This window comes from bacterium (assembly GCA_041648665.1).
Classification (GTDB): Bacteria; UBA10199; UBA10199; order 2-02-FULL-44-16; family JAAZCA01; genus JAFGMW01.
The window spans coordinates 1-46,160 of sequence record JBAZOP010000016.1 but is presented as its reverse complement, the minus strand read 5'-3'; the positions used below and the strand labels follow the sequence as shown (position 1 = coordinate 46,160).

Sequence of the window (46,160 nt, the reverse complement as noted above, 5' to 3'; positions counted from 1 at the left end):
CGACGATTGCAGGAGGTTGCCGACCGCGAAGAAGAGGGGAATGTTTCGCGGCTTGTGGCAAAGATTCTTACCCTCTATTTCAATAACCGAGAATGTGCTGATGTCGCCATGATCGATTACGAAAAATTAGTCGCCACGTTGGTCAACAGCGCTGAATTCCGCGACCTCATGGCGGCAATCGTCCGGGAGAACGCACGCAAAGAAGCCGAGTCAGCGACAAAAGAGTTCATCGCCGAACGGTTCAAGGATTAACCTCTCTTCCCCAATTCCGCCAGCAGATCCTTTTTCAGCGCCTCGTAGAACGGGTCGCGCTTCGCGTCCTCGAGGCGCGCTTCGAACGTCGCCTTCGCATCCTCTGATAACGGTTCGCCGCAGGTGCACCAGGCATCGGTCGCGAGCCGCGGCTGCTGGCAGTGCGGGCAGACGATATGCTGCAGCTTCCGGGCGGCCGCCACCTCCTCCTTCGCTGTCACCGGCAGGCCGGCAGCCTCGCGGGCCGTGCGGTCCATGTAGGAGCGGTCGAGATGGGTATAGCGGTCGATCATCCGGGTCTTTAAAGATCCCCAGCCCCGCAGCATGATGAACGGCATCGGCACGTGGTCGTCCATATCGTGCGTCGTCCGGGTCGGCCGGAAGATCGACGGCATCACGGGGATACCGGTCTTGTTCCTGATTGCCTGGATGCGGTGGTCCATCGCCCGTTTCGTCATCTTGCGGTGCTTCCCCTGATGTACGTTCAGGGTCACGAAGACCGGGTTCTCCCCTGCAGGATCGCCCGGGTACTCGTTCTTCCAGGCATAGAGATAGGGCAGCGCAAACGCCAGCGGCACGTAGCGTTCGATGCCGGTCTTCGCGTTCGTGATAAAATGCGCGGTCTCGCCTGTCACCTGGATAGCGCCCCACGTGAGCGCCAGCACCTCGGAGGGCCGGTTCGCGCCATCGTAGACCATCGCGACGAAACAGCGGTCCCGCGTGCACGTGCAGGCGGCCAGCACCGCGAGGACCTGGTCTTTGGTGAGGATATCCTCGGGTCCTTTGCACTTCCACTCGCCGTCGGGCAGACGTGCTTTCCGGATCTTCGCGGCATCGAGGTCCGGGCGCTGCTCGGCATACCAGTCGCAGAAGACTTTGGTCGCCTGGACCATTGCTCGTCTATAGTTCGGTTTGTACTGCGGCAGGGATCGGATCGCGTCGATCGTCCGGAGGAGGTCGAGCGTCGATGCCGTCTCGAGGCTCCTGCCTGTGGTGGCGTGGAGTTGCTGGAGGATCCGGTACAGGTGGCTCCCCCGCACCGCGAGGAAGTGCGGCGAGGGGCCGTGCAGGACCTTGTATTCGGTCAGGTAGGCGAGCAGGGTATCGGCTTCGGTCGGCGACAGGATCCCGGTGCGGGCCTGTCCGGCGAGGTAGGCGGTCGTATTCGTGAGTTGATCTGATGCCATCGATGCACCTCATATCAGCTGGATGACCGGGAGCCATGACGTTAGATCAGCAGGGCTCCAGGGTGTGCTTCTCGAGACTCAGCCCGAGTGCTGATAAGGGGATCGGGTATGCACCGGCTACTTTTTGTTCTTCAGCTTCTCGATGAGCGACGATACCCGCTGCTTCGCGGCATCCGTCTCCGTCTCGTCCTTGGTGATCGTGAGGTCGACGATATCGCCCTCGCAGATCCCCGGCGCGAGCACGGACGGGATCTCTACCTTCACGCCCTCGTCCACGCGGAGGAGGAGGACCAGGATCCCCTCTTCGATTCGATCGACTGTGAACTTCATTATACGTGCAGCGCGGAGACCCTGGTGTTTATGCCGGGAGGGGCGCGTCTGCGTGTCACCTCCAAAACCTTTTTCGTGTAATATACAGAACATATGAGTGTGATACGCTCGGTTACGGTCAAACTCCAGCTGCTCCCTTGCGGAGCTTCGGCATTGCGTGACACAATGCGAGCGTACACTGAAGCGTTCACCGCGTCGGCACGGTGGGGGTTTGCGAACCACACTTATAACAAGGTGCGAAACCATGCTGCCACGTACCGCGATGTTCGGACTTCGATACCGAATCTCCCTTCGTCGCTGGTGCAGGGGGCTCGAGATTGCGCGTGTGATGCGCTGAAAGCCACCAAATGCACACGGCTTCCAGAACGCCGACCGTTCGCCGCCATCCGGTACAACCAGCGGGTCGTCCGGGTAAGTCTGTTGCACGGCTTCGCGTCGATTGCCACCACCAGCGGCAGAGTCCGTGCAGAGTTCACGCTGCCGGACTGTTACCGCCAGTACGTCGAGGGAACGATTAAAAGTTCGACACTCTCGTACACCAACCGGCATTTTTACCTCCATGTCCAGATAGAACTGCCAACCCCAAACCAAACCGATATCGTTCGCGTCCTCGGGATCGACCGGGGCATGAAGAACGTCGCGGTCTGTTCTGACAGTTCCTTCTTCAACGCCCGCACGACCCGTGCCATCAGGGGACGGCACCAGCATCTTCGGGCAGACCTTCAGTCGAAAGGCACTCGATCCGCCAAACGCAAATTGAAACGCCTGAGCGGGCGAGAAAGACGGTTTATGACTGATATCAACCATTGCATCTCGAAACAGATTGCTAATTCCGAGTACACGATCTTCGCGCTCGAAGACCTGTCGAAGATCCGGGTCCAGAAGCGGCGAGGTACAGAGTTCAATCGGAACCTGAATGGCTGGAGTTTCTACCAGCTCGAACAATTCCTCCGGTATAAATCCGAATCGCTTGGCAAGTCCGTGGTTCTCGTGGACGCCCGATACACCTCGCAGAAATGCTCGAAATGCGGGCACGTCTACAAGGGGAACCGTCACGGTTCCCAATTCATCTGCCGTAACTGCGGATTCGAACTCCATGCTGACCTCAACGCTGCTCGGAACATCGCCCACGCCGGTATATCTGGTGTAGGCAGGCTGCCTGTCAACCAGCCGAATGTAGCGTGTCTCTGACATAGTTACAAGCCACCCGATTTAACGGGTGGCAGTTGACACGTCGACGTCGTGTGCGGATACCCGATATCGATGAACTCCTTGACGGGGAAGGCCGCTAGGACGGCTGCCATGCCGCCGATATGATCCTCGTGGGGATGCGTCGCGACCACGACGTCGAGGGACGTGATGCCGAGGTCTCGGAGCGTGGAGACCACGGAAGATCCTGCCGATGTCGGGCCAGCGTCGACGAGCATGGTCTTCCCGGATGCGGATTGCAGGAGGATCGCGTCACCTTGGCTGACGTCGAGGAACCGGACGACGAGCGACCCTGTGACAGGTATCGCGGCCGTTGGAATGGTGGCGGTCGTCATTGTCGTGAGTGGGGCCGCGACCGTGGCGAAGCCCCCGACGGTAGATGGGGTGGACACCGGGGCCGTAGTAGTCGACGCACCTCCGGTGATGGTCGCCGGGTGCTGCGTCGACGTGCACCCCGCCGCGAGGATGCAGACGGCTATCAGGAGGAGGGCGACCGCACGAGAATAAGCCATGCGCGAACCTGAGCGGAGCAAGCCGAAAAACATTGCGATATACCCTAATACTATTTATGAACTCCCGATTTATTTTCAGCAAAGAATTGTCATGCAGACCGTGTGAGGGGAAAAAATGTACTGGTATAGAATTCGGAGGAAGGTTTGGGCGGGTTTATTGATATTGATTGTCGGATCTATCGCTTTACCGCCACTTATATCATCATCATATGCATGGTTGGGATGGCCGCCGTTGTATGTAGCGGATATGATGACCACAGCCGCAGGATCAGCAAATGAGATGCTTTTCGGTGCACTAATCGCGTCGCTCGTTGGATTCGTCTTCGCGGCAGAAACCGCAGCGACCCAACAACAAGATGAGATCCGGAGGATTGCTACCGGATTTCTCTACGAAACCAGAGAAATTCAAGCACGGTTCAAAGCTGCAAACATCATCGATGGGAAGACCTATGCGCAGTTCTTAGCCTCACCAATACAGATCTATTCAGGTTCGGGTCTTTATTTTATTCTTCAAAAAGAAATTTATTCTCTGGATAAAGAGATTATCGACCTCATTTTGAGGGTATATCCAAATATTATTCTGTTTTCACAATATCAACGAGATCCTAAGAGAAGCTTTTATGGTAGAGATTTCATGGAACGGCTTAAACAGATCGATGAAGACCTCGATCGGTTGATACCGCTGCTTGTACGGGCAAGCGAGCAGGGGATGTGAACCCCTGCCTCCAAGGGGTGTCGAGAAAAAGGACTCTATATTTTTTATCCCCGCGTCACGCTCGCGGTCCGCTTGACTCGCTTCTGCACATCCGTGGGGACGGATATCTCCAGGGAATGAACGTCGCTCCCGCTGCAATAATCTCAGGATAAGAAGGAAAAAATTATAGCCGCACGCCTGTTGCATCGTCTACGCACAGGGCGAATGTACGAAAACCTTATTTTTTGAGACCCATTACTACCACGTATAATGAATTATGCCGCCCGTAAGCTGGTAACGATCTCGGCGTCGGCCGTGATCGGCGTGATCGTCCTGATTGCCTGGATCGTCTTCTCCCCTATCACTGATATGTTCGTTGAATCGCTGGGACCGATTGCCTATGTTCCCCTGGGTCTGCTGGCATTCTTCGTCTGGTATTCGGCCTCGGATCACGTTTGGGTCGCTACTGGTGGAGATAAAAAAGAGAGCGGTTAGAATCAGTATGGGGTGCTGCCTTTCGGCACGAAATTCGCGGGTCCGTTGCCACTAACCTGCTCATAATCGCTGATCCGCTGATGTTTACCCTTTAATGCGTCCCCCCTCCAGTTTCCCTATCCGTATCTTGAGATCGTCAATCTGTGCCTGCAGGGATTGTGGGGAGGGGGTTTCCGCCCCTTCATACTCAATCTGTCGGTATCCCTGCTCGTTGATGAAATCCTTGGTTTTTGTCATTTCTGGCATACGTTCTCACCACGCTAAGACCTGCTGGACCACCAGCTGGTAGAAATCGGTACTGGCATTGTGCCCCTCCACCCGGATCTGTACAACGTTAAGCCCTTTCAGGAAGGTCAGCCCCGAAATGGTGGATGTCCCCACCCCATGATCCGCCTTGTAGCAGTCAACAGCATCAGCTACGGCTACCCCATTCAGGTAGATGCGGGCATTCCCCATACAGGGCCCCTGGCCTAATCGGACGTACAAGGTAGTCTCTTTTCCGCTGCAGACCAAATTGCAGAAGATCGAGGACCCATTATAGTCTTTATCATCCAGCCCGAATCCCGCATTACATCTCCTGATGATGTAGTTCTCCTCATCCCAGTTGTACATGGCGCGATCAAAAATGCCCTGGGTGATCAGGGGGACATCCAGCCCGTCAATCTCGTTAATGGGCTGCACACCACATCACCTTCGCCACCCAATCCTTGGCTGAGGGGTTCTTCCCTACCACCGTCACCCGCACAGTATTCAGACCACTCCGGAAACTGATGCCTGGTACATTGATCGTCACAAACTGCCTGGGTGCGGCTTTGTAGGTGTCATAATCATTGATGACCACCACCCCGTTGAGCGTCACATCAATGATGGCCCCACAGGGGTTTTTATCGGCCCCCACGTCCAGCATGGTCTCTGATCCTGTCAGGTACAGGTCAAATTCGCTATACCTCCCTTCACCATTGATAGTTCCTACCGAGACACAGATAGACAATCCAGGTTCTATCCGTATCCCCTGGGCTGAGTAGTACCGATCTGCCTGGTCCTTGAACCGTGCCAGAGGAAAGCCAATTGCCATGCCATCCACTTCGGACATCTCACGTCCCCCTGGCATAGCAGGCCCCGGTAAAGATGGCATACCCACTCGACAGGGGATTCTTGCCATTAGCTTTGATCCGCAGGATGTTCCGGCCTGCCTTGAGGGTCACGGGGTAGAGATGCACGTACCGTATACCAGATGCAGCATACTGATCCAGCCCTGCGGCGACCAAGGTACCGTTGAGGTAACAGTCTACGATTGCTGCATTGGTTCGTTTTGCCAGAGGGGTAAAGACCCGTTTTTCACCCCCCTTGCAGTTCACGGCATACTCAAGGTAATTCCCATCCCCCTGGTTGACGTAAAATCCTATACCTCCTCCCACCCAGAGGAGAGGGGTCGCTGCCCCTGATGCCAGGTACGCTCCATCGGGATAGCCAAAGTGCTGTGTAGGGTATTTCACCTGCCGCTGGTTGATTTCAGTGCCCATCATAGCGCCCGTAGATATGCCGTGATCTCATGAGCTGTCGTCGCCCCGGCTCCTCCTTCGGTCCACTTGATGCGAACAAAGGGCAAGACCAGGTTGACATTAAAGGTCTTGAGGGTGCTCGCAACTGTCGCCTCAGTGAGGATGGCGCGATAGGTTCCGTTCACGGTCGCACACTGCTGAATCTCCAGGCTTCCTGCCCGATCACAGAATACCCAGCCCGTGATGCGACAATACCTGCTAGCATCTTCGGCTGTCGAGGTATAGTTCCCACCCTGGGAAATGGCTCCCGAGTTGGAGCAATGGAGCTTCGCGACCGGTAGGCCGATCATAAGGTTCCCATCAGCATCAACGGACGTCGCGACCCCTCTAACCTTCGCGAGGTTGATATCGATATCCCCGTCCCCGGTCGACTGCGAGATCTGGACGACCGGTTCGTCGTAGAGAATTCCTGCAATCGTTCGCTGTACTGCCCGCACATGGGCTCCCAGAATGTTAATGATACTGTTAACCATAGTTCTCTACCCTCGCTCCCACCACGCATCGAGCGTTGCCGCCGTGGCGGTGACTTTGTAGTAGTAGCCGCTGGGCACGACGAACACCGTCCCGACCTTGTAGACGGCGTTCGCCCCGCCGGCGGCAATCGTCCAGGCCGATCCATTTGCGCTGATCCACGCCTGGAAATACCCGCTCCCCGTGCCGTCGAGCCCGACCTGCACGGTCCGCTCCCCGGCGCCGGTGTTCTGGTAGGACGAATTCAGGGCGCGGCTGCCCGTCTGGTTCACCATGCCCCCTTTGATGCCACCAGCTGACGCATCGAGGACATGGTTCAGCACGATCCCCGCGCTCCCGACCCGTTCCGATATGCTCGTCACTTTCAGATCGGACGCATTCGAGAAGACGTACAGATCCGTCCAGCTGATCGGGTTCGCACCGGCAGCAGCATGCTTGACCGTGATAGCGTCCCCTGAATGGGACAGTTCAATAGCCCACGCCGGGGATCCTGTGGAGAGCCGGTTCCACGCGCTGCCCGTCCACGTCGCATTGACGCAGAGGTAGGTCTTCCCCGAGACCGCGATGATGTTCGTCGCCGCTCCGATAATCTCGTCCACATACCCTTTCGTCGCGACTTCCGTCGCGGCCCCCGGTGCCGGGAGGTTCGTGAGGGTATACGAACCCCCCATATCCTTGTCCTCCCGCACCGCGACCGATTCGAGCCCGACGGCATGGGGTTCGGCATACCCGCAGAGCGTCGCGTCCCACCGTTCGTCGGTGATGTTGCCTGCGACGATCGACGTCGCTCCTGCTGCCACGGCCACCTGCGCGAGACTGATCTCCCAGGTATCAGCAGTCTGCGTGAGTGAAGGAGCGGACGGCGACGCTGCCGGCGTCCCCGCAAGCACCACGGCCCCGACCGTCCGGCCCGAGAGCACGTCGAGCCGCAGGATGATGCGGTCGATACGGGGCAGGGTCGGGTTCGCCGCCCCGATCGTCAGCGTCTTGGCTGCATCGTTCTCATACCAGTACCCCTGCACCCACGCCCAGCCGGTCGCGAGTGATACGCTCATCCCGGCAGGGCTCGATGCCGAGACCGCGAGTTCGGAATCCACGCCTTCAAATACGCCGTCACGGAGCAGCCGCTTCCAGACCGCGGCCATTGCCAGCTGGTCGTACTCGCGGGTGTCCCCGACCGCGCTCCCAAAAAATCCATGGTTTTCTGTCATCGTCGTACCTCTGCGTCTGCTTTCCTGGAGACCGCCCGCAGGACTCGCACGAGGTCCGGCGCCTCCGTCCCGAGCGTTGCCGTTACGGTCGTGCCGGACCCCGCATCCCATTCCTCGCGCACCTGGACGATTCGGGCGTCGAGACTCGCCACGCCGTCATACTCGACATGCACGATATCACCGAGATCCCAGTCCTCGCGGTAGGTGTAGGGGCCGCCGGAGAGGATCTGCGCTTCCAGCGAGACCGTGCCCGTGACCTCTTCGGCCCGCTGCGCACCCCTGATGAGCAGGGCGTTACTTTCTGCCAGATCACGGGCGTCTGTGAAGGACTCACGGCGGGATACCCCGATCCCGTCGCCGAGATCGTACTCGATGCGGGCCAGCCGCCATGCAAGTGTCTGCGGGTCCGTGCCCGCCTTCCCCGCAACCATGGCGAGGTAGGAGATGGCCGACGGATCGAGGGTTCCCGAGAGCTCCGAGAACGCTGCCAGCGGGATCGCCACCTCGCAGTAGTCGGTCCCGACAACGAGATCGGTGGCCTGCGTCAGGACCCGCGACCAGGTCCGCGAGGTCCACGACCCGCTGCTCGAGAGGATCACCGTCAGCTGCACAAGATCGGCGGGATCGCTGTACTGCACCTCGAGGACGAGGATCCCGTTCTCTCGGGTGAGGCCCGGACAGGCGACTGCAGACGGCAGAACCATCTCCGCCCAGATCGTCACGGTTCCGGTAGCCGTCACCTCGGCGTCCTGGATGCTGCGAACCATTGGCCCGCCATACGCTACCACCTCGCGGTCGCCCCCCTCGCCCTGCCCGCCGAGATAGTTCACCGTCTGGGTGCGGGTGCTCTCGGTATACCCGGTCACGAGCGCCGTGCCGAGTACGGTCGAGAAGATGGCCCGTGCGTTCTCGGTCTGCGCGAACGTGCGGTCGTAGCCCCGCTGCACCGTGAGGGCTGCCTGGAACGTGCTGAAATCAAACGGCACGCTCCACCCAAGACCGGTCGCGAGCGCGATCTCCTCCAGGATAGCGGCGAGCTGCTGGAATCGTGCGGCATAGGTGCACGAGGACCCGCGGTGGTTGTTGGCCGCGAGGGTCAGGAACGGCACGCCGCGCCGGGCGTCTGCCGGGTTGATCGCGTTCGCGTCGACGAAATGGTGCATCAGGGTCTCGCCGTCGCCCGTGCGTTCATCGTAGCCGTCGCCGGTCGCCGTTGCATCGAGCGCGATCCGCCCGGTCTCGCCGAGCAGCGCACCGAGATCCCTTCCCGACACTTTCCAGGTCTCGGACGGTTTGCCGTCCCGCGTCATCTGGAGCGTGCGGGTCTCGATGATGCCGAGCCGCCGGTTGCCGTCGACCGAGACCATGATCATCTGCCCCGGTACGAGATCATAGGCACCCGTCGCGGACCGGTGGACGATCAGTTCCCACTCGTCGGGCCGGCGCCAGTTCCGCGTCCACGCGAGGTACTGGAAATTGTCGAGGGCTGCCACCGGGTAGAGGGGCGAAGGTTCGGCGGCATACGTCACGAGACTGTCGGCAGCCGCAGCCGTTTCGGCATCCGTCCACGCCGTCGACGCGACGTGCCCGGCATACCGGGCCATCACGGCATCCGCCGGATCGGACCCCGTCTCGCCGACGTAGCTGGTGTTGTCGGCATGCAACGGGTCGTGGTAGAGATACAGCGCCGTGTCGATGCCCGCGGGCAGCAGGGGCACGCGCACCCGGAGCGTCGCGGTCTTTGCCACGGGGTCCCATGCCACGACCTCGACAGAGTGCTGCGTCATGCCGTCATCAGCGGTGACGGCGATCTTCAGGGACGACGATCCGAGGTCGGTCAGGATCCCTGCAAGGTTCGTATTCGTGATCCCTGCTGCCGCCGAGAGGTGGAGTTCGAGCGGGAAATCGTAGAGCGGCGTATCGATCTGCGTCCCGTCCACGACCACCATGACCGGCGCCCGGGTCCACCCGGGCAACCGCCCATGGTCGGCCGCGAGCACCATGACCCGCGGGATCGCGGGGAGCGTGATCGTCGGGATGCTGACTGCCGGGACCGCTCCGCCGACGGGTGCCGGGAGCAGGTATGGGTATCCGATCCCGGCGTAGGCCGAGGTCGTGCCGCCGACCGGGGCCGGGATACCGTAGCAGAGGCCCATCGCTCACACTCCCGCGTACCGGTGCCGCCAGCCGATCACGACTTCGGCGGACCCCGATTCACCGCTCGATGCATACGAAACTTCGTTCGCGCCCGGCTGGAGCTGCCAGAACTCGGAGTCGACCGTGATATAGCGCATGGCGTTCGTCTCGACCCCGAGCGCATCGGTGAGCGTGGCCGCGATCGAGCCATAGACCGTCGAGATCACGAGGGTTTCGCCGGCAGCAATATCCAACACGAGCGCGATCGTCTGGTCTGTCGTAAGGTTCTCGATGGACGGGTTGGTGACGGGCCCGGTGATCGTGATGAGCACGGGCGTAGCGAGATCCCCCTTGTTCCGGATGATCGCCGATGCGCCGACCGTGCCGAGGTCGAGCGGAAGCTCGAACGGGATCGTCATGCCCCCCTCGAACGAGTTCATGTGCTGCTCTTCCCCGACGGGATCGTACCAGGTAGGATCGGGCGCGAGCAGGTCGAGGTAGAACCTCATGTGGAACGTGCTCTGGTTGCCGGCATCCCCGACGAAGCGCGGCGTACCGGAATCCGCGACACAGGCGATCACGTAAGCCGTCCCGTCGTCCTGCGTCCAGGTGAGCGTGCCTTCCCCGATCAGGGCGGCAATCAGGATGCGGCGCATAGCGAAGAGATCCTGCCGTGTCTCCGCGACGAGCACGGCACGGATCGACAGCTCGCGCTGCTCGTAGAGTGTGTCGAGGAGCGAGGAACCGATCTGCCCGACTGCTTTCTGTGTCTGGTGTGTGCGGGCCGGACCGGCGAACCCGGTCCACGACTCCAAGATAATCGATGGTTCGCGGAACTCAATAGTCGTGCCGTTCGCACCTTCCCAGGCAATCAGCACCTCATATCACCCCCTGGAGCGACGTGCCGAGGTCCTGGAGATTCTGCCGCTGGAGTTTTGCCGTCATCGCGGGATCGAGGGTCGTCGGTGCGTTGATCGTGAGGTTCTGGGTGACGGTGATGTTCTTCGAGGTCCCGCCGGTCATCGTGCCGTTCGCTGCCGTCACATTCCCCGCTGCTGCAGCGGGCAGCTCGAGCCCCTTGAGCTCGGGGACCGCGAGGGTCACGGTCGTGGTCGTCGGCGGAGTCCAGGACGCATTTCCTTCCGCGTCGTACTCGATGTTGTAGGTCTTCGCGAGGATCGGGTTCTCCTCGATGAACTTCTTGATCGTCGCCCAGTTGTTCATCGAAGTCTCCCCGTAGAGCTTCTCGGCTTCTGCCACCGCCATGAGATGCAGGGCCTGGAGCTGTTCGCGCTCCGCGTTCGACTCCTGCATCTTCGCGGTCTCCTCGTCGATGGCCTTCTTGATCTCCTCGAGCCGCGTCTGCGCCGTTTTCACATCCTTGGTGCCCATCTCTGCGGCGACCTCGCTCTGCTCGACCACAAGTTCGGTCCGGCGGCGCTCGGCATCGCTCACGCCGTCGATGGCATCCGCGAGATCGAGGTCGGCCTTCGCGACGTTCCGCTTGAGGATCTCCATCGTCTTCTGCGCGTCCTCGTAGTCCGAGACGGTCTTGTAGTCGGTCGCATACATCTCGCGCTCGAAGTCGTCCCGCTCTTTGATCGCGTCCGCGAGTGCATCCTCGGCATCGGCCTGCCGGAGCTTCGACCGCGCGATCGTCCGGCTCTGATCGTCGAGATCCTCCTCGATGCCGAGGGCCCGGTCGATCGCCGTCTTGAGCTTGTCGTACTCGTCGGTGAGCTTGTTCACGGCGTTCTGGTGGTTGTAGTACGCCTGGTCGGCCTTCTCCATCTCGGCCGTCACGGCATCGGCGAAATCTTTGACATCCGCCTTCTGCTCGAGGTACTGCGCGCCGAGGTCGGCGAGGGCCACCCGGCCCTGCCGGATCGTCTCGGTCGTCGCGCCGAGCGCTGCGGCAGTATCGCTCACCTGATACTCGAAGACCGCGCTGTCCCGGGCGGCCGCCCGCAGATCGGCAGCCATCTTCCGGAGCTCGTCGCCCGTCTTCGCGGCCATCGTCCGGGTATCGTTGAGTTCCCGATTCAGGTCGTCGAACCGCCGCGTCGCCGTCGCCGCCTCGATCGCGAGGGGGACCACGGCCGCCACGAGGAGCCCGATGCCGACGGCCACGAGTCCCGCCGGGTTCGCCGCGAGCGCAACCGTGAACCCTTTGGTGGCTGCCGTCGCCGCGAACGTCGTCGCCTGGTAGACTTTGTAGACTGCCACGAGTTTGCCGACGCTCTCGATCAGGGATCCCGTAACGAGAAGCACCGGGCCGACTGCAGCAGCAAGCGCGGCCGTCACGAGGATGAGGGACTTCGTGCCGTCCGATAGGTTCGCGAACCGTGCCACGAGATCTCGAACAATCTCGACGAGCTGCCGGGCATACGGCATCAGCTCCGCCCCGATAGCTTCCGCCTGCTCCTGCACGTCGGCCGTCAGGGCTTTCAGCTGCCCGCTGAACGTGCCCGCGTTCCTGGCGGCTTCCCCGTGCACGTCCGCCGTCTTCGCCAGGATGAGGTTGAGGCGTGCCTGCGCCTTCTCGAGCTCGGTCGCTTTCTCGATGCCGCCCTCGACGCCCATCGAGAGCAGCTCCTGTTTCATTGCGTCGTCCGTGAGCACGATGCCGTACCGGCGGAGCGCCTCGGTCCCGCCGAGCACGGCTTTCTGGAGGGTGGCGAGCGCGTCGTCGTCAGCGACGTTATAGAAGGCCGCGAAGTCGAGGGCGAGTTCGGTGATCTGTTCGGACAGGCCGGCGGCAGCGGTCCGGGTCAGCCCGAGCGCGACCAGGCTCGCCTGCAGGGACCCGGCCATATCTTTGATGCTCGTCGTGGCCCGGCCGACGGAATCGCCGAGCGTCGTCGCCCAGGCCTCCGCCTCGTCGGCCATGCTGCCGAAGGCGACGCGGAACCTGCCGTCGACCTCCTCGGCATCGCTCGCGAGTTTGATGCTTGCCGCGCCTGCTGCCGCGAGGGGTGCGGTGATCCACGTCGACCACTCTTTGCCGACGGCCATCAGGTCCTTGCCGATATCCGTGAACTGTCCGGCGATCTGCTCGGTATCCTTGATGGCTTCCTCGTAGGATTTCTTCAGGCCCTCGATGTCCCCGACGACCTCGACGCCGATCTTCCGGATGAGGGTGTAATCACCGGCCATACGTCACTTCTGCTTGATAATCCCGCCGTACCGGGCATAGAGTGCCGTCCGGTCCGGCTCGTCCGGAGCGACCGGCGCCGGTGCTGCTGAAGAGGCCGGTACCGGTTCGCCCCGCCGGAGACGGTCGAAGTCCCGCCCGTGTCCGTACAACCTGAAGATCTGCACGAGCGTGCAGCGGTGCAGCAGGTAGTCCGGCGAGGCCCACGCGTACATCATGCCCACGCGGGCGATGATGAGCCCGACGTCTAACTCGGGTTTTTTCCGGCATCGCCGTTCCTGCCATCCTGCATCTGCTCCTGCGCACGGTCCACGACGAACCGCACGAACCGGAGGAGCTGCGAGAGCGTGCAGTGTTTGAGCAGCCACTCCTCGGTGATCGTCGGGTTCTGGATGTGTGCCGCTTCCGCGACGATGCCGATCAGGTCGGCCTGCGTCGGGGTCTCGCCCTTCTTCTTCTCGAGCAGGTCGATCAGCCGCAGCGATGCCGCCGCCGGGAAGATCGAGATGTCGACCTCCTCGACGTGGACGCCGGACCCGATCTTCGCGATCACGGGTTCGGGGACGAACGTCGAAAAATCTTTGAGGATCATGGGATCGCCCTTACGTCGCCTGCTCGTCGACGATGCCGAGGAGCTGGTCGCCTGCCGTGCGCGTGGAGTCCCGGATCGCCCGCAGGGTCACCGGCACCACGAGCTCTTCGGTCGCTTCGTCGCTCTTATGCGCGAACTCGAGCCCGCTCTCGTAGTAGGTCTTGTAGAAGGTCACCTGCAGATCGTTGCCGCTCTCATTGGTGTTCGTGAACCGCACGACGACCGGGGTCTGCGTGGATTTGCCGCCCGTCGAGAACGTCTTGCTGCTGGCGGGCGTATAGGCGTAGTCCACGAGAACCGTCGCGCCATCGTCGATGCCTGCTCCACCGATCCGGGCGATACAGGTATACCCGGCAGAATCCACCGAGATCACGTAGTCGGTGTTCCGGGTATGGGTGGGAGATCCTGCCGCTCCCGTGACGACAATCGATCCGACTTCCGTTCCCGCGGCGTTCTTATGCTCGAGCCGGACGGCATCGGTATCGTCGAGGACCACGACTTCGTTCGTGACCGAGACCGGTGCCGCTTCAACGGTAGCGTAGGTATCGATACCTCCCCGGAGCACGTTGATCTTCGAGAACTCCGGCTCCATCCAGTCGAAGGAGATATCGGCTTCCTGCTTGACCACGCGGCCCATGATGGGTTCGCCATTGTCCGGCTTGATATCGGCCTTCGTGATGTTCTCTTTCCACTTCACGTTCTTGGCGATGCCGAAGTCCTGGAGGGACCCGACATCCGCCCCCACCTCGATCTTACATGAACCGAGGCGGACTGCATCGGCGTCCTGGACGCCTGACTGGTAGACCATGATCTATGACCTCTCGATGATGTGCAGGCGGACGTCCACCGGGGTGACGTGCATATCGAGTTCGACATCGTAGAGGTCGATCTCGTTCACGATCACCCCCTGCGTGATATGGACGCCGTCCTGCACGGTTTTCGCCCGCTGGGTTGCCGCGACCACGGCATCCGCGAGCTGTTCTGCTTCGATATGGGTGGCCGCGCAGCAGTCGGTCTGGTAGACGGGGAACCGCGTCGGGACCTGGTGGCCCCGGGCCTGGCTCACCCGCCGGAACCGAATCGCGGGCAGGGTGGGATCCTGCGGGAGCTGCTGCAAGTAGATCCGTTCGTCCACGAGTGCCGCCACCGCAACGTCCGCGAGGAGGAGGGCCCGGTAGGCTGCAGTAGGATCGGCCGTCACGACCGGATCGCCTCCACGATTGCCGCGTCGAGTGCTGCCCGTATTTCATACTCGATAGCAGCCGCGTTCTCGTCGATGGCCGGGCGGAAGTGCGGACGCGGGCAGATACCGGGATGCCGGACGTGCTTGACCGGGTGCGGGGCTCCGTTCCAGTAGAGGGCCATCTTCCCCCCTTCGACCGGAGAGAGGAACGCTGACCCCGCGAAGCCCGGTCCACGCGGGAATATGTCGTAGGGCTGTTTCGTCGCGCCTTCGCCTTCGGCGTAGAGCCCCGTCCCGAACTCGAGCCATGGGCCCCGGACATCGTCGACGCCGATCGCGACCGCGCACCGGGTCGGTGTCTTCTCGACGGTTTCGATGCCGATCTTCCGGCGGTAATCACCCGTCTTGTAGGGAGCTCGGGCCCGGGCATCGTTCCTCGGAATGAGCGCCCCCGCCTGCACGGCAGCCTCGAGGGTATCGGCCATCGCGTCGCCGAGTCTGCGGAAATCCTCCGCGAGTTCCTTGATGCCGGTGATGCGGATCTGTTTGCCCATCAGAACACCGCCGCGAGGATGGTTGCGGCCTTCTCTCCACCGAAGACCACGATGATCGCAATCAGCAGGAGCGTGTCCCGGTAGTCCTTGATCAGCTCGAACGGGGTCTTCGTGGATGAGGTCTGGGTAGCTTTCGCACAGAACGCCGCCACGGCTGCTGCTGCGGCCTCCGGGATCTCGCCACGGTACCGGTCCACCTTCTCATCGAGGGAATCAAGACGGTCGAAGATCGTCTTATCCCCCTCACGGCCTTTATCTTCAAGATCCTTCATGCGTCGGTCGCACTGGTCGACCGTGACGCAGGAATCCCCGTTCATCAGCGCACCACCTGACAGAGCAGGTTTGTGTTCAGCCCGAACCCTGAATGTTCGGGGAGCAAGATCTCGTACGTGATGCCGTCCACGACAGCCTGCATGGCTGCCGTGATAGTGAGGTACCGCCCCGCGAGACTGATGCGGTGCGAGGAGACGACATACGTTTCTTTGCCCGTCTGCACTTTCCTCCCCCCTGAAGGCGCGACCGAACAGGCGATCCCGATATGTCCCGCGAGATCAGACCACACCGGGATGCTCTGCCCGTGGTCGTCTTCGGCCAGGGTCGCGGTCTGGATCGTGCAGGTGGTGGGGAAGAAGTCCGCGAGCGCTTCCAGCATCAGATCCGCGTCGAACAGGTCAGGCATCCCGCATCGACTCCTTGATCAGCAGTTCGAGCGTCTGCGCGGGATTGTCCGCGTATTCGGCGATATCGAACCCGCAGAAGTCCTCATCTGCCTGCTGCTGGTACTCTTCGCGGAGTTTCGCTGCCCGTGCCATGAGGGCCTGCGCGACCGCCGCCCCGTTCGTGGAAAGGCCGTTGTTGCTGATGACCTTGAGGACCATCGCCTCGTTCGAGGCCATCTGTTCGAGTGCAGCGGCAGCCGCGAGCTTGACCTCGTTGCCGTTCATCGCGAGGAAGGCATCGATCTCGTCGTCGTCGAAGATGGGGCGGGCAGCCTTCCGGTCAGTGGAAAGGAGCCGCACCTTCCCCCGGTCCGTCGAGACGTCGTAGGTGAAGGCCATTCAGCGCCTCCGCTTCGGTTCCTGGAGGAGTGTCGTCACTGCGGGCGGTTCCTCCGGTGGCGCCATCCGCTGCAGCAGGTCGATAATCCGGTCATTCTGCTGCACGATGGCCGCGAGGTACTCATCTTCCCGCGTCACCGGCTTCGGTACGTTCGGCGGCATTCCCTCCTCCGAAAAAGAGGGATTATGAGCCGGCGCCCGTCTGCGCGTAGGTGTACCGGGGATCGCCCTGGACTGTGCCGAAGACCTCGCGGACGCGGTAGAAGATGTTGTCCGTGGCGAAGTCTCCGGAGAGCGGTCCTGCGTCGCCGCCGCCGAACGCGACCTTGTTGCTGGACTTCATCACGACCTCCGGGGATTCGTGGCCGCGGAGGTACGCCGCGAGGAGGGCCGGCCGCTCGGCCGGTTCGGCGAACAGGTACCAATTCGTGGTGCCGCTCGTGGTGTTCACGATAGGCAGGTAGGGGTCTACTTCGAGCGTGAGCCCCATCTGCGGAATGACATTCACGGTCGGCCACGGAACGGGGGCCGCTTCGTCGTCGCCGCCATACGTCCATGCCTTCATTGCCGAGGTGAGGATGGCGCGGCCCGTCATTTCGAGAGACGGGGGCACGACGAGCGTCGCTGCCCGGACGCTGATGGGTTCGCCGTTCGGGTCGGTCTGGGCCTGCATCAGCTCGAGGGTCGTCTCCAGGTTGGCAATCGTCAGCGGGAGCACGCCGAGGTTCGTCACGGCCTGCCCGCAATCGGTGATCGTCGCCCCGTAGAGGCTGGTGTGCGGACCGGTCGACATCGCATACGTCGAGGTCAGGAGATAGTTCTCCGTCCGGATCGCAGCGTTCGCGAACCGGGTCGCGATCCCCGAAAAGGCTCCGAGCGCATCGTTGATGATGCTCTCCCAGGAGATATCGAACTGCCGGCCGTACTTCTTGAGGGTGATATCGAAGCGGCAGTTCTTGGGTTTGCTGGCGAGGTACTCGCCTTTCTCCTGGACTTCCGCGAGACGGTCGTCAAGCCCGAAGACCCTCTCGAGCCGGCGGGTGTTGAAGTTCGTGTTCGTCACGACTTTAGTCCACCGGCGCCAGTTGGCAACATTGATCTGGTAGTTCGCCAGCAGCTGCCGGTCGACGATGTAGCCGAGCAGGTAGGGAAAGTCGGTGGTCGTGATGGCCTCTTTGACGAGGTACTCGTGCCGGTGGGGCGAGAAGCCCCGGTCGTTGCGGAGGAGACTCATCGCTTCGGCAACCTGGGCCTGGTCGATAGTCTCCTTGTTGACGGGCTGGTACCCGTCCCAGTTGGTCAGTTCTTTGAAGAATTCTGCCATGTTACGGTGTCTCCTTCGGTTGGGTGGCCTTCGCAGCCCCCTCCTGTCGAGCAACGGCAACTCTGATGTCCCCAGTTGCCTGGTCGTTCGCGGTGCTTGCGGCTTCGAGCTGGAGGATCTCCTTGTCGACCATCTCCAGCTCACGCACCAGCCGCATCCTGCGATAGGCGAGCGCCCCGATCCGCTGGGCAATCTGGTTCTGCCGCACCTCGATGCTGCGTATAGCGTCCATTATCGCGTCATCTCCTCCGGATTACGAGCCCGTGGCGTTGTAGCCAAGCAGGTAGTACACAGTCCCGCCGTAGATGATCGGGATCTGCATGCAGGTGCCGGTATCCGAGGGGTTCGTGGTAACGGTCTTGCATCCGAAGGCTCCCGCCTCGATTTCGAGGACGCCTTCGAGGGTTCCTGCGGTCCCACCGGAATTGATGTGGATGGCGCTGCGGATCGCCGGCGTGGTCCCCGGTGCCCCTTCGACCATGATGTCGAGGGCGCGGCAGTAGGGCGCGATGCCGCCGTTCTTGTTGTCCACGTTGAGTTTGAGGGCCGTCGCTGCGGAGACCGATGCGTCGGTCGCCTCGTCGCGGACGGCCTTGAACTCGGCGCAGGTGATCTCCCCGCCCGTCGAGATCAGGTTGTCCACGATACGCATGTTGATCCCGTGGATCTGTTCGCCGGCAAGGAGAATCGTCGCCGGGGCGATACACGCCTCGATGAGTTTCGCCTGCCTGGTGGTGGTTGAGCCTTCGAGCAGGAAGTTCCCCGCTGCGGCCGAGCCGCTGCCGAAGTGCAGAATACCGCCGAGCGGGACACAGGACTTGTGGACCTTGACCGCGACGAGCGTCGGGCTCGTGGTGGATGCCGTGACCGCCCCGAGCACCTCGCCGAACGGCTGGAAGTGATAGGGGTCCTGCTGGCCGGAGAGGATATACTGGTCCGTGCCGGGGACGCGCTTGATGAAGACCGGATCTCCATAATCCATGGCGAGGGCAATGCCGTCGCTCGTGCCGTCGCTGACGCAGCCGAGCACGTAGAGCGCCCAGATGCCTTCGGTATCGATGACGATCTTGTCGGTGGCCGCTGCCGCGCTGTTCATCGCGATGCCGACGATGTTGTCCCCGACGAGCACCGGGTCGCCCTTATCGACGAGCCCGTCTGCATGGTAGGGGTGGGTGAGTTCGGACTCGAGGAACGTCAGATGCCGGCCCTCGTAGGTCGAGGAGATCTCGTCTCCTGCGCTGCGTTTTGTGACTGGATATTCACACATGGTCTATCTCCTCCCGGTGACGGCGATCTCCGCCATCCGCTTCGCTTTCTCGGCGGAGTGGCCGGCTTCGAGAAACTGTTTCTCCATGACGTCTTTCAGGGACGTTCCCGCCGGCGTGCCGCCGCCGCTGCCCATGCCTTTGATCGTGCCGCTCTCCGTGACCTTCGCGAGGTAGTCTGCCTCTGCCTTCACGGCCCCGGCGATGGCTGCCTTGTACGCGGCTTCGTCGAGTTTGCCTTCCTTGAGGGCAGGGGTCTTCGCGAGCTGCTCGAGGAGCCGGGCCTTCGTGATCTCCGGTACCTTCGCGTCCTTGAGCTGGGCCGCGACGAAGGACTTCGCCTCGAGGAGCAGCTGGGCCTCGTTGAGGCGGTCGAGTTGTTTCTTCAGTTCGGCATTTGCATCGTTGCTCTCTTTGAGCTGCTTTTCGAGCGCCGCCGTCGCCTCCCGGTACTCTTTCTCCTTCTGTGCCTGGGCCTCTCTCACCGAGGCCTCGGAGAGGATCTCCTTACGGAGCGTCTCCATGATCGCCGCGTCTTTGCGGACTTCGTCAATGGATACCACGGTTCTGTCTCCTGGTGTCTCACTGGTATTCCCCGCTTCCCGGAAGGCTTCGAGAATGGCTCCGCCTCTGCCAGGAAGCGTTACAAAATCGACCGACCGGACGGCCGTGATCTTCTCGATGATCGGGCCGGTCCGACCTTCTGCCACGCCTTTTTTCGTCGTCCCTTCGGCGACGTGCGAGAGCCCGATGTGCTGGGCCATCTCGCGGATCGCCGATGCGTAGCGGCTGAATGGTTGGGCACGAGAGTAGATCCCCGGACCCTGCGGCCCGTTCTCTTCGTAACGCCCATCTTCGGCAAGCGTGCCCGCGAGCGTATTCAAATCGCGCTCGGGCCGAAGTCTCGCCTCTTCTCGGGTCTGGTGATTCCAATGCATGTGCAAGCCTTTTTTGTAGTTCGAGCAGGCTTCTTTCAGCATTTCAGCGCTGTAAAAACCAGAACTACCCCAGCCGGGCGAAATGCAAAGAATAGGGATCGTACCATCTGCCCGCGCTGTGGCCTCGGTAAGGGGGACTGCCTCCGAGTACAAAACGAGATTCTGACCGTCGTTGTCGTCGGGCATTAGAGTATTAGACGTGCTACGGGTTAAAAAGGAGGGGGAGCGATTTCAGGGGGTCGCCCGAGCTTTCGCCGTGCCGGCGGCTTGATGCACGGCCTGCTGGACCTCTTTCTCGATCCGCTCGTCAAGCCAGGTTGCGAGGACCTCGTTCGAGACGTCGAGCCCGGCGTCCCGTGCTGCATCAATGCCTCCAACCTTCAGGCTGAGCTGTCGGAGCATTGTTCGGGACCGGTACCAGGTCTTGATGCCCTCTCCCGTGCGGCAGCCCTTGTTGTAGTTTACAAAGTCTCTGTTGAGTTCGGCCGCGATGTCCGCATATGAATGACCTTCAGCACGCCGCCGGGAGATGATATACCGCTCTCCCTGACTGTATGGCGGGCAGGAGGCACTCTCGGTCAGGGTCCTCAATACCACCAGCCTCCGCCGGGTACCTGCACGAGCACGTACCGGGTCTTGCGTTCATAATCAGACGGGTCGCCGTAGATCGAGACCGTGAGGTTGACGGTATACCAGCCGGCGAAGCGGTAGGTGTGGACGGGGTTCATCTCGTCGCTCGTCCCCCCGTCGCCGAACGTCCAACTGTAGTTCGTGACCGGGCCCGTCGAGGAGTCCATGAACCCGACGATGCAGTTGGGGAGGCGGCAGAAGGTCTTATTTGCCACGAAATCGGCATCCAGCCAGTCTGCCGGATCGGAGGCGGCGATATAGCCGGTTTTTCGCATGACCGATCCGCCGCTCGCGTTCCCGATCGTGAGCGTCACGGTATAGGTGCCGGCCTCGGTATACGTGTGCGTGACATCCTGGCCCCAGGCGACGGCCGAGCCATCGCCGAAATTATAGTTCATGTAGATCGGGTCGAGACAGTCGCCGGTGAAGGCGAAGGCCACCGCGAGCGGGATTGGGCCGTCCGTGACGTTCGCGGTAAAGTTCGCGTGCGGGAGCGCAGGGATGGGCGGGCCGGTCACGGTGACGGGGATGGTCGTCTCGTTCGCCCCGCTCGCGTTCGTGACCGACAGGACGACATCGTAGGTGCCGGCAGCATAGTAGACGTGGGTCACGTTCTGGTCGTCGGAGGTCGTGCCGTCATCGAAATCCCAGAGCCAGTCCTCGACATTCTCGCCCGTCCCGACGAACTGCACCGAGAGAGGCGCTTCCCCGCTATCCGGGGTCGCGTTGCCGCTGATGATCGGCGGAGCCGTCGAGGCTGCCTGCGTGACCGTGATATACTGCGTGACGTTGCTCCAGGACGATCCGCCGGCAGTCGTCGCCCGCAGGTTTACGGTGTAGATGCCGGCCTGCACGTAGGTATGGACGGGGTGGCGGGCGCTGCTCGTGTTCCCATCGCCGAACTGCCAGAGCCACGAGGTCGGGGATCCGGTGGAGGTATCGTAGAACTGGACGGTGAGGGGTTCGTCGCCGTCGGTCGCGTTCGCCGAGAAGGAAGCCGTCGGGGGGAGCGTGCCCGCGCCGACCGTGATATACTCGAACTTCTTGACGAAACTGTATCCCCCTGAGCCATAGACGTACTCCGTGACATCGTAGGTTCCTGCTGCGGTGTAGGTGTGCGTGGGGGATTTCTGACTGATCGAGGTCGTGTTATACCAGGTCCCGTCCCCCGTCGAGAGGTTCCACGCAAAGAGCCCCGTCCCGGAGGAGGAATCGGTGAACTTGACGGCAAGCGGGGCCGTGCCGCTGGTGACGTTTGCCGCGAAGTTCGGCACGATATCGTTGTCCGCCGGCTGCGGGTCGAAGTTGAGCCATTTTTGAATGTACGTGGGATAGACCGAGCAGTACCGGGCGTGGGCAAGCCCCGTCAGGACCGAGTAGCCGCCATACGCATAGTTCTGCATCGTCGAATAGGAGACGTACTGGTGCGTCGAGACCGACTGCACGAAGATCGCGGGCTGCGTCCTGACCGTCGTACTGGCGAACGTGCAGTAATTGATCGAGACTGTCGCAGAGGTGAAATAATAGATCGGGCACCCCGTATACCCAAACAGGTTGCGATACGAGGCTGTAACCAGCCCGTCGGCATTGCCGTCCGATGCATCCGAGAGATGCCCGCCGGTATTGGTAAACGAGCAGTTATCGATGACCGAAGTACCGGCATTCGAGGTAACGAGCACGCCGATCCGCGACCCGGTATCCGAACAGTTGTAGAGCTGAGCGGGACCGTTCAGGTAGAACCCGATATAGTTGTTTTCTGAAGTGCAGTTCTCGAAGATCGAGTTATAGGGCGTCAGGTAGCCGCCGCCGTAGGCCGAGGGGTTGCCGACCTCCATGAGCTGCCCGCCGTAGCGGAGGTATGCCTGCCCGGCCCCGCTGCTGGTACAGTTGCGGAAGACGATGTTGCTGCCGCTGGTGGATTTCTCCCAGTACCAGTTTGCTCCGTAACTGTCCTGGCAAACGCACCCGTCATACAGGATATTGTACTGGGCGCTGCCTTCCTTGATATCGAATCCGGGCGTCCACGACGGGATCGAGGTCGAATAGGTGTTGCCGAGCCGTTTGCTGTTCCGATACGGGCCGAATTTCCCGCAGTTAATCGCGTGGCAGTCATAGTAGGAGATGTCATGGACGGAGAAGGAAGTTTGCTCGTCGGTCCAGCCATGCGCGAACCCGGCGCACCCGCTATCGACGACCCAGACGTTGCGGAGCGTGATGTCATGCAGCTCCTGCTCGGAGTGCATCCAGACGGCACAGGCAATGGCCCGCGAGATGTTATAGACCATGATATTCTCTAGTTCGACATTATAGCAGGCTGCACCGGCATAGGTAGAGAGTCCCCCCGTGCCGGTGATATTGAGGTCCCGGACAATGGTGTTCGCCCGTGTAACGATGTTCGAGTAGCGCCGGGGATTGACATCTCCTTCAGGCGTCTCGTAGAAATCCGACCGGATAACAGTTCCCCCATTGACGGCCGGACCCATACCCTGCCCCCGGAGCGTGACGCCGCTTTTTACGGTGACATAGACGCTGGTACTGAACGGTGCAGTATAGTAGAAATCACCCGGGCTGAGCTGGACCACGCCGCCGCCTGCTGCCGCGACCGCGTCGATAGCCGCCTGGATCTGCACCTGGTCGGCCGTGCCGTCGCACTGCAGGATGTCCGGCAGGGCCTTCCAGTAGGCCGGTGCGTTCGTGGCGACCACGGTCTTGACGTTCGCCCAGGTCACTGTGATGTAGTTGGTCCGGACCATCGTCGCCGAGCCGCTCGCGTTCGTGACCGTCAGTTCCACGGTATAGACGCCGGGATCGTCGAAGGAATGGGCGGGGTTCTGCTCTTCGCTGGTCGTCTCGTCCCCGAAGTCCCAGTCCCAGGTGAGCGGATCCTCGACCACCGAGGTATCGTTGAACTGCACGTAGAGAGGCGGCGCACCGGCGACCGGCGACCCGACGAACGACGCGGTCGGCAGGCCCGACCCGACAGTGATCATGTCGGTCTGCGTCGAGGCATTGACGCCGGAGAGGTTCGTGACCGTGAGCGTGACGTCGTGCGATCCGGCGACCTCGTAAATATGCAGCGGGCTCGCCTCGGTGCTCGTGTTGCCGTCGCCGAAGGTCCAGCTGTACGAGACGTTCGCCTCCGGGTCGACGACGATCGATTCGTTGGTGAACCGGACGACGAGCGGGCTGATACCGGTCGTGTTGGAGGCCGAGAAGGCGACGATCGGCAGCGGGGCGGCCGGGGGCTCTTCGGTCGCATCGCCCAGCCAGAGGTCGTCGATCCAGGTCGTCCCGCCACTCTGGTACATGCCGGCATAGCCGCTCGATCGCGTGGATGAGGTCGAGGAGATGATCTTGACGTCGTCCAGGTAGACGGCGATCTTCTCAGCGGAGGTCGCGTTCGTGAGCACCGTCAGGACGTGGGGGGTGTCCCGGTCGATCTGCACAGGGGTGTTGTTCAGGGTCGCCGGGACGCCGGCCGTGGTGTCGTAGAGGTAGATGTTGTCCCCCGTGGTGCGGTTGCTCGCGATGACCCCGTACTTCGTCCCGTTCGCGATGCTGCCGGCGTCGTCGGCCTGCACGGAGTCGAAGATGAAGCCGATCCGCGCCTGCCCGCTGGCGACCCCTTTAAACGTAAAGACCATCGTGTAGTTCGCGTCCGGGCCATACACGGCATCGAAGATCCCGCTGGGGTCGCCCGAGAGGTTCGGGTACATCGCGGGCGTGCCGGTGGTCACGGTGCGGGATGCGTTCATGTGGGAGCCGGAGGTGTTGACCACCCAGTACGCGGGCGAGAGGGCGTAGGCGCTCTCGGTATCGTCGTCGAAGGGGTCGTGCAGGGCCGCCCCCGCCGCAGGGAGCAGCAGCAGCCCGATCAGGAGGGCGAGGAAGAGCTGCCTCATACGACCGTCCCGAAACTGAGGTGGGCGCTCCGAAACTCGGCGTCCACTGCGAGGGTATCGCTGCCCGAGGTCGCCAGCCGTGAGAGTTTGAAGAACGCGGGCAGGCCGGCGGCGGCGTTCGGGAAGCTGGTCAGCGCGGCCGACTCCTGCGTGAGGTGGCAGCGCCCGGCGGTCTGGAGGGTATCCGCCGCGATCGCGACGGCTGTCCCGAAGCTGCCCGTATAGGCGATGTTATCGCCGACCGCGAGGAGTTCGCCCTGCCAGACGACCGCCCCCGATCCGCTCGCGGCGGTCCATTCGACGTTGAACGTCGGGTCCGCGGCACACCACCGGCGCGGGATCCGGCCGAGGGCGAAGACGAGGGTCTCGACGACATCGGCGTCGAAGAGCCAGCCGTAGGTGTAGACGCCGTTCGCGAGCGCGGTCGGGCCGGCCGCCTCCATCGCGGAGCCGTCGAGCGGGTAGCCCTCGGCGGCCATGAGCGTGCGCTCGGGGGTGATCGGGTCCTCGCCGCCGGTGCCGTGCCGGCTCGCGTGGGTCTTCAGCAGCGTGATGATCTCGTTGATGTCTTCCCCGTACAGGTTGTAGGGGTCGTCCGGGTCGTAGGTGCGGCCCGGGGTATTCTGGTACGTTCGGTCCCATGCCATAGTGTTCAATCACCTCCGGCGGTCGATCCGATCCGCCGGTAATCGACGTAACAGCGGCATCCCGGAAAGCGCGGGGCGTGTTGATGCCCGCTCGGGAATGGCTGGTCAAGAGGGATCCAGCCTGCCGCCGAGTTCTCGCGACAGCCATTAGAGACCCGGTCGTCTCCGCTGTCGCGCCAGTGCTTCTCCATCGCGAGGCCCTGCCGCTGCATCTCCTTCGCCTGCCGGATACTGCCTTCCTCATAGGCTTCCGCTACCTCCGTCACCGCGACGAGGTGCGCCCGGCTCGCGATATGTTCCTGCGGTTTGCCGATGGCGAACTCGGTATACGCTGCCGAGATGCGGCGGGCAATGGTATCGTAGGGGACTCGTTCGTTCACGCCGTCCTGCACGATCCGGGCGATATCCTTCCGCGTGGTGGTGTCGATGCCCTTGATGCGCTCTGCCGCGTGGCTCGCGAGCCATTCGCGGGCGCGGGGGTCCTTGAGGTCGAATTTGAGCGGAACACCGGCCGTCGCGATCAGCGTTGCCGATGCCCGGACGAGCGCAGATTCGGCCACGCTTTCGAGTGCCCGGAAAAAGTCCTCGTAGGTACCGATGTAGGCGGCATCCAGAGCCGGGGCGATGATGGACTGCGGAGCAGCGTCTTCCTGGAAGTGGGTGCGCTGTTTGGAGAATTCCGCGAGCACGATCTCCCGCTGCCGCTTGAAGATCGTCCTGACCTTCGCCTCGAGCTGGTGTTCGAGGGGCCGGGTGTCCTGGCGGTGGATGACTCTGCCAGCTGCTTCGAGATACCGGTCGAGGGCTTCGGAGACCGTCATTCCCACACCCCTGCCTTCTTCGCCGCTCTGATGGCGTCCCGGAGCTCGCGAGCCGCTTCGACCATTGCCCGTTCGAGCTTCGGGATCTCCCTGTCATCGTCGCTGCCCGATACCGGCGGTTCGTCCTCCGGCTCGGGTTCGCCGTCCGGGAAGAGCTCGTCGAGGACCGCGTCGATATTCTCCACCCCTAAGGCCTGGAGGAGGAGACGCGACAGCAGCATCTTCGGCATGGTCCGCGCCTGCGAGAGTCCTCCGAGGGTGGCCGCCTCCTTGATGGCCGCGACCTGGACGTTCGCGTCGTGCTCGAGCATCGGCGGGAACGTGACGTCGATCGTGCGGTCGAGGGGTTTGCCGCGTTTCGTCTCGTCGGGATTCTCGGTATCGAGTTCGAGCGTGATCGTCTCGTCGCCGGTCCACTCATCGACAGCGACGGTCCCGCCGATGGGGCCGTTTTCCGCCCGCACCGAGCAATTGACGACGTACTGGAGGATGCCGTGCATCACGCCCTTCCAGAGTTCCTGGCGGGCGCGGAACCTCAGCTCCATGGGCCGTTCCATGGTCTTCGCCGTGGCAAGGTTGCCCGTCGAGGGATCGCCCGTGAGTTCGGGTTCCATGATGCCCGTCGACGAGCAGACCATGAGCATCAGGCGCCGGCCGTCGTCCATCCCTGCCTGCGCCCCCGCGGTGCGGAAGGGTTGCAGGTTCGTGCCTTCGGCCTGGATGAACGTCGAGGCCTGGACGGGTGCAGGGTTCGTCTCGCCGGTCCCGGTATTCGAGAGCGTGGATGCAAGCCGGGTCTTTGCTGCCGTGACGCCTTTCTTCCCGCCTTTAGTGGTAATAACGGTCGCAATCCGCGCGAGGGCCTTTGCGACGGATGCCCAGTTCTCCAGATACTCTTTGTACGCACGCGCCCAGTCGAGGCCCGCGTAGACTTCCGAGACCCCGAACTGCATATCGGAAAGCGCGTTCACTTTCACATGGTAGATCGGGGTGTCGGCGCGGACCTCGATGCCGTAGAGGGTTGCCGGGTGGCCGTCGCGGGGCCGGTAGCGCCAGTCAGGGTAGTAGGCCGCCCGCCGGACGGGTGGGACCGGGCCGGCGGTATCGAGCGGGAACTCCTGCCATTCCCGGAGGTAGTACCAGGGGTCGTTGCTGTCCTCGGGGTTGTAGACGACGCGCTGGACTTCGTGGAACGGCACGGTGCGGATCCGCACGCGGCCCGTCGAGGAGTTAATGAAGAAGACGAAAAAGAGGTTCGCGAAGAGCTGGAGTTCGGTCTCTTTGAGCATCAGCGCCTGGTGGTCGAAGAGTTCTGCCTTGTTCTTCTCGTCGTCGATGAATGCCTGGATCACGGCGTCGATGGCCGGGTGTTTCGCTTTCGTCGTGACGCCGAGCGCGAACACGTAGCAGGTCTGCGTCTCGACGGCCCGTTTGATGAGCGGGTTTTTCAGCCAGTAGAGGCGGGCGAGGATGACGATCCGGCGAAGGGCATCCCGCGAGAACTCGCGGTCGGTTTCGGTGAGGCTCTGCCAGCCGATATCTTCGAGCGCGAGTTCGAGTTCGACGATGCGTTCGACGAGCAGCTCGTTCTCTGCAAGAGCTGCCTGCATATCTTCGGGAAGTGAGTTCTTTTTTCGTGGCATTGTCAGAATCTCCTCCGTCAGATGACGGAGATCAGGGTCTCCTCTTCGTTCAGCCAGACCACTTCGTCCTCCGGAGTGACAGGAACCGGAGCGAACGCGAGCATGAGGGCGTCGGCCTTATCGGGTGACGGAAGACCGCGTTTCTTCATGTCCTCCTTCTTTTCGATGAAAATCTGGCCCCGGCTGTTCAGTTTGTACTTCAGGGTCGCGAGCTGGGCGGTGAGCTCCTCGTCGTCCTCGATGTCGATGTCCCCCTCCTCGAACCGCTGGCGCAGGCCCCAGTACCATTCGGCGCGGGTGTTGCCGAAGCGTTCGGGATCCGCCGCCGCAAGGCCCGTATGCATCTCGCGGTAGGGGTTCTCGCGGTCGCGGCCCGTTGCCTGCTGCTCCTCGAGCTCGACCTCTTCGAGCCGATCGTACACACCGGCACCGAGACCGTCCGCATCCACTTTCGCGTAGGATGCCCCCCCCCGTTCGCGTACGACCTTGACGAGCCCTGCCGTCTCCATCGTGCCCTGTTTTGCCCGCACTTCGACGATCCGTGCGACGTTCCCTTTTCGCAGTACGAGAACGGTTTTGTCGCTGCCGTAGCGGGCGATATCGACGCCGAGTTCGACGGGCGTCCCCGGCACGAGCTCGCGGTTGATTGCCGCCTCGATCCACGAGAGCGGGATGAGGGTGTCCTCGGCAGATTCAGGGAAGTTTGCCAGAACTTTCGCCTGGTAGAGGGGCGAGTCCGGGGTCCAGTCGAGATAGCGTTCGCGGACCCAGCGGGGCGTGACAAGATAAGGGGTGGGGAGATCGCCCATGATCTTCGCTTCCCAGGTGTCGCGGACGATATCCTCCTCCGTGATGCCGAAGACCGTGAAGTTCGGGGTGGCGAAGGCAGGAATGGAGATCTTCGATACGCCCGGCGTCTTGAACAGTTTCGCAAACCGGCCGCTGGGATTCGTCGGGTTGCCGATGAGCAGCAGGCGAGCCTCGTCGCCGGTCATGATGCCGTCGATCGCCGAGAAGATCTCTTCGGAGATCCCGCTCGCCTCGTCGACGATGACGAGGATATGGATCTCGTGGAACCCCTGGAAGCGGTCCGGGTCGTATTCGGGGGCGGTGAATCCCCACGCAAACCAGTTGCTGTCGATCTTGAGTTCCTGGGAGAGAATCGTGCCGCCGAGCGGCCGGATAGCGCGGTTGAACGAGGTGTGGATCTCTTTCCAGAGGATGCCTTCGACCTGGCGGTTCGTGGGTGCCGTGGTGATGACGATCGAGGGGACGTGGGTGTAGAGGTACCAGAGCGCGACGTCGGCGGCGATGAAACTCTTCCCGGCAGCGTGACAGCTCTTGACGGCCGTGATCCGGTGGTCGCGGACCGATTCGATGATCTGCCGCTGTCGCGCCCAGAGGTCGTGCCCGAAGGCCTGGTCGATCCACCAGGTCGGGTCACGCTGGGCGCGAAGGAGACGATCCCGATGGGTCAGCTGCTCCGTTTCGGGCAATATCCACCCACGTCAGCGTGCCAGAGTGTTCGACCTTCTGCACGTCCCGGTACTTCTCCGGCAGGCGGTTCATCAGCAGGAGCTTGAGGATCTGGGTGTCTGCTGAGACGGTCCGCTGCCGCGTGACGGTCCGGGTGCCGAGAACCGTACCCTCGGCGTCCTTCGTCTCGATCGTATCGATGTCCACAACGGGCCGATCCTGAGCGACCTGAAACGCCGTGCTCTCGAGGACGGCGTTTGCCCGCTGTTTGCAGAGCGAGCATGCCGCCTTGAACGCCGGATAGCGTTTCTTCCAGATCCGGACCGTGTCGATGCAGACCCCGAACCGTGCAGCGATCTGGACGTCGGTCCAGGGCGCATCGCCGTCCAGCCCCTCGGCGATCAGGATGTTAGGGTAGAGCGGATCGTACTTGGTCGGCTGGCCGCCCTTGCTCGACGTCATGGCCGCAGGTGCACCGTGTAGGCGTTCTCCTGCTCGCTCGTCTCCACGACCCAGAGGGGCAGGCCGTCCACTCTCTCGAGCGAGATGGTGAGGGGTGTCGGGCTCGGCTGCCGCTTCTCGACCAGAATGTAGACGAGACCCATCGGGTTCGTGATCAGGTATCTTCCTGCAAGCGCGTTCTGCCGGACGAATCCCCGCGGTTCCTGATACCAGAGGCCTGTCATGCCCTCCGAGAGGTTCGCGAGGCCCGAGGGATCGGATGCGTAGGACGTCTGGATGCTCTGCAATCTGCCCCCATTCGGGTACTCGACGACGAGCCAGAGATCTCCGTGAATCAGGTCGGGATCGATGGTGGCGATATCGCCGTGGTCCTGCCATCCAGCTCGTGCCCAGTCCCCGCAGGTCCAGGTCCCTGTCATACCCGAGCTCGGGCCCGAGGTCGAGGGAGGAGGGGGCGGAGGGGGGGGATGCCAGCAGGCGAGCACGGGAACCACGAGCAGCGCAAGGAGCAGCAACAGGAACGGGATGCGTTTCATGCGAGGACCACCTGCTCGACGTTCAGGGCGCCGGCCTTTTCGAGATCCCCGAGAATGATCTGGCAGATCGTTCTCGCAGCCTCGTCATAATCGGCAGCAGGCCGGCCCTCGTCGGGAAAGCGGTCGAAGAGCGCCCAGCGGACCTTATCGAGCGTAAGGGGGAGGTGCATGGGCTCCTCCCGTCAGGAGCCGAGGACTGACTGCAGCCATGCCTCGATGCCGAAGCGCCGGTAGACTGCTTTTGCCCCGTACTCGATGGCGACGATGAGCCCACCGTTCGCGAGGAGGTAGGTGGCGAGGGTCGCTTCGGTGACCGGCACGTTCGTCCACCAGAGGAGCGCCCCGATGACGAACCCGATGATGACCGTGACGAACATCTTCTCCTTCTGCCAGTTCTCGCCCGTCTGGCGGAGGTAGCCGAGCCCGGAGAAGACCGCGCCCATGATCATCGCGATCACGAGCTGGAGAATCAGGGCGTAGAGGTCTGCCGCCATCTCAGCTCACCTTCGGGGCGTCCCCGGTCGTGGGGATGACCTGTTCGCCCTTCGGGCCGACGCTTGCACCCGCGGGAGCGGTCTTCCCGCCACCGGCGATGAATTTGCCGTTGATGATACGTGACCACGATCCATCGGGCCAGGTGATATCATACTCGTCGAGGTCCTGCTTCTCGGCCTCCTGGATCTGCCGCCAGAGCGCGTCCTTCTGGGCGGCCGTGAGGGCTGTCGTCATGGAATCGAAGTGGCTCTGCAGCATCTTGTGCCACCAATTGAGGATCCCGCCACAGTTGATCTCCGCCCCCATAACCGGCGTATCAATAGTGTAGAGGGTCTTCCGCGCGAGTTCTGCCGCCTGGACCTGCTCGCGGACCTCCTTCCCGTAGGGGTAGGCGCGGTGCTCGAGTTTGGTCAGGGTATCCTCGTTCATCGTCCAGGACTGGACCGTGAGGGCGTCGGCGACCTTCGTCGTGATCTGGGTCGTCTTCGTCGGGTCGAAGGCGTCCGCGATAGCCGTCGTTTCGGCCTTCGCTTCGGCAGTTTCTTCCTTCGCGTCCTTGATCTCGTTGTTCTTATCGTGGTTCTTCAGCCATGCGACGAGGATCGCGGCGATGAGCGTAATGAGCCCCGCGTCCCCGAAGAGACTGTCGAGGATCGAGGCTGCTGGTGTGATGTCTACAGACATTGAGCATGCTCCGCAGCATGCCTGCCCGCGCCCGAAGGTACGTAGCAGTAGCCACCAGCTAGAATCGGTGTAGAGCGGGGCGAGCGTGGCATGCTACGGAGAAGAAATCGGCAGAATGGGGGGATAAGGGGGGTTATTGGGCCTGCGGGGCGTCGCTGCGCTCGCCGTTTCTGATTCTCTGGATGATATCGAGGAGTTGTGGCGCGGGAATCCCCACGGTCTCCTGGATGTCGAGGATCGTTCGCCCTTCCTGGACCATCTGCTGGATGCAGTCGAGTCTCGCGATCTTCAGGTGGCGGCGGACGGTCGTCCGCGAGACCCCGATGCCCTGGCTGATCTGCCCTATCTCGTAGCCGTACTCGTAGAGGGTGGTGATGCGGTGGTGGAGGTCCACGACCTCGGAGGTAATCTTCGCGATGGTCCGCCGCGGGATGGCCGGGCGAGGGGGCCGGGTCACGCGCCCTCCGGCGGCAGCTCGCGGCATGGTGCTACAGGAATGATCTCGTTCGCCACCTGTTCGAGCCATGCCGGCAGCGTCACCAGCAGCAGCTCGGGCCGCGTGAAGAGCGAGATCCTGACGAGATCGCCGTCCCTGTCCATGTGCAGTGAGCCGGTGAGGGTCCGCTCCCTCGAAGGGATGATCTGCCCTTTCCGCATCTCGGAGGGGCCTTCCTGGTAGCAGTGGACCAGCAGACCCTGCTGCAGCAGCTTCGCGATGTCGGCGAGATCAAGGAGATGCACCTGATCGAAGACAGACAGGAGAAGGCGCTGCGGCGACCCGCTCTGCCGGTCTTCGCGGGTGATGTGGGGGCTGTCGAGGGGGCAGACGGTGCGGCACGATGACGACCCGATGAGGTGCGCGCAGACCTTCTCGCAGTACGTGCACTGGGCGGCGTTCTTCTGCATCATCATCGCACCTTCGCGTGCAGGTCGAAACGATCCTCAAGGCCCATCTGGTGTGTCTTCTCGCCCTTCCGGAGCTCGCGGAGCAGCCCTTCCCACGATCCCTCGTACTTCTCGGCACAGACGTTCATCGTGCAGCCCGGGCAACGACCCTCCTGATGCTCGACGCACTCCGGGCACTCGAAATACTCGCGATTATCGCACCGCACCCGGAATTTCCGGCAGTAGAGCGAAGTGGTCACGCAATCACTCCTGCTGCGGCGGCCACCGATATCCCGCAGGTTTGCAGCAACCTTTTTATCGAAGATGCCTGTTTATCGCCACCATACGGGGCTCCCGCACTCTGCACTAGCCGGGTGATCATCCTTCGGCCTCCACCGTCGCGATCTCCTCGTCGATGATCGCAAGTCGTTCTTGCAGCTCTGCGATCTTCGTCGCCAGCGATGCCCTGCGGCGGCGGAGGATCGCCATCCGGCGGTCCGGGACCGGTACGGAGATGCAGTGGGCGCAGCGGGCGGGGGTCATCGCTTCCCCCTGCACACCGGGCACGTCCCGGTCCCCCCGAGGCCCTCGACCCAGCCGGCCCCGTGACACCGGGGGCAGATGTCGAACGCGCCCTCCCGGACCAGCAGCGCGAGGCCCGTCAGGATCTCCAGCGATCGGATGTCGAGGTCCTGGCTGGCTTCGTCGTGCAGGCGGTCGAGATGCAGCAGGAGGGCGGCTTTGTCGAGGAGGTCAGACATGCAGCAGCGCCTCCCCGAAGCAGCCCGGATGGTACCGCCGCCCCTGCCCGCCCTCGCGGCCCGTGGCATGGCTGACGAACGAGTCGCCGCTCCGCAGGTACTGCCCGCAGGACGCGAGGGCGCACCGGGGCCGCAGGGCGTTCCGGGGCTGCATCCGGGCGGGTGCGGGGGCGGCCCGCTGCTCCTCCAGCGCGAGGAGGTCGCGGGGCTGCCAGCGGACAGACATCAGATCACCCCGCGCCGCCGGAGCATCCGGAGGATGATGAGGTTCCCGAGCAGCATCCCGCCGACGATCGAGAGTGCCATGATGCCGACGACATACTCGCAGGGCGTCACGGTCCGGGCCTCCGCTTGTCCTCGAGCTGCTGCATCTCGAAGTTGAGGTAGGGGATCAGGGGGCGCGAGGCCTGGACCTTCTCCTCGACGTCCGGCAGGAAGTCCATCAGAGGCTTCGGCCGGCCGTCGACGTCGGGTAGCGCGAGGTACGGGGAAAAGACCTGGGTGAACGACAGGTACGCGACCTCGGCCATGAGCAGCATGTCCTTGATGTGGAAGAACATCATCCGGCCCGCGATACGCATATCGAGTTTCGGAGGCGTACCTTTCCGCTGGCGCCGGTAGGTCGTCGGGAAGTGGATCAGGAACTGCGCTCCTTGCTCCGTCTCGACCATGAGGGTGATCCTTTGCACCTCTCCGACATTCTCGTAGAGGGGAGCGACCTTCACCACGCCCCGCGCCGCGAGGAGCATCCCCATGATCGCCGCCATGGAGCGATCGAAGGGCACGTCGGTCCTGTGGTACGGAAACTCGTCGCCGACTATGATCTCGCGATGGGTCATGATCCGATCCCTCCTGGCGGACATGAGGTACACGAGATACTAGCGTCGAAAAGGTAATGTTCGAAAACAACTGCCCGAGCACGGACGGGCGTCTTCACCATAGGGTGATCACCCCTTGAAAGAGCTCGGGGGGGTTTGGGGTATTTGGGGGGTTATTTCCACCCGTGGCCATATACGCCATATACCCATATGTACTAGTATTTTTTGTACCTGCCCGGGGGAAAGAGATACCCCAAACCCCCCAAACCCCCCGGAAATACCGACGTAACATCGCCTTTACTTGTGGTAACTCAATCATGCTTGCTCACCTTCCATGTGGCTACTTTGTGACTCACTTTCCCTCGCTCGATGCGGCAGCCGTTCCGATACCGGACATTTTCTTTTTTCGCTAACGCCTTCCCGAGCTTCCTTGAGAAGGAGGTCGACGTTATGCTGACATTTCCCATCTCATCGGGCAATGTCGCAAAAAGGTCAGAGGGGGCGACGTGCACGGCATCGCCGAACGACGACTGCGCCGCCCCCTCTTTATCCGATAACATGAGGAACGTGACGACTTCGGCGACCGTGATCGCGTCCTCGCCCCACTTCGCGTGCCAGAGTTCGAGGAACGATTCCCAGGTTGCAGTGTCGGCATCGGATTCCTCGTACATCTCTTCGAGGTTCACGAGGAATCCTGGGATGCAGGAGTACGCCAGGATGCCGCTCACCATGTTCACCCACCCTTCGAACCCCCCCATCTTCGGCACGTTGGAGGGGACAAGGCGGCCGCCGGCGATCCAGTTCTTCACCATGATCACCACAGCGGCGACGAGCCGGCCCCGGTTCTCCAGCACCCATGCCCGGAGATCGGGATGCTTGAAGTTCTCGCGCTGCCAGGGGCGGGCGGTCTTCGCGTCCATCCGCACCATGTAGCAGCGGCGGGGCAGGTCCCCCCCGAGCTGGATGTTGTTGCCCGTACCGATCCAGACGGCGCGGTGCCGCATCGTCTGCATCCGCATCACGCCGAGCACGCGATCCTCATACACGTCGGCGGTCAGGAGGGCTGCGAGCGACGGAGCATACAGTTTGCCCTCGATGTTGTCGACGCAGATCACGAGCCGGCCTTTCAGGAGCACGCTCATGATCGACTTCTTCCAGGCGGCATCGTCTTCGGGAGCCGCCATCATCGCCGAAGGTCGGCCCGTGGCGATCAGCGCCACGATCTCCGCGAGCAGCGACGCCCCCGTCCCGGCCTGCGGTTTGTTGAAGAGGACCATCGGCACGGGTCCGGGGATCAGGGGCCTCACGATGGCCGTCACGATCGCGGCGATCGTGTTCGCCCGGCTCGCCTCGTCGGCGAAGGGAAAATCCTCGATCACCTCTTGCAGCAGCGCGACCGCAGCCTCGACCTCCTCCTCCGTCGGCGAGATCGGGATCGTCGGCATCGAAAACGTCGGTGCCGGAGCGTAGTAGAACCGGGTTTCCGGGTCGTAGCCGGGCGGCGAGAGCGTGCCGTCAGGCCGCAGCAGCGGCGACTCGATGATACCCGCAAGCTGGGGGAGGTCCCAGCGGCCGAGCGCCATCACGTCCCGCACGACGTCTTTCACCGGATAGGCCACGGCTTCATAGGGCGCACCGTTCTTCGACGTCCGGATCATATACCAGTTCGCGACGCGGTCGAGCACCCCTTTGACGCCGGCTTCGGTGAGGATCCTGACGATGGGCAGCCCGTCTTCGTCGCGGTCGACCCGGACGATCTCCCCCCCCCTCCCGAAGATCTCAGGCGGGGTGTTCGCGGCATAGAGCGCCTCGAGGGCTTCGGCCGTCGCCTCGCGCATCCGTTTCTCGGTGATGATGATCTTCGGCAGGTTCTCGGCAAGCGAGATGGCGTTCAGCTTGTCGGCGACCGCTTTCACCTCCGGCGCCTGCACTGCCCGATAGAACCATGCCTTCAGGTCAGGGAGTGTCATTTCATCGAAATTCTGCGGAATCGCGAGCGGGTAGCTGAACTGATGCAACGCAGTCACCCTGGCAACCAGTGCGTCGACGGATGCGAACGCATCGATCTCCTCCTTCGGAACCAGCGACCAGGGCGCCGGGTCTTCCTGAACAGTCCCGAGCTCGGGCGTCAGCGCCTCATGCATCTCGACGAGGTCCTGCCGGACCGCCTCCGGGCGAGTGGCCACCGCGTCCGGAGCAGTGAACGCCTCGACCGGGCCTGCGGAACTCTTCGCGGAACCTTCCGGTATTTGAACCTGTGCGTCGCCTTCATCTGGTTCGGGCGCTTTTTCCAAGGGGGGCACAGGGGACCGTTCCGCAGGGGCTGGTGAAACCCCGTCGGCATACTGCACGATGAACCCCTTGCCGCCGCCCGCTACCCGCTGCTGGTGGATCTCGCGGTTCGTGAGCATCGTGCCCTCGGGCCCGAGCCCTTTGCCGTCTGGATTCCGGTCCCAGACATTCCCTTGTTCGTCTCGAAAAAATCCCATCTGCTCTCCCCTGCCCCGCTCGATCAGGGGCATTCTGTCATACCGGCACCTTCCGCGAGCATCCGCCGATGCCGCAGCCGCGCACCGTGTTCTCGTAGCACCAGCTGATCCGGCACTCTCGCCGGAGCGGCGGCAGGTTGTCGGCCATCAGCGCCAGGAGATCCTTCTGCGGCTTCGACCGATACACGTCCGGATGCGCCCGCGCATATGCCACGCGGCAGCCGGTCGAACAGAAATTCCGTTTCGCGTGCCGGTTTGCCGTTCGGCTCCAGAACGCCGTGCCGCACTCCGCGCAGACGTACTGGGCGTTCATTCCCCGAACCCCCGGGCGAGGCCTCGGTCTTCGCTGAGCACGGCCGCTTTTGCCATCAGGCCATCCAGCAGGATCCCGAAACTGTCCCGCTTCACATACAGGATCGGGATGCCGGTATCGTGCAGCTCGATCCGGAGGTAGGATTTCCGGACCTGGACTTCGACGAGGCCTAGGGGATTCTCGATGCGGACGTTCCCCGCAGCCACGTCCCGGACCGGGGCCGGCGTTCCTTCCTCACGGAGCCGGACCGCGTCGTCACGGGCGATCCAGAACTTCCCGCGACCATGGACACTCAGACAGAGCCCGAATGGGCGGGCCATGAGCAGCCCGGCCTTCTGCATCATGGGATCGTCGCCCCCTGCGACCGCTTCACGGCCTCGATGGAGCCATCCCCAATCCGGACCAGGGCGATCCCCTCGGTGCACCACTCGCAGTCGAAGGCGGTGTGCGCCGGCCCGAGCCGGCTGAGGGGGATCCGGATATCCCGGCCGCACTCGGTGCACTGGACGAAGATCGTGCGGACCTCCCGCGGGATCTCCGGCTCGACCCTCGCCACGACGGCCGGCGTCTTGGCAGTCGTCCGGGTATCCGGCATCGTGACGGTGGTCCCCCGGCGGATGTAGGGGGGCATCACGCCTCCGCGAGCTGGTCCACGCCGAACCACGCTTTGCCGTCCTTCTCGATCTCGATCAGCACCCGCGTCGGATCGACCGGATCGATCTTCGTGACCACGCCTTTCGCCTTGTACATCCCACTCTCGCGGTCCACGACCTGCACCTTTGTGCCGATCATCCCCGGCGTGCCGGGTGCGGCGGTGACGACCGGATCGTCTGCCGGTGGGAGCGCTGCCGCGTGCTTTCGGTGGGCCTCCTTGATCGCCCGCTTCTGGAGCGCGTAGTACCGGCTCCGCACGGATGCATCCGTTCGTGTCGATGCGGGGAATGCGCTGCGGTAGCGTTCGAGCGCGTGGTTCGCTGAGCTGCACCGCTCGAAGATTGCGTCCTCGTCCGGTATCCAGATCGACGCTGGCCCGATCGGCGCGGGAGGATCCTCCGGCGGCACGCTGTCCCGGTGCGCCCCGCGGGCCGGGTCCGGCGGCGTCGGTGCAATCGCCTCGTCAGGGCAGGGTATGCCGGACCCGTCCGTATGAGTGAGAGGGGTGGTTGCTTGCGGCGCACTTGCGGGGAGTGCCGCCGGTGCAGGATCGGGAGGGGTCGAGTCCTCCACCGGTGGAGCATCGATGATGCACGGGTGGTGCCGGTATTCTACCGAGGCCTCCGGCGAGGGACGTGCAGGAACTTCGCCGGTCGGGGTCTCGATAGGGTCTGCCGCTGGAGCCTCGCCAGAGGCCCCCGGTGCCATTGTACCATCATGATCGGGTGCGGGTGGCACCTCGGCATCCTGCGTGGCCGTGCGTGGCTCCTGAGGGCCACCAGCAGCGACGAGGCGGTCGAGCACCTCTTGCAGCTCCCGGCGGGCCTGCTGTTCGAGGTGGCCGGCCCGCCAGATAGCAACATCCGGGATGATGCAGTCCAGCGAGATGCGGAGATCGCACCGCTGCCGGACGATCGCGACGGCGAGGTCGTGGGTCATGGCGATCCACCTGCCGTCGTGGGATCCCAGCGGAGGATCTGCATGTCGAAGCCGCAGCATCCCAGACGCCCATACATCTGCTTGAAGACTGCCTTGAGCCCGGCCCCCGTCGGCGGATCGATGCCGTCGCGGCGGGCGAGATCGTCGAGCTCACACCAGGGCTGGAGCCCGTGATCGTCGCAGGCGATGCCGTCCCAGAAGACCTCGATGTCGATCACCTCAGTCAGTCGCCAGTATGGGGTGCGGAACGACCACTTCGAGCGGTAGGGCTTCCCTTCCCATCCGTGGAAGGCGATGAACTCACCCACCAGCTTCCCGTGACCCGGCCGGATGGTCTGCGTGCACTCGCCCGCGAGCACCTTCGGGATCTTCGGGGCATACGTCAGGGGGAGATAGCGGGTCATACCTTCGCACCCCCGGTCCCGCAGGCCTGCGACAGACACGCATCGCAGAGCACCTTCGACGCGAACAGCTTGGACTTCTTCATCTGGTCGCCCGTGACGCCGGCCTTGCAGGTCTCGCAGGTCCCGACGAGGGGTTTTGCCGGTGCCGGTTTCGCTGCCGGTGCGGGATTCGAACTCAAGGTACCTTGTGGTACCTTCGCAGTACCTTGCGGTACCGCGGCAGGTGCCGGGGAGGAGGAAGCTGGTTCCGGCGAGGAGGAAGCTGGTTCCGGCGAGGAGGAAGCTGGTGCCGAAACCGGCGTGGTTGCTGCCTTCGCCTGCTGCTCCTTGGCAGCTTTCTCCGCCTGGAACTCAGCCATGGTCTGCACCTTCGGACCCTTCACGAGCTGCTCCGGGGTGACGCCGAAGATCCCTGCGACCTTCTCGCGGAGGACCTGCTGCACCTTCGGGTCGTTCGCCTGGTTCGCGATGGCGAGGAGACTCCCTGCCGCGAGGGTGGCCACCTGCACGGCGTCTTCCGGCGTCTCGAGCTCTGCCCGGTAATCGAAGCGGAGGGTGTCGCCGGTACCGATGTCCAGCGAGAGGCCGACGACGAGTTCTTTCGCACGAGCGGTCATACCCTCACCTTCCTGCGGAATAGGGCCAGACTGTCCGGATTGTGCCGCGTATAGATATGCGCCGACGTGCTGACGGTCTCGAGCCAGCCGAGCTCAACCTCGTACTCCTGGCGCAGCAGCATCCACTGGACTCGTTGCATCAGGTGCGTGAGCGCGTAGGTATTCGGCCCCCACCCTTCGTGCATATCATGGGAGCGGAAGGCAAAGACGGCGTTCAGTTTTCCACCACGGATCAGGAACTGGGCTGTCTGCAGGCAGGGCGGTTCTTCCGAATGGTCGTCCAGCCAGGGGACCCAGGTGTGCATGATCGCCTGCCGGGTCGACGGGTGCTGCACCAACTTTTCCACCACGATCGGCAGTTGGTCGATCCCATCACCACGCCCGTCCCCATGAATATCGAGGCGGTTTGTTGGTTCTTCCTCAATAGCGGTGTCCAGCATCGGGTAGTCCCGGAGCCGGTTGCCATATGTATAGACAGCATCGGTCCCATCCCCTCTCCAGGGCGTGATCTCGCACACCTTCTTGACATACTCCTGCAGAAATCCTTCCTTGAACGGCAGGCAGTCCGAGATCATCGGAGGCCGATACGGCCGCTCGACGTGGACGCAGATCGGTTCCGGGTATTCGATGGTCTCTTCGGTCTTGTCGCCATGCGTGATGAAAACCTGCTCCCCTTCCTCGAGGATCGCTTTCAGCATGGCCTCGTGGGCATCTCCAAGGGTGTCCCGTGTTATCGTCCTCATTGCCCATCACCTCGCGGCGTCCCGATCTGCGCTTTCTCGCCGTTCGCCTTCTCGATCTTCACCGTGACGCCGGCGGCGAGGACCTCGATCTTCACGATGTCCCGGCGGCCCTCGGCGAGGTCCTGCGCGTACTGCCGAAGACTGAACGCGGTATCGATCCTCCTCAGGGCCTTCTCGACGTCATCGCCGTTGCACTTGATCGTCAGCGCCCCGCCTTTGCCGGGCGTCCCGATTTCGAGGCTGAGATTGATCGGGTCTTCGTCGACGTGGCGGTGGATGATTGCGGGATAGACCTGGTGCTCCACCTACCGCACCCCCTTGAGGTTCCGGATAATGCCGAGCACGATCCCTTCTTCTTCCTGCTCCATCTGCCGGCGATGCATCGGCATCTCCGCGCGAATGGCGGCATGGATGCGCTCTTTGCGGAACGCGATGAAGTGGCCTTGATCCTTCGCATACATGGCGGTTCAGGCCCCCTTCTCGTCTTTCGCCGGCGCCTTCACGAAGTCCGCGAGCGTCTTATTCACCGGACGGGGAGCCACCAGCGCATCAGCTCGGGCACCCATCCAGATCGGCGTAATCTCGACATCCCCTGGATAATCGAACTGCACCGTGAGAACGCTCTGAACTTCCTGCACGGCTCGCCTCATGGCCTCGTCGATATCGAAACCCCTGACAGCGATATTGAGCTGCTTCTGCTGGGCGAGGTAATCGCGGTCCTCGTCTTCGGCAGGAGCATAGCGGACCACGATCGGGAAGACCATCGGTTTCATGGCGAGGCCCCCTTCACCTTCTGCTGTTCGTTCCACCAGTCGCGGAAGCAGCCCCGGCAGAGCACCTGATCCGTATGCTCCCTGACGAGATCCAGCGTCTCGGTATCGACGGTTATCCCGCACTTCTCGCAGCGGTTGCCGTTCGGAGCTGGTACAACCTTCGCATCGGCGACAATCACTTCGCGGTCCCCGGTATCGAACTCCTCCGGTGCATACAATCCTGAGATAGAGAAGGCCCGGCGCAGGCAACTTGATTCAGCAACTTTCTGAATCATGATGCGGGGCTTGGACAGCCACAGATTCTTCCCGGTGGAATATTCCTTGAGCTGCACTTCCACTTCGAAGGGGTGCGACATGTCCTTGCGATAGACCCGGCACCACCCGACGATATCGCCGCCGACCTCTTTCGTACCGGACTCCATGCCGTCGAATTGTCCTGATCGGTGGGCAATCACGAGGTAGCCGTCGCGGCCGCAGAAGATCTGCGCCGGGTTCTGCCCGTACTTCACGCACCAGATCTGCTTTGCGAACGGGTCCAGCTGGTAGGTCTTTGCCAACTGCATCATCAGCAGGAACTCGTTCTCGGTGCAGTCCCGGGCGCACATGTCGCGAACAAGCTGCACCTGCTGCTGGCTGTACTGCGAGGGGATAATGCCGCCATTCTCCCGGACGGCAGGCACGTTCTCGGCCATGACTCAGGCCCCCTGATGGATTGCAGTCGCCCCGCCGCACGACAGCAGCCGGGCGACCTCGTGTTCGCAGACATCGCAGAGGCCGTCGCCGTCATTATCGACCGGCGCCACGAGACCCCCGCACAGCGCACAGGTAGCGTCGCCGATGGTCGCGTGCTGGAGTTGGATCGCCCCCCAGTGGACGTCCATCAGGCATTCCCCCTCAAAGACTCGATACCTCGGTTAAACGCCATCTGCACGGCATCTCGCATATCGACGGCCATTTCAGCAGCTATCGCTTTCTGGAGGATCTGCTGCTGAAGTCCCGTTACAAGCACCGAGAATGTCGTGGTCGCTGCAACGACGATCGGCGCGGTTGCTCGTGGTTGATCGACTCTTGGTGTATGTTCACCTTTGGATATCGCCGGAGCCGGATCCACGGGGGCGCTCGCGAGGTGCGAGGCAGCACGCCCGATCTGCAGCTTCGCCGACAGCTCCTTGCGGACTTCGAGATCGGCTCGCGCAATAACAGCCTTGACTTCGCGCTCCGTTAATTTCTTCTCTTTGAGTATCTTACCTGTCAGAGGGTGCTTTCCTGATTTGAAGGCATTTTCCACGGATGATGTGGCCTTTTCTTTCACGGGCTCATCCCGAACGCGAATCAGGGTCATTATCGCGTGAGTAGAGCATTCCGAAAATTCGGAATGGTCATCACAGAACTTAGCGGCTTGCTTGACATCCGAGACGGTCGATCGATCCAGCCCGCACGCCTCGGCGGTCTTGTCGATATGCTCCCGGCACCACTGCGTCCTCATGCCGGCACCACCTTTCCCTCGGCATCCAGTTTCAGCGGGAAATAGTCTTTCGTGGCAGGCCGAAGCAATTTCAAGGGCGTTCCCTTGCAGAAATGATAGACTGCCGACTGTGCCCGAAGATAGATCGCCCCCCGTTCAAGGATTGTATGGTAATATCGTGCTTCTTCAAGGCAATCCCGTAATTTGATGGCAGCCCAATCTCTATCGGATGTCGCGAGTTTGGTCTTGAAGACATCCATGAATTCTTTCAGCCGGGTACGATCCAGGGAGTACCACGCTTTTGCGAGCACTGTCATGACCGGAGTATTCAGGAACTTTTCGTGGCCCCCTACCGTGCAGACCCACGAGATCGACTCGTCGTATTTCAGAGCGAGGTCGCGGACCTCATTATAGGAGAGATTATGGTGGTGTTCGCCAAATTCCATGAACTTCGCGATCGAAAAATGGCGCTTGCTGAAGCCTTCGTTCATGAACTTTGAGATCTGATCGTGGGTTCTTGGTTGCCCGAGATCAATGCCCCGTATGCTTTCCGGCGGGAGGTTTCTCGTTACGAGGGAGCGGACGGGAAGGCCATATTTCAGGATAGCCAGTAAACGGTGATGGCCGTCCAAGAGAACGCCATTACTATCAAATTTGATCGTCTCGCCGATATACCATCGCCCGGCGAGCATATCGCGGACATAGGTATCGACCCGGAATTCATTGATCCGGCGGTTCCCCTTCGACGCCGCGAGATACCGTTTTGCTGTATCGAGGGTGATGTCCTCCGTGGTGGTTGGATACGGATCTTCTTTCATCACGCATCACCCTCTGCGGCATTCTCCTCGCATTCCGGACAACTTTCTTCGAGGTTCGTGCAGGTGCACTTCTCGCACGGCGATTCGCGGCCGGGGAAGCGGTCAGGCATGATACGCCCCCTCGAACGTCGTCGCTTTCTCCCCCTCGACGCGCTTCGGTGGCGGCCCGGAGTAGATGGGCGTCATCGGTTCGCCCTTGTGGATCTGTGCCAGCGCGGCCTCAACCTTCTCATGCGAGAGGCGGCCTTCTGCCTCGTGCTGGCGGAGATGGTACTCGAGGAGCACCTTTGGATCTATCTTGTGCAACCGGATGATCTCGCCAGAAATACATTTCAGGTTGTTCACTGAAATCCGAATGACCTCAAGGACATAGTCCGGATCCTGCCTGCATTCCGGGCATTCACACGTTGCTTCGAGGGCACCGGAAACGGTGACGAGATTTGACAAGACGCGATAGGCATCCACCTCTCGCGGCGTGCCATAGAGTTCGCCATTGCGGATCTCAACCATGCTGCAGCACCCGCCCAAAATACTTCTGCTGCACCGTCGCGGGCAGCTCCTCGACATACCGCACGCCGTGATACCGGCAGAGGCGGTCCCGCACCGAGACGCGCTCCTGCTGCCGGGCATAGGCCTCGACCTCTTCGTCCGACATGCTGGCGAAATCCACCAGATCGCCAACACCTTTAATACAGGGGTCAATACTCTTACGGGACTGGCCGGCTTCTGTGCAGTGGCATGCTACGGACTGACCGTCCCTCAAACAGTTGCTTGACATTCGTTTCCTCCATCCTCGATGATTCGTGCTGTTCCTTCGGCAATACGGCGCATCCAGACATACCATGCCCGGAAATCCACGGTTTCCATGTGGGTAAGGTCGCGGCGCGAGATCTCCTTCATGACACTTTCGCCTCGTCTACTGGCGGCGTTATGGTCTTCTTGCGTTCACAATCGTCCATGTGCATCCGGATCGCGTCCTGGACCACGCTGCTGTACGAGGCATACCGGCCCGACGCGATGAGTTCACGCACATAGTCGTCCTGTGCTTTGGTGAGGGAGATGCTCACCTTCACCGAAGCATCTTTTTCTACTATCATATACTACCGAATACTACGAATGAACATATATACTTTCCTATTTTTTACTACCGAGTAGTAAGAAGTATGATAACGTGCGCGAGGAGATGACTGCGTGAAGTATGAGGAAAGCGCGGGACGACGAGAAAAAGGAGAAAGCATCGCTCTCGTTATCGGTGGAGATGCGGCGACGATTGCAGGAGGTTGCCGACCGCGAAGAAGAGGGGAATGTTTCGCGGCTTGTGGCAAAGATTCTTACCCTCTATTTCAATAACCGAGAATGTGCTGATGTCGCCATGATCGATTACGATCAAAATAGCAGAAAGCCCACGACTTTAGTCGTGGGATGAATGCGTCTACCTACCACGGAAAACCTTATATTTGTGGCACACTAATAATTATATAGATGCCAAAAGAACGGTGGACACACTCGAATACCACGGTCTACAATGTCGGGTATCATATCATATGGTGTCCGAAATATCGGCGGAAAGTGCTTCAACCGCCAGTTTCTGATAGATTAGACGTTCTCTTGAGAGAGAAGGCATCTGAGATCGGTGTCAGCGTCGAGACGCTGGAGATTATGCCGGATCATCTCCACCTGTTTGTCAAGGCGAAACCAACCGCCAGCCCGCACTGGATCGTGCAACAGTTGAAAGGGTATACGTCGAGAATACTCCGTCAGGAGTTTGAACCCCTACGCACACGATTGCCTTCGTTGTGGACTCGCAGCTACTATGTTGAATCCTGTGGGCACATCTCCGAGGAAGTCGTGAAGAAGTATATCGAGGATCAGAAGAGGAACTAACGTGTTGCTGACCTACAAACTCCGCCACGGCAGAGATTTCAGTACCGAACTGAAACAAGCGTTTGCAGTAGCGGAGTTTGCTGTCAGGAACCCGACATGCAGGAGTTCCAAGGCGGTCAAGGAGATCGGTCTGAAATCGGCAATATCCAACCAGATCCTCAAGAAGTACGGGAGTCAGAAGACGATCAAGCGAGTACGAAACGTCAACCTTGTCGTGCCGGGACAATCCATCAAAGTCGATCCCGATACCCGAACAATCCGTGTCGTGCCGTTGGATCTCCTTCTCCACTATCAGTTTCCCGCCTTCCATAAGGTCAACCAGATCGAGATCGACCGGGAGTTCGCCTATATCTCATGCACCGTACCAGATCTACCGGAGATGATACCCCGACAGTTCATCGGGGTTGACCGGAACACGACCGGGCACGTTGCAGTCATTGCCAACCCGGATACCGGGAAAGTCGAAAAACTCGGCAAATCGGCACTGCACGTCCACCGGAAGTATTCGGCAATCCGTAAGCGTCTTCAGCGCGAAGGTCGCTTCCGGGAGCTGCAACGGGTAAAAGACCGCGAAAGTCGAATCGTGCGAGACTTGAACCATAAGATCAGCCGCAAGGTTGTCGATGTGGCGAAAAGTCTCCATGCAGCACTCGTCTTCGAGGATCTGAGCGGTATCAGAAAGACGAGGAAACAACACCGTTCGTTCAGATATGCCCTGCACAGTTGGTCGTTCTATCAACTACAACAGTTTGTAGAATACAAGGCCAAGCTGCTCGGCGTTCCTGTCCTCTACGTTGATCCGGCGTATACCTCGCAGGATTGTTCTCGCTGTGGTGCGCGAGGTCAACGGCAGGGAAAGGAGTTCAAGTGCCCGTCGTGCGGGCACGTTGATCATGCTGATGTGAATGCGGCATTCAATATCGCACTCCGTCAGAAAGACATGATCAATCGTATCCAGAAAGAGATGGATACGATGGGAGCACTGATACCCCACGACGCACTGCTGGAATGCCCGGCAACGTTAGAACCCCACGTGCTTTAGCCGTGGGAGTATGTCAGGAAAAATTAGTCGCCACGTTGGTCAACAGCGCTGAATTCCGCGACCTCATGGCGGCAATCGTCCGGGAGAACGCACGCAAAGAAGCCGAGTCAGCGACAAAAGAGTTCATCGCCG

The 46,160-nt window shown here is 61.8% G+C and carries 67 protein-coding genes; 7 read left to right on the top strand and 60 right to left on the bottom strand.

The annotated features are described in order from the left end of the window. A partial coding sequence (locus WC683_07625; protein MFA4972468.1) for a hypothetical protein occupies nucleotides 1-252 on the top strand: 252 nt, incomplete at its 5' end. Here the strand turns inward: WC683_07625 and WC683_07620 are convergent. Both WC683_07620 and WC683_07615 read right to left on the bottom strand, forming a co-directional pair. Next, nucleotides 249-1,439: a tyrosine-type recombinase/integrase gene (locus WC683_07620; protein ID MFA4972467.1), complete on the bottom strand. Its 1,191-nt coding sequence runs from the start codon at nucleotides 1,437-1,439 to the stop codon at nucleotides 249-251. The genes WC683_07625 and WC683_07620 overlap by 4 nt on opposite strands. A gap of 117 nt (nucleotides 1,440-1,556) precedes the next feature. Then, on the bottom strand, nucleotides 1,557-1,769 hold the full coding sequence (locus WC683_07615) for a DUF3006 domain-containing protein (GenBank protein MFA4972466.1): 213 nt from the start codon (nucleotides 1,767-1,769) through the stop codon (nucleotides 1,557-1,559). A 93-nt stretch (nucleotides 1,770-1,862) separates the two neighbouring features. Here WC683_07615 and WC683_07610 point away from each other — a divergent pair, with 93 nt between their 5' ends. Further along, nucleotides 1,863-2,960, top strand: coding sequence for a transposase (locus tag WC683_07610; GenBank protein MFA4972465.1), 1,098 nt, complete (start codon nucleotides 1,863-1,865; stop codon nucleotides 2,958-2,960). A 5-nt stretch (nucleotides 2,961-2,965) separates the two neighbouring features. Here the strand turns inward: WC683_07610 and WC683_07605 are convergent, their stop codons facing one another. Then, nucleotides 2,966-3,370, bottom strand: a complete 405-nt coding sequence (locus tag WC683_07605; GenBank protein MFA4972464.1) for an MBL fold metallo-hydrolase — start codon at nucleotides 3,368-3,370, stop codon at nucleotides 2,966-2,968. Nucleotides 3,371-3,605: 235 nt separating this feature from the next. On the opposite strand from WC683_07605, the gene WC683_07600 reads away from it, so the two are divergent. Both WC683_07600 and WC683_07595 read left to right on the top strand, forming a co-directional pair. Next, the gene (locus WC683_07600) at nucleotides 3,606-4,205 is read left to right on the top strand and encodes a hypothetical protein (GenBank protein MFA4972463.1); all 600 of its coding nucleotides are present in this window, start codon (nucleotides 3,606-3,608) and stop codon (nucleotides 4,203-4,205) included. Nucleotides 4,206-4,499: 294 nt separating this feature from the next. Beyond that, entirely contained in the window at nucleotides 4,500-4,679 is a 180-nt protein-coding gene (locus WC683_07595) for a hypothetical protein (protein MFA4972462.1), read from the top strand. Nucleotides 4,680-4,931: 252 nt separating this feature from the next. Here the strand turns inward: WC683_07595 and WC683_07590 are convergent, their stop codons facing one another. The 57 genes from WC683_07590 to WC683_07310 form a co-directional block, all read right to left on the bottom strand. Next, nucleotides 4,932-5,360 (bottom strand): hypothetical protein, encoded by a 429-nt coding sequence (locus WC683_07590; protein MFA4972461.1) that lies wholly within the window; start codon nucleotides 5,358-5,360, stop codon nucleotides 4,932-4,934. Then, entirely contained in the window at nucleotides 5,347-5,772 is a 426-nt protein-coding gene (locus WC683_07585; protein ID MFA4972460.1) for a hypothetical protein, read from the bottom strand. The genes WC683_07590 and WC683_07585 overlap by 14 nt, the downstream gene beginning before the upstream one ends. 1 nt (nucleotide 5,773) lies before the next feature. Beyond that, the gene (locus tag WC683_07580; GenBank protein MFA4972459.1) at nucleotides 5,774-6,202 is read right to left on the bottom strand and encodes a hypothetical protein; all 429 of its coding nucleotides are present in this window, start codon (nucleotides 6,200-6,202) and stop codon (nucleotides 5,774-5,776) included. Continuing rightward, nucleotides 6,202-6,678: a hypothetical protein gene (locus WC683_07575; protein MFA4972458.1), complete on the bottom strand. Its 477-nt coding sequence runs from the start codon at nucleotides 6,676-6,678 to the stop codon at nucleotides 6,202-6,204. Before WC683_07575 ends, WC683_07580 begins: the two co-directional genes overlap by 1 nt. Nucleotides 6,679-6,720: 42 nt before the next feature. Then, nucleotides 6,721-7,923: a hypothetical protein gene (locus tag WC683_07570; GenBank protein ID MFA4972457.1), complete on the bottom strand. Its 1,203-nt coding sequence runs from the start codon at nucleotides 7,921-7,923 to the stop codon at nucleotides 6,721-6,723. Then, nucleotides 7,920-10,079, bottom strand: a complete 2,160-nt coding sequence (locus WC683_07565; GenBank protein ID MFA4972456.1) for a siphovirus ReqiPepy6 Gp37-like family protein — start codon at nucleotides 10,077-10,079, stop codon at nucleotides 7,920-7,922. The genes WC683_07570 and WC683_07565 overlap by 4 nt, the downstream gene beginning before the upstream one ends. A gap of 3 nt (nucleotides 10,080-10,082) precedes the next feature. Then, nucleotides 10,083-10,937, bottom strand: a complete 855-nt coding sequence (locus tag WC683_07560) for a phage tail family protein (GenBank protein ID MFA4972455.1) — start codon at nucleotides 10,935-10,937, stop codon at nucleotides 10,083-10,085. Nucleotide 10,938: 1 nt separating this feature from the next. Then, on the bottom strand, nucleotides 10,939-13,215 hold the full coding sequence (locus tag WC683_07555; GenBank protein ID MFA4972454.1) for a hypothetical protein: 2,277 nt from the start codon (nucleotides 13,213-13,215) through the stop codon (nucleotides 10,939-10,941). 3 nt (nucleotides 13,216-13,218) lie between these two features. Then, nucleotides 13,219-13,431 carry a hypothetical protein gene (locus WC683_07550; protein ID MFA4972453.1) on the bottom strand — a complete coding sequence of 71 codons (213 nt, stop codon included), beginning with the start codon at nucleotides 13,429-13,431 and terminating at the stop codon, nucleotides 13,219-13,221. 29 nt (nucleotides 13,432-13,460) lie between these two features. Continuing rightward, nucleotides 13,461-13,805: a hypothetical protein gene (locus WC683_07545; GenBank protein ID MFA4972452.1), complete on the bottom strand. Its 345-nt coding sequence runs from the start codon at nucleotides 13,803-13,805 to the stop codon at nucleotides 13,461-13,463. Nucleotides 13,806-13,815: 10 nt separating this feature from the next. Beyond that, a complete protein-coding gene (locus WC683_07540; protein ID MFA4972451.1) occupies nucleotides 13,816-14,613 on the bottom strand; it encodes a hypothetical protein in 798 nt (265 codons plus the stop codon). Nucleotides 14,614-14,616: 3 nt separating this feature from the next. Continuing rightward, the gene (locus WC683_07535; GenBank protein ID MFA4972450.1) at nucleotides 14,617-15,006 is read right to left on the bottom strand and encodes a DUF3168 domain-containing protein; all 390 of its coding nucleotides are present in this window, start codon (nucleotides 15,004-15,006) and stop codon (nucleotides 14,617-14,619) included. Next, entirely contained in the window at nucleotides 15,003-15,542 is a 540-nt protein-coding gene (locus tag WC683_07530) for an HK97 gp10 family phage protein (protein MFA4972449.1), read from the bottom strand. Before WC683_07530 ends, WC683_07535 begins: the two co-directional genes overlap by 4 nt. Continuing rightward, nucleotides 15,542-15,859, bottom strand: a complete 318-nt coding sequence (locus WC683_07525) for a hypothetical protein (GenBank protein ID MFA4972448.1) — start codon at nucleotides 15,857-15,859, stop codon at nucleotides 15,542-15,544. The genes WC683_07530 and WC683_07525 overlap by 1 nt, the downstream gene beginning before the upstream one ends. Beyond that, on the bottom strand, nucleotides 15,859-16,221 hold the full coding sequence (locus WC683_07520) for a hypothetical protein (protein MFA4972447.1): 363 nt from the start codon (nucleotides 16,219-16,221) through the stop codon (nucleotides 15,859-15,861). Before WC683_07520 ends, WC683_07525 begins: the two co-directional genes overlap by 1 nt. Next, the gene (locus tag WC683_07515; protein MFA4972446.1) at nucleotides 16,214-16,600 is read right to left on the bottom strand and encodes a hypothetical protein; all 387 of its coding nucleotides are present in this window, start codon (nucleotides 16,598-16,600) and stop codon (nucleotides 16,214-16,216) included. The genes WC683_07520 and WC683_07515 overlap by 8 nt, the downstream gene beginning before the upstream one ends. Continuing rightward, nucleotides 16,601-16,762: a hypothetical protein gene (locus tag WC683_07510; protein ID MFA4972445.1), complete on the bottom strand. Its 162-nt coding sequence runs from the start codon at nucleotides 16,760-16,762 to the stop codon at nucleotides 16,601-16,603. A gap of 22 nt (nucleotides 16,763-16,784) precedes the next feature. Further along, nucleotides 16,785-17,924, bottom strand: a complete 1,140-nt coding sequence (locus tag WC683_07505) for a Mu-like prophage major head subunit gpT family protein (protein ID MFA4972444.1) — start codon at nucleotides 17,922-17,924, stop codon at nucleotides 16,785-16,787. Nucleotide 17,925: 1 nt separating this feature from the next. Next, entirely contained in the window at nucleotides 17,926-18,156 is a 231-nt protein-coding gene (locus tag WC683_07500) for a hypothetical protein (protein ID MFA4972443.1), read from the bottom strand. A gap of 21 nt (nucleotides 18,157-18,177) precedes the next feature. After that, complete coding sequence (locus tag WC683_07495; protein MFA4972442.1) at nucleotides 18,178-19,191, bottom strand: hypothetical protein; 1,014 nt, start codon at nucleotides 19,189-19,191, stop codon at nucleotides 18,178-18,180. Nucleotides 19,192-19,194: 3 nt separating this feature from the next. Further along, nucleotides 19,195-20,169 carry a hypothetical protein gene (locus WC683_07490; GenBank protein ID MFA4972441.1) on the bottom strand — a complete coding sequence of 325 codons (975 nt, stop codon included), beginning with the start codon at nucleotides 20,167-20,169 and terminating at the stop codon, nucleotides 19,195-19,197. 189 nt (nucleotides 20,170-20,358) lie between these two features. Continuing rightward, nucleotides 20,359-20,718: a helix-turn-helix domain-containing protein gene (locus tag WC683_07485; GenBank protein ID MFA4972440.1), complete on the bottom strand. Its 360-nt coding sequence runs from the start codon at nucleotides 20,716-20,718 to the stop codon at nucleotides 20,359-20,361. Then, nucleotides 20,715-24,659: a PKD domain-containing protein gene (locus WC683_07480; protein ID MFA4972439.1), complete on the bottom strand. Its 3,945-nt coding sequence runs from the start codon at nucleotides 24,657-24,659 to the stop codon at nucleotides 20,715-20,717. Before WC683_07480 ends, WC683_07485 begins: the two co-directional genes overlap by 4 nt. Next, entirely contained in the window at nucleotides 24,656-25,306 is a 651-nt protein-coding gene (locus WC683_07475) for a hypothetical protein (GenBank protein MFA4972438.1), read from the bottom strand. Before WC683_07475 ends, WC683_07480 begins: the two co-directional genes overlap by 4 nt. A gap of 5 nt (nucleotides 25,307-25,311) precedes the next feature. Then, nucleotides 25,312-26,127, bottom strand: coding sequence for a phage minor head protein (locus WC683_07470; protein ID MFA4972437.1), 816 nt, complete (start codon nucleotides 26,125-26,127; stop codon nucleotides 25,312-25,314). After that, nucleotides 26,124-27,770: a hypothetical protein gene (locus WC683_07465; protein MFA4972436.1), complete on the bottom strand. Its 1,647-nt coding sequence runs from the start codon at nucleotides 27,768-27,770 to the stop codon at nucleotides 26,124-26,126. Before WC683_07465 ends, WC683_07470 begins: the two co-directional genes overlap by 4 nt. 17 nt (nucleotides 27,771-27,787) lie before the next feature. Further along, complete coding sequence (locus WC683_07460; protein ID MFA4972435.1) at nucleotides 27,788-29,266, bottom strand: hypothetical protein; 1,479 nt, start codon at nucleotides 29,264-29,266, stop codon at nucleotides 27,788-27,790. Next, complete coding sequence (locus WC683_07455) at nucleotides 29,211-29,708, bottom strand: helix-turn-helix domain-containing protein (protein MFA4972434.1); 498 nt, start codon at nucleotides 29,706-29,708, stop codon at nucleotides 29,211-29,213. Before WC683_07455 ends, WC683_07460 begins: the two co-directional genes overlap by 56 nt. Next, nucleotides 29,705-30,244, bottom strand: a complete 540-nt coding sequence (locus WC683_07450; GenBank protein MFA4972433.1) for a hypothetical protein — start codon at nucleotides 30,242-30,244, stop codon at nucleotides 29,705-29,707. The genes WC683_07455 and WC683_07450 overlap by 4 nt, the downstream gene beginning before the upstream one ends. Further along, nucleotides 30,241-30,414: a hypothetical protein gene (locus WC683_07445; protein MFA4972432.1), complete on the bottom strand. Its 174-nt coding sequence runs from the start codon at nucleotides 30,412-30,414 to the stop codon at nucleotides 30,241-30,243. The genes WC683_07450 and WC683_07445 overlap by 4 nt, the downstream gene beginning before the upstream one ends. 12 nt (nucleotides 30,415-30,426) lie before the next feature. After that, nucleotides 30,427-30,738: a hypothetical protein gene (locus tag WC683_07440; protein ID MFA4972431.1), complete on the bottom strand. Its 312-nt coding sequence runs from the start codon at nucleotides 30,736-30,738 to the stop codon at nucleotides 30,427-30,429. 1 nt (nucleotide 30,739) lies between these two features. Next, a complete protein-coding gene (locus WC683_07435; protein ID MFA4972430.1) occupies nucleotides 30,740-31,423 on the bottom strand; it encodes a hypothetical protein in 684 nt (227 codons plus the stop codon). Nucleotides 31,424-31,556: 133 nt separating this feature from the next. Then, nucleotides 31,557-31,880 carry a hypothetical protein gene (locus tag WC683_07430; protein ID MFA4972429.1) on the bottom strand — a complete coding sequence of 108 codons (324 nt, stop codon included), beginning with the start codon at nucleotides 31,878-31,880 and terminating at the stop codon, nucleotides 31,557-31,559. Next, nucleotides 31,877-32,332: a hypothetical protein gene (locus WC683_07425; GenBank protein ID MFA4972428.1), complete on the bottom strand. Its 456-nt coding sequence runs from the start codon at nucleotides 32,330-32,332 to the stop codon at nucleotides 31,877-31,879. Before WC683_07425 ends, WC683_07430 begins: the two co-directional genes overlap by 4 nt. Continuing rightward, nucleotides 32,332-32,568, bottom strand: a complete 237-nt coding sequence (locus tag WC683_07420; protein MFA4972427.1) for a hypothetical protein — start codon at nucleotides 32,566-32,568, stop codon at nucleotides 32,332-32,334. The genes WC683_07425 and WC683_07420 overlap by 1 nt, the downstream gene beginning before the upstream one ends. A 118-nt stretch (nucleotides 32,569-32,686) precedes the next feature. Further along, nucleotides 32,687-32,851 (bottom strand): hypothetical protein, encoded by a 165-nt coding sequence (locus WC683_07415; protein ID MFA4972426.1) that lies wholly within the window; start codon nucleotides 32,849-32,851, stop codon nucleotides 32,687-32,689. Continuing rightward, nucleotides 32,848-33,138, bottom strand: coding sequence for a hypothetical protein (locus WC683_07410; protein ID MFA4972425.1), 291 nt, complete (start codon nucleotides 33,136-33,138; stop codon nucleotides 32,848-32,850). Before WC683_07410 ends, WC683_07415 begins: the two co-directional genes overlap by 4 nt. Nucleotides 33,139-33,401: 263 nt before the next feature. Then, the gene (locus tag WC683_07405) at nucleotides 33,402-33,908 is read right to left on the bottom strand and encodes a hypothetical protein (protein MFA4972424.1); all 507 of its coding nucleotides are present in this window, start codon (nucleotides 33,906-33,908) and stop codon (nucleotides 33,402-33,404) included. A gap of 290 nt (nucleotides 33,909-34,198) precedes the next feature. After that, nucleotides 34,199-36,376 (bottom strand): hypothetical protein, encoded by a 2,178-nt coding sequence (locus WC683_07400; protein ID MFA4972423.1) that lies wholly within the window; start codon nucleotides 36,374-36,376, stop codon nucleotides 34,199-34,201. 37 nt (nucleotides 36,377-36,413) lie between these two features. Continuing rightward, nucleotides 36,414-36,689, bottom strand: coding sequence for a hypothetical protein (locus tag WC683_07395; protein ID MFA4972422.1), 276 nt, complete (start codon nucleotides 36,687-36,689; stop codon nucleotides 36,414-36,416). Further along, nucleotides 36,686-37,033, bottom strand: coding sequence for a hypothetical protein (locus tag WC683_07390; protein ID MFA4972421.1), 348 nt, complete (start codon nucleotides 37,031-37,033; stop codon nucleotides 36,686-36,688). Before WC683_07390 ends, WC683_07395 begins: the two co-directional genes overlap by 4 nt. Then, on the bottom strand, nucleotides 37,030-37,353 hold the full coding sequence (locus tag WC683_07385) for a hypothetical protein (protein ID MFA4972420.1): 324 nt from the start codon (nucleotides 37,351-37,353) through the stop codon (nucleotides 37,030-37,032). Before WC683_07385 ends, WC683_07390 begins: the two co-directional genes overlap by 4 nt. Beyond that, nucleotides 37,320-38,282 carry a hypothetical protein gene (locus WC683_07380; protein ID MFA4972419.1) on the bottom strand — a complete coding sequence of 321 codons (963 nt, stop codon included), beginning with the start codon at nucleotides 38,280-38,282 and terminating at the stop codon, nucleotides 37,320-37,322. Before WC683_07380 ends, WC683_07385 begins: the two co-directional genes overlap by 34 nt. Next, the gene (locus WC683_07375; protein ID MFA4972418.1) at nucleotides 38,279-38,686 is read right to left on the bottom strand and encodes a hypothetical protein; all 408 of its coding nucleotides are present in this window, start codon (nucleotides 38,684-38,686) and stop codon (nucleotides 38,279-38,281) included. The genes WC683_07380 and WC683_07375 overlap by 4 nt, the downstream gene beginning before the upstream one ends. Further along, the gene (locus WC683_07370) at nucleotides 38,683-39,303 is read right to left on the bottom strand and encodes a hypothetical protein (GenBank protein ID MFA4972417.1); all 621 of its coding nucleotides are present in this window, start codon (nucleotides 39,301-39,303) and stop codon (nucleotides 38,683-38,685) included. Before WC683_07370 ends, WC683_07375 begins: the two co-directional genes overlap by 4 nt. Next, nucleotides 39,300-40,046 carry a thymidylate synthase gene (locus WC683_07365; protein ID MFA4972416.1) on the bottom strand — a complete coding sequence of 249 codons (747 nt, stop codon included), beginning with the start codon at nucleotides 40,044-40,046 and terminating at the stop codon, nucleotides 39,300-39,302. Before WC683_07365 ends, WC683_07370 begins: the two co-directional genes overlap by 4 nt. Continuing rightward, nucleotides 40,043-40,351, bottom strand: coding sequence for a hypothetical protein (locus WC683_07360; protein ID MFA4972415.1), 309 nt, complete (start codon nucleotides 40,349-40,351; stop codon nucleotides 40,043-40,045). Before WC683_07360 ends, WC683_07365 begins: the two co-directional genes overlap by 4 nt. Further along, entirely contained in the window at nucleotides 40,352-40,507 is a 156-nt protein-coding gene (locus WC683_07355; GenBank protein ID MFA4972414.1) for a hypothetical protein, read from the bottom strand. 6 nt (nucleotides 40,508-40,513) lie between these two features. Then, nucleotides 40,514-40,819, bottom strand: coding sequence for a hypothetical protein (locus WC683_07350; protein ID MFA4972413.1), 306 nt, complete (start codon nucleotides 40,817-40,819; stop codon nucleotides 40,514-40,516). Further along, entirely contained in the window at nucleotides 40,816-41,511 is a 696-nt protein-coding gene (bet, locus tag WC683_07345; protein MFA4972412.1) for a phage recombination protein Bet, read from the bottom strand. Before bet ends, WC683_07350 begins: the two co-directional genes overlap by 4 nt. 3 nt (nucleotides 41,512-41,514) lie before the next feature. After that, a complete protein-coding gene (locus WC683_07340) occupies nucleotides 41,515-41,700 on the bottom strand; it encodes a hypothetical protein (protein ID MFA4972411.1) in 186 nt (61 codons plus the stop codon). Next, a complete protein-coding gene (locus WC683_07335) occupies nucleotides 41,700-42,305 on the bottom strand; it encodes a hypothetical protein (GenBank protein ID MFA4972410.1) in 606 nt (201 codons plus the stop codon). The genes WC683_07340 and WC683_07335 overlap by 1 nt, the downstream gene beginning before the upstream one ends. Further along, complete coding sequence (locus WC683_07330; GenBank protein MFA4972409.1) at nucleotides 42,302-43,102, bottom strand: hypothetical protein; 801 nt, start codon at nucleotides 43,100-43,102, stop codon at nucleotides 42,302-42,304. The genes WC683_07335 and WC683_07330 overlap by 4 nt, the downstream gene beginning before the upstream one ends. 102 nt (nucleotides 43,103-43,204) lie before the next feature. Beyond that, a complete protein-coding gene (locus WC683_07325) occupies nucleotides 43,205-43,612 on the bottom strand; it encodes a hypothetical protein (GenBank protein MFA4972408.1) in 408 nt (135 codons plus the stop codon). Beyond that, nucleotides 43,605-43,880, bottom strand: a complete 276-nt coding sequence (locus WC683_07320) for a hypothetical protein (protein ID MFA4972407.1) — start codon at nucleotides 43,878-43,880, stop codon at nucleotides 43,605-43,607. The genes WC683_07325 and WC683_07320 overlap by 8 nt, the downstream gene beginning before the upstream one ends. Continuing rightward, nucleotides 43,862-44,002 carry a hypothetical protein gene (locus tag WC683_07315; protein ID MFA4972406.1) on the bottom strand — a complete coding sequence of 47 codons (141 nt, stop codon included), beginning with the start codon at nucleotides 44,000-44,002 and terminating at the stop codon, nucleotides 43,862-43,864. The genes WC683_07320 and WC683_07315 overlap by 19 nt, the downstream gene beginning before the upstream one ends. Beyond that, nucleotides 43,999-44,199 (bottom strand): hypothetical protein, encoded by a 201-nt coding sequence (locus WC683_07310; protein ID MFA4972405.1) that lies wholly within the window; start codon nucleotides 44,197-44,199, stop codon nucleotides 43,999-44,001. The genes WC683_07315 and WC683_07310 overlap by 4 nt, the downstream gene beginning before the upstream one ends. Before the next feature lie 101 nt (nucleotides 44,200-44,300). On the opposite strand from WC683_07310, the gene WC683_07305 reads away from it, so the two are divergent. Genes WC683_07305 through WC683_07295 form a run of 3 tightly spaced genes read left to right on the top strand, consistent with a single transcriptional unit; the run spans nucleotide 44,301 to nucleotide 46,028 of the window. Further along, nucleotides 44,301-44,528 (top strand): hypothetical protein, encoded by a 228-nt coding sequence (locus tag WC683_07305; protein ID MFA4972404.1) that lies wholly within the window; start codon nucleotides 44,301-44,303, stop codon nucleotides 44,526-44,528. Nucleotides 44,529-44,584: 56 nt separating this feature from the next. Continuing rightward, nucleotides 44,585-44,986 (top strand): IS200/IS605 family transposase, encoded by a 402-nt coding sequence (tnpA, locus tag WC683_07300; protein ID MFA4972403.1) that lies wholly within the window; start codon nucleotides 44,585-44,587, stop codon nucleotides 44,984-44,986. Nucleotide 44,987: 1 nt separating this feature from the next. After that, a complete protein-coding gene (locus WC683_07295; protein ID MFA4972402.1) occupies nucleotides 44,988-46,028 on the top strand; it encodes a transposase in 1,041 nt (346 codons plus the stop codon). Nucleotides 46,029-46,160 lie beyond the last annotated feature (132 nt).

Coding starts and splice junctions, on each gene's coding strand:
- WC683_07620 (MFA4972467.1), bottom strand. CDS start 1,439: ATGGCATCAGATCAACTCACGAATACGACCGCCTACCTCGCCGGACAG.
- WC683_07615 (MFA4972466.1), bottom strand. CDS start 1,769: ATGAAGTTCACAGTCGATCGAATCGAAGAGGGGATCCTGGTCCTCCTC.
- WC683_07610 (MFA4972465.1), top strand. CDS start 1,863: ATGAGTGTGATACGCTCGGTTACGGTCAAACTCCAGCTGCTCCCTTGC.
- WC683_07600 (MFA4972463.1), top strand. CDS start 3,606: ATGTACTGGTATAGAATTCGGAGGAAGGTTTGGGCGGGTTTATTGATA.
- WC683_07585 (MFA4972460.1), bottom strand. CDS start 5,772: ATGTCCGAAGTGGATGGCATGGCAATTGGCTTTCCTCTGGCACGGTTC.
- WC683_07580 (MFA4972459.1), bottom strand. CDS start 6,202: ATGGGCACTGAAATCAACCAGCGGCAGGTGAAATACCCTACACAGCAC.
- WC683_07570 (MFA4972457.1), bottom strand. CDS start 7,923: ATGACAGAAAACCATGGATTTTTTGGGAGCGCGGTCGGGGACACCCGC.
- WC683_07565 (MFA4972456.1), bottom strand. CDS start 10,079: ATGGGCCTCTGCTACGGTATCCCGGCCCCGGTCGGCGGCACGACCTCG.
- WC683_07555 (MFA4972454.1), bottom strand. CDS start 13,215: ATGGCCGGTGATTACACCCTCATCCGGAAGATCGGCGTCGAGGTCGTC.
- WC683_07550 (MFA4972453.1), bottom strand. CDS start 13,431: ATGATGTACGCGTGGGCCTCGCCGGACTACCTGCTGCACCGCTGCACG.
- WC683_07545 (MFA4972452.1), bottom strand. CDS start 13,805: ATGATCCTCAAAGATTTTTCGACGTTCGTCCCCGAACCCGTGATCGCG.
- WC683_07540 (MFA4972451.1), bottom strand. CDS start 14,613: ATGGTCTACCAGTCAGGCGTCCAGGACGCCGATGCAGTCCGCCTCGGT.
- WC683_07530 (MFA4972449.1), bottom strand. CDS start 15,542: ATGGGCAAACAGATCCGCATCACCGGCATCAAGGAACTCGCGGAGGAT.
- WC683_07525 (MFA4972448.1), bottom strand. CDS start 15,859: ATGAACGGGGATTCCTGCGTCACGGTCGACCAGTGCGACCGACGCATG.
- WC683_07520 (MFA4972447.1), bottom strand. CDS start 16,221: ATGCCTGACCTGTTCGACGCGGATCTGATGCTGGAAGCGCTCGCGGAC.
- WC683_07515 (MFA4972446.1), bottom strand. CDS start 16,600: ATGGCCTTCACCTACGACGTCTCGACGGACCGGGGGAAGGTGCGGCTC.
- WC683_07510 (MFA4972445.1), bottom strand. CDS start 16,762: ATGCCGCCGAACGTACCGAAGCCGGTGACGCGGGAAGATGAGTACCTC.
- WC683_07505 (MFA4972444.1), bottom strand. CDS start 17,924: ATGGCAGAATTCTTCAAAGAACTGACCAACTGGGACGGGTACCAGCCC.
- WC683_07500 (MFA4972443.1), bottom strand. CDS start 18,156: ATGGACGCTATACGCAGCATCGAGGTGCGGCAGAACCAGATTGCCCAG.
- WC683_07495 (MFA4972442.1), bottom strand. CDS start 19,191: ATGTGTGAATATCCAGTCACAAAACGCAGCGCAGGAGACGAGATCTCC.
- WC683_07490 (MFA4972441.1), bottom strand. CDS start 20,169: ATGCTGAAAGAAGCCTGCTCGAACTACAAAAAAGGCTTGCACATGCAT.
- WC683_07480 (MFA4972439.1), bottom strand. CDS start 24,659: ATGAGGCAGCTCTTCCTCGCCCTCCTGATCGGGCTGCTGCTGCTCCCT.
- WC683_07475 (MFA4972438.1), bottom strand. CDS start 25,306: ATGGCATGGGACCGAACGTACCAGAATACCCCGGGCCGCACCTACGAC.
- WC683_07470 (MFA4972437.1), bottom strand. CDS start 26,127: ATGACGGTCTCCGAAGCCCTCGACCGGTATCTCGAAGCAGCTGGCAGA.
- WC683_07465 (MFA4972436.1), bottom strand. CDS start 27,770: ATGCCACGAAAAAAGAACTCACTTCCCGAAGATATGCAGGCAGCTCTT.
- WC683_07455 (MFA4972434.1), bottom strand. CDS start 29,708: ATGACGTCGAGCAAGGGCGGCCAGCCGACCAAGTACGATCCGCTCTAC.
- WC683_07450 (MFA4972433.1), bottom strand. CDS start 30,244: ATGAAACGCATCCCGTTCCTGTTGCTGCTCCTTGCGCTGCTCGTGGTT.
- WC683_07445 (MFA4972432.1), bottom strand. CDS start 30,414: ATGCACCTCCCCCTTACGCTCGATAAGGTCCGCTGGGCGCTCTTCGAC.
- WC683_07440 (MFA4972431.1), bottom strand. CDS start 30,738: ATGGCGGCAGACCTCTACGCCCTGATTCTCCAGCTCGTGATCGCGATG.
- WC683_07435 (MFA4972430.1), bottom strand. CDS start 31,423: ATGTCTGTAGACATCACACCAGCAGCCTCGATCCTCGACAGTCTCTTC.
- WC683_07425 (MFA4972428.1), bottom strand. CDS start 32,332: ATGATGCAGAAGAACGCCGCCCAGTGCACGTACTGCGAGAAGGTCTGC.
- WC683_07415 (MFA4972426.1), bottom strand. CDS start 32,851: ATGACCCCCGCCCGCTGCGCCCACTGCATCTCCGTACCGGTCCCGGAC.
- WC683_07410 (MFA4972425.1), bottom strand. CDS start 33,138: ATGCCACGGGCCGCGAGGGCGGGCAGGGGCGGCGGTACCATCCGGGCT.
- WC683_07405 (MFA4972424.1), bottom strand. CDS start 33,908: ATGACCCATCGCGAGATCATAGTCGGCGACGAGTTTCCGTACCACAGG.
- WC683_07400 (MFA4972423.1), bottom strand. CDS start 36,376: ATGGGATTTTTTCGAGACGAACAAGGGAATGTCTGGGACCGGAATCCA.
- WC683_07395 (MFA4972422.1), bottom strand. CDS start 36,689: ATGAACGCCCAGTACGTCTGCGCGGAGTGCGGCACGGCGTTCTGGAGC.
- WC683_07390 (MFA4972421.1), bottom strand. CDS start 37,033: ATGATGCAGAAGGCCGGGCTGCTCATGGCCCGCCCATTCGGGCTCTGT.
- WC683_07380 (MFA4972419.1), bottom strand. CDS start 38,282: ATGACCCACGACCTCGCCGTCGCGATCGTCCGGCAGCGGTGCGATCTC.
- WC683_07375 (MFA4972418.1), bottom strand. CDS start 38,686: ATGACCCGCTATCTCCCCCTGACGTATGCCCCGAAGATCCCGAAGGTG.
- WC683_07370 (MFA4972417.1), bottom strand. CDS start 39,303: ATGACCGCTCGTGCGAAAGAACTCGTCGTCGGCCTCTCGCTGGACATC.
- WC683_07365 (MFA4972416.1), bottom strand. CDS start 40,046: ATGAGGACGATAACACGGGACACCCTTGGAGATGCCCACGAGGCCATG.
- WC683_07355 (MFA4972414.1), bottom strand. CDS start 40,507: ATGTATGCGAAGGATCAAGGCCACTTCATCGCGTTCCGCAAAGAGCGC.
- WC683_07350 (MFA4972413.1), bottom strand. CDS start 40,819: ATGAAACCGATGGTCTTCCCGATCGTGGTCCGCTATGCTCCTGCCGAA.
- bet (MFA4972412.1), bottom strand. CDS start 41,511: ATGGCCGAGAACGTGCCTGCCGTCCGGGAGAATGGCGGCATTATCCCC.
- WC683_07340 (MFA4972411.1), bottom strand. CDS start 41,700: ATGGACGTCCACTGGGGGGCGATCCAACTCCAGCACGCGACCATCGGC.
- WC683_07335 (MFA4972410.1), bottom strand. CDS start 42,305: ATGAGGACGCAGTGGTGCCGGGAGCATATCGACAAGACCGCCGAGGCG.
- WC683_07330 (MFA4972409.1), bottom strand. CDS start 43,102: ATGAAAGAAGATCCGTATCCAACCACCACGGAGGACATCACCCTCGAT.
- WC683_07325 (MFA4972408.1), bottom strand. CDS start 43,612: ATGGTTGAGATCCGCAATGGCGAACTCTATGGCACGCCGCGAGAGGTG.
- WC683_07320 (MFA4972407.1), bottom strand. CDS start 43,880: ATGTCAAGCAACTGTTTGAGGGACGGTCAGTCCGTAGCATGCCACTGC.
- WC683_07315 (MFA4972406.1), bottom strand. CDS start 44,002: ATGAAGGAGATCTCGCGCCGCGACCTTACCCACATGGAAACCGTGGAT.
- WC683_07310 (MFA4972405.1), bottom strand. CDS start 44,199: ATGATAGTAGAAAAAGATGCTTCGGTGAAGGTGAGCATCTCCCTCACC.
- WC683_07305 (MFA4972404.1), top strand. CDS start 44,301: ATGAGGAAAGCGCGGGACGACGAGAAAAAGGAGAAAGCATCGCTCTCG.
- tnpA (MFA4972403.1), top strand. CDS start 44,585: ATGCCAAAAGAACGGTGGACACACTCGAATACCACGGTCTACAATGTC.